At 40.8% G+C, this 57,671-nt stretch carries 55 protein-coding genes (1 of these 55 running past the window's edge); 11 read left to right on the top strand and 44 right to left on the bottom strand.

The window, feature by feature from the left end; all coding sequences use genetic code 11:
* Positions 1-55: 55 nt before the first annotated feature.
* From EHQ58_RS02475 to EHQ58_RS02490, 4 genes are read right to left on the bottom strand one after another with little or no spacing between them, the layout of a single operon-like run.
* A complete protein-coding gene (locus EHQ58_RS02475; RefSeq protein ID WP_135621765.1) occupies positions 56-805 on the bottom strand; it encodes an MptA/MptB family glycosyltransferase in 750 nt (249 codons plus the stop codon).
* A gap of 1 nt (position 806) precedes the next feature.
* On the bottom strand, positions 807-1,520 hold the full coding sequence (locus EHQ58_RS02480) for a glycosyltransferase family 2 protein (RefSeq protein ID WP_135622111.1): 714 nt from the start codon (positions 1,518-1,520) through the stop codon (positions 807-809).
* The gene (locus EHQ58_RS02485) at positions 1,510-2,844 is read right to left on the bottom strand and encodes a multiheme c-type cytochrome (protein WP_246047070.1); all 1,335 of its coding nucleotides are present in this window, start codon (positions 2,842-2,844) and stop codon (positions 1,510-1,512) included. Before EHQ58_RS02485 ends, EHQ58_RS02480 begins: the two co-directional genes overlap by 11 nt.
* Entirely contained in the window at positions 2,841-3,797 is a 957-nt protein-coding gene (locus EHQ58_RS02490; protein ID WP_167883511.1) for a sulfurtransferase, read from the bottom strand. Before EHQ58_RS02490 ends, EHQ58_RS02485 begins: the two co-directional genes overlap by 4 nt.
* A 155-nt stretch (positions 3,798-3,952) precedes the next feature.
* On the opposite strand from EHQ58_RS02490, the gene EHQ58_RS02495 reads away from it, so the two are divergent.
* Positions 3,953-4,429, top strand: coding sequence for a DUF4395 domain-containing protein (locus tag EHQ58_RS02495; protein WP_135621768.1), 477 nt, complete (start codon positions 3,953-3,955; stop codon positions 4,427-4,429).
* A gap of 29 nt (positions 4,430-4,458) precedes the next feature.
* Here the strand turns inward: EHQ58_RS02495 and EHQ58_RS02500 are convergent, their stop codons facing one another.
* The 4 genes from EHQ58_RS02500 to EHQ58_RS02515 all read right to left on the bottom strand — a co-directional run bounded on the left by EHQ58_RS02500 (position 4,459) and on the right by EHQ58_RS02515 (position 8,513).
* A complete protein-coding gene (locus EHQ58_RS02500) occupies positions 4,459-5,631 on the bottom strand; it encodes a trans-sulfuration enzyme family protein (protein ID WP_135621769.1) in 1,173 nt (390 codons plus the stop codon).
* Positions 5,632-5,765: 134 nt separating this feature from the next.
* Positions 5,766-6,440, bottom strand: a complete 675-nt coding sequence (locus EHQ58_RS02505; protein ID WP_135621770.1) for an ABC transporter ATP-binding protein — start codon at positions 6,438-6,440, stop codon at positions 5,766-5,768.
* A complete protein-coding gene (locus EHQ58_RS02510; RefSeq protein WP_135621771.1) occupies positions 6,437-7,690 on the bottom strand; it encodes an ABC transporter permease in 1,254 nt (417 codons plus the stop codon). Before EHQ58_RS02510 ends, EHQ58_RS02505 begins: the two co-directional genes overlap by 4 nt.
* Position 7,691: 1 nt before the next feature.
* The gene (locus tag EHQ58_RS02515; protein WP_246047071.1) at positions 7,692-8,513 is read right to left on the bottom strand and encodes an efflux RND transporter periplasmic adaptor subunit; all 822 of its coding nucleotides are present in this window, start codon (positions 8,511-8,513) and stop codon (positions 7,692-7,694) included.
* Positions 8,514-8,557: 44 nt separating this feature from the next.
* On the opposite strand from EHQ58_RS02515, the gene EHQ58_RS02520 reads away from it, so the two are divergent.
* The gene (locus EHQ58_RS02520; RefSeq protein WP_135621772.1) at positions 8,558-9,814 is read left to right on the top strand and encodes an alpha-amylase family glycosyl hydrolase; all 1,257 of its coding nucleotides are present in this window, start codon (positions 8,558-8,560) and stop codon (positions 9,812-9,814) included.
* A gap of 16 nt (positions 9,815-9,830) precedes the next feature.
* Here EHQ58_RS02520 and mtaB read toward each other — a convergent pair whose 3' ends face one another.
* The 7 genes from mtaB to EHQ58_RS02555 form a co-directional block, all read right to left on the bottom strand.
* Positions 9,831-11,123, bottom strand: a complete 1,293-nt coding sequence (mtaB, locus tag EHQ58_RS02525) for a tRNA (N(6)-L-threonylcarbamoyladenosine(37)-C(2))-methylthiotransferase MtaB (protein WP_135621773.1) — start codon at positions 11,121-11,123, stop codon at positions 9,831-9,833.
* Complete coding sequence (locus EHQ58_RS02530; RefSeq protein ID WP_135621774.1) at positions 11,120-11,902, bottom strand: tetratricopeptide repeat protein; 783 nt, start codon at positions 11,900-11,902, stop codon at positions 11,120-11,122. Before EHQ58_RS02530 ends, mtaB begins: the two co-directional genes overlap by 4 nt.
* 2 nt (positions 11,903-11,904) lie before the next feature.
* Positions 11,905-12,333, bottom strand: coding sequence for a hypothetical protein (locus EHQ58_RS02535; RefSeq protein ID WP_135621775.1), 429 nt, complete (start codon positions 12,331-12,333; stop codon positions 11,905-11,907).
* 4 nt (positions 12,334-12,337) lie between these two features.
* A complete protein-coding gene (locus EHQ58_RS02540; protein WP_135621776.1) occupies positions 12,338-14,884 on the bottom strand; it encodes an ATP-dependent Clp protease ATP-binding subunit in 2,547 nt (848 codons plus the stop codon).
* Positions 14,885-14,946: 62 nt separating this feature from the next.
* A complete protein-coding gene (locus tag EHQ58_RS02545; RefSeq protein ID WP_135621777.1) occupies positions 14,947-15,696 on the bottom strand; it encodes an ATP--guanido phosphotransferase in 750 nt (249 codons plus the stop codon).
* Positions 15,697-15,699: 3 nt separating this feature from the next.
* Entirely contained in the window at positions 15,700-16,398 is a 699-nt protein-coding gene (locus EHQ58_RS02550; protein WP_135621778.1) for an ABC transporter ATP-binding protein, read from the bottom strand.
* Entirely contained in the window at positions 16,391-17,743 is a 1,353-nt protein-coding gene (locus tag EHQ58_RS02555; protein ID WP_135621779.1) for an ABC transporter permease, read from the bottom strand. Before EHQ58_RS02555 ends, EHQ58_RS02550 begins: the two co-directional genes overlap by 8 nt.
* A 60-nt stretch (positions 17,744-17,803) precedes the next feature.
* Here EHQ58_RS02555 and EHQ58_RS02560 point away from each other — a divergent pair, with 60 nt between their 5' ends.
* Both EHQ58_RS02560 and EHQ58_RS02565 read left to right on the top strand, forming a co-directional pair.
* Complete coding sequence (locus tag EHQ58_RS02560) at positions 17,804-18,790, top strand: hypothetical protein (protein ID WP_135621780.1); 987 nt, start codon at positions 17,804-17,806, stop codon at positions 18,788-18,790.
* 5 nt (positions 18,791-18,795) lie between these two features.
* Positions 18,796-19,815, top strand: coding sequence for an LIC_10230 family protein (locus EHQ58_RS02565; protein WP_135621781.1), 1,020 nt, complete (start codon positions 18,796-18,798; stop codon positions 19,813-19,815).
* A 14-nt stretch (positions 19,816-19,829) separates the two neighbouring features.
* Here EHQ58_RS02565 and EHQ58_RS02570 read toward each other — a convergent pair whose 3' ends face one another.
* The 7 genes from EHQ58_RS02570 to EHQ58_RS02600 all read right to left on the bottom strand — a co-directional run bounded on the left by EHQ58_RS02570 (position 19,830) and on the right by EHQ58_RS02600 (position 26,164).
* The gene (locus tag EHQ58_RS02570) at positions 19,830-20,525 is read right to left on the bottom strand and encodes a toxin-antitoxin system YwqK family antitoxin (protein ID WP_246047073.1); all 696 of its coding nucleotides are present in this window, start codon (positions 20,523-20,525) and stop codon (positions 19,830-19,832) included.
* 6 nt (positions 20,526-20,531) lie between these two features.
* Positions 20,532-21,371: a mechanosensitive ion channel family protein gene (locus tag EHQ58_RS02575; protein ID WP_167883522.1), complete on the bottom strand. Its 840-nt coding sequence runs from the start codon at positions 21,369-21,371 to the stop codon at positions 20,532-20,534.
* A gap of 49 nt (positions 21,372-21,420) precedes the next feature.
* Entirely contained in the window at positions 21,421-22,524 is a 1,104-nt protein-coding gene (aroB, locus tag EHQ58_RS02580; protein ID WP_135621783.1) for a 3-dehydroquinate synthase, read from the bottom strand.
* Positions 22,521-22,982, bottom strand: a complete 462-nt coding sequence (locus tag EHQ58_RS02585; RefSeq protein WP_210412773.1) for an NUDIX domain-containing protein — start codon at positions 22,980-22,982, stop codon at positions 22,521-22,523. The genes aroB and EHQ58_RS02585 overlap by 4 nt, the downstream gene beginning before the upstream one ends.
* Positions 22,982-23,722 (bottom strand): ribonuclease III, encoded by a 741-nt coding sequence (gene rnc / locus EHQ58_RS02590; RefSeq protein WP_135621785.1) that lies wholly within the window; start codon positions 23,720-23,722, stop codon positions 22,982-22,984. Before rnc ends, EHQ58_RS02585 begins: the two co-directional genes overlap by 1 nt.
* Before the next feature lie 53 nt (positions 23,723-23,775).
* Complete coding sequence (gene acpP / locus EHQ58_RS02595; RefSeq protein WP_135621786.1) at positions 23,776-24,009, bottom strand: acyl carrier protein; 234 nt, start codon at positions 24,007-24,009, stop codon at positions 23,776-23,778.
* Positions 24,010-24,373: 364 nt separating this feature from the next.
* Complete coding sequence (locus tag EHQ58_RS02600; protein ID WP_135621787.1) at positions 24,374-26,164, bottom strand: methyl-accepting chemotaxis protein; 1,791 nt, start codon at positions 26,162-26,164, stop codon at positions 24,374-24,376.
* Between the two features lie 133 nt (positions 26,165-26,297).
* Between EHQ58_RS02600 and EHQ58_RS02605 the strand changes: the two genes are divergently transcribed.
* Complete coding sequence (locus tag EHQ58_RS02605; protein ID WP_135621788.1) at positions 26,298-27,254, top strand: FecR family protein; 957 nt, start codon at positions 26,298-26,300, stop codon at positions 27,252-27,254.
* Positions 27,255-27,294: 40 nt separating this feature from the next.
* Positions 27,295-28,254, top strand: coding sequence for a tRNA dihydrouridine synthase (locus tag EHQ58_RS02610; protein ID WP_135621789.1), 960 nt, complete (start codon positions 27,295-27,297; stop codon positions 28,252-28,254).
* Positions 28,255-28,346: 92 nt separating this feature from the next.
* Here EHQ58_RS02610 and fabG read toward each other — a convergent pair whose 3' ends face one another.
* The 7 genes from fabG to cmk all read right to left on the bottom strand — a co-directional run bounded on the left by fabG (position 28,347) and on the right by cmk (position 34,303).
* Positions 28,347-29,108 carry a 3-oxoacyl-ACP reductase FabG gene (gene fabG, locus EHQ58_RS02615; RefSeq protein ID WP_135621790.1) on the bottom strand — a complete coding sequence of 254 codons (762 nt, stop codon included), beginning with the start codon at positions 29,106-29,108 and terminating at the stop codon, positions 28,347-28,349.
* A 56-nt stretch (positions 29,109-29,164) separates the two neighbouring features.
* Positions 29,165-30,184, bottom strand: coding sequence for a phosphate acyltransferase PlsX (gene plsX, locus EHQ58_RS02620; RefSeq protein WP_135621791.1), 1,020 nt, complete (start codon positions 30,182-30,184; stop codon positions 29,165-29,167).
* Between the two features lie 5 nt (positions 30,185-30,189).
* On the bottom strand, positions 30,190-30,390 hold the full coding sequence (gene rpmF, locus EHQ58_RS02625) for a 50S ribosomal protein L32 (protein WP_135621792.1): 201 nt from the start codon (positions 30,388-30,390) through the stop codon (positions 30,190-30,192).
* A gap of 68 nt (positions 30,391-30,458) precedes the next feature.
* A complete protein-coding gene (gene hisG / locus EHQ58_RS02630) occupies positions 30,459-31,073 on the bottom strand; it encodes an ATP phosphoribosyltransferase (RefSeq protein WP_135621793.1) in 615 nt (204 codons plus the stop codon).
* Between the two features lie 4 nt (positions 31,074-31,077).
* On the bottom strand, positions 31,078-31,833 hold the full coding sequence (locus EHQ58_RS02635) for a tetratricopeptide repeat protein (protein WP_135621794.1): 756 nt from the start codon (positions 31,831-31,833) through the stop codon (positions 31,078-31,080).
* A gap of 5 nt (positions 31,834-31,838) precedes the next feature.
* On the bottom strand, positions 31,839-33,536 hold the full coding sequence (locus EHQ58_RS02640; protein ID WP_135621795.1) for a 30S ribosomal protein S1: 1,698 nt from the start codon (positions 33,534-33,536) through the stop codon (positions 31,839-31,841).
* A 29-nt stretch (positions 33,537-33,565) separates the two neighbouring features.
* On the bottom strand, positions 33,566-34,303 hold the full coding sequence (gene cmk / locus EHQ58_RS02645; RefSeq protein WP_135621796.1) for a (d)CMP kinase: 738 nt from the start codon (positions 34,301-34,303) through the stop codon (positions 33,566-33,568).
* 157 nt (positions 34,304-34,460) lie between these two features.
* Here cmk and EHQ58_RS02650 point away from each other — a divergent pair, with 157 nt between their 5' ends.
* Positions 34,461-35,459: a histidine kinase dimerization/phosphoacceptor domain -containing protein gene (locus EHQ58_RS02650; RefSeq protein ID WP_135621797.1), complete on the top strand. Its 999-nt coding sequence runs from the start codon at positions 34,461-34,463 to the stop codon at positions 35,457-35,459.
* On the opposite strand, the gene aroA is transcribed toward EHQ58_RS02650, so the two are convergent.
* Positions 35,446-36,729: a 3-phosphoshikimate 1-carboxyvinyltransferase gene (gene aroA / locus EHQ58_RS02655; protein ID WP_135621798.1), complete on the bottom strand. Its 1,284-nt coding sequence runs from the start codon at positions 36,727-36,729 to the stop codon at positions 35,446-35,448. The genes EHQ58_RS02650 and aroA overlap by 14 nt on opposite strands.
* Positions 36,730-36,816: 87 nt before the next feature.
* Here aroA and EHQ58_RS02660 point away from each other — a divergent pair, with 87 nt between their 5' ends.
* Positions 36,817-39,357, top strand: coding sequence for a cyclic nucleotide-binding domain-containing protein (locus EHQ58_RS02660; protein WP_135621799.1), 2,541 nt, complete (start codon positions 36,817-36,819; stop codon positions 39,355-39,357).
* A 9-nt stretch (positions 39,358-39,366) separates the two neighbouring features.
* Here EHQ58_RS02660 and EHQ58_RS02665 read toward each other — a convergent pair whose 3' ends face one another.
* Entirely contained in the window at positions 39,367-40,053 is a 687-nt protein-coding gene (locus EHQ58_RS02665; protein WP_135621800.1) for a hypothetical protein, read from the bottom strand.
* Positions 40,054-40,137: 84 nt separating this feature from the next.
* Here EHQ58_RS02665 and EHQ58_RS02670 point away from each other — a divergent pair, with 84 nt between their 5' ends.
* Both EHQ58_RS02670 and EHQ58_RS02675 read left to right on the top strand, forming a co-directional pair.
* Complete coding sequence (locus EHQ58_RS02670; RefSeq protein ID WP_135621801.1) at positions 40,138-40,542, top strand: hypothetical protein; 405 nt, start codon at positions 40,138-40,140, stop codon at positions 40,540-40,542.
* A 5-nt stretch (positions 40,543-40,547) separates the two neighbouring features.
* Positions 40,548-41,039, top strand: coding sequence for a hypothetical protein (locus tag EHQ58_RS02675; protein WP_135621802.1), 492 nt, complete (start codon positions 40,548-40,550; stop codon positions 41,037-41,039).
* Between the two features lie 7 nt (positions 41,040-41,046).
* On the opposite strand, the gene EHQ58_RS02680 is transcribed toward EHQ58_RS02675, so the two are convergent.
* From EHQ58_RS02680 to trpB, 6 genes are all read right to left on the bottom strand, one after another.
* Positions 41,047-41,538, bottom strand: a complete 492-nt coding sequence (locus EHQ58_RS02680; protein ID WP_135621803.1) for a tetratricopeptide repeat protein — start codon at positions 41,536-41,538, stop codon at positions 41,047-41,049.
* Positions 41,539-41,600: 62 nt separating this feature from the next.
* A complete protein-coding gene (gene dxs, locus EHQ58_RS02685; RefSeq protein ID WP_135621804.1) occupies positions 41,601-43,484 on the bottom strand; it encodes a 1-deoxy-D-xylulose-5-phosphate synthase in 1,884 nt (627 codons plus the stop codon).
* A gap of 7 nt (positions 43,485-43,491) precedes the next feature.
* Positions 43,492-45,819 carry an adenylate/guanylate cyclase domain-containing protein gene (locus tag EHQ58_RS02690; RefSeq protein ID WP_135621805.1) on the bottom strand — a complete coding sequence of 776 codons (2,328 nt, stop codon included), beginning with the start codon at positions 45,817-45,819 and terminating at the stop codon, positions 43,492-43,494.
* A 41-nt stretch (positions 45,820-45,860) separates the two neighbouring features.
* Complete coding sequence (locus EHQ58_RS02695) at positions 45,861-46,634, bottom strand: Lp29 family lipoprotein (protein ID WP_135621806.1); 774 nt, start codon at positions 46,632-46,634, stop codon at positions 45,861-45,863.
* A gap of 43 nt (positions 46,635-46,677) precedes the next feature.
* A complete protein-coding gene (gene trpA / locus EHQ58_RS02700; RefSeq protein WP_135621807.1) occupies positions 46,678-47,478 on the bottom strand; it encodes a tryptophan synthase subunit alpha in 801 nt (266 codons plus the stop codon).
* Positions 47,471-48,664, bottom strand: coding sequence for a tryptophan synthase subunit beta (gene trpB, locus EHQ58_RS02705; RefSeq protein ID WP_135621808.1), 1,194 nt, complete (start codon positions 48,662-48,664; stop codon positions 47,471-47,473). The genes trpA and trpB overlap by 8 nt, the downstream gene beginning before the upstream one ends.
* A 98-nt stretch (positions 48,665-48,762) precedes the next feature.
* On the opposite strand from trpB, the gene EHQ58_RS18875 reads away from it, so the two are divergent.
* Positions 48,763-50,169 carry an adenylate/guanylate cyclase domain-containing protein gene (locus EHQ58_RS18875; protein WP_135621809.1) on the top strand — a complete coding sequence of 469 codons (1,407 nt, stop codon included), beginning with the start codon at positions 48,763-48,765 and terminating at the stop codon, positions 50,167-50,169.
* On the opposite strand, the gene EHQ58_RS02715 is transcribed toward EHQ58_RS18875, so the two are convergent.
* The 7 genes in view from EHQ58_RS02715 to pyrH are tightly spaced (at most 18 nt apart) and all read right to left on the bottom strand, a layout consistent with a single transcriptional unit that may run on beyond the window.
* A complete protein-coding gene (locus EHQ58_RS02715) occupies positions 50,166-51,923 on the bottom strand; it encodes a proline--tRNA ligase (RefSeq protein WP_135621810.1) in 1,758 nt (585 codons plus the stop codon). The two genes, EHQ58_RS18875 and EHQ58_RS02715, sit on opposite strands and share 4 nt — an antisense overlap.
* Before the next feature lie 18 nt (positions 51,924-51,941).
* On the bottom strand, positions 51,942-53,651 hold the full coding sequence (locus EHQ58_RS02720) for a site-2 protease family protein (protein ID WP_167883512.1): 1,710 nt from the start codon (positions 53,649-53,651) through the stop codon (positions 51,942-51,944).
* Positions 53,648-54,805: a 1-deoxy-D-xylulose-5-phosphate reductoisomerase gene (dxr, locus tag EHQ58_RS02725; RefSeq protein WP_135621811.1), complete on the bottom strand. Its 1,158-nt coding sequence runs from the start codon at positions 54,803-54,805 to the stop codon at positions 53,648-53,650. The genes EHQ58_RS02720 and dxr overlap by 4 nt, the downstream gene beginning before the upstream one ends.
* A 17-nt stretch (positions 54,806-54,822) precedes the next feature.
* Complete coding sequence (locus tag EHQ58_RS02730; RefSeq protein WP_135621812.1) at positions 54,823-55,734, bottom strand: phosphatidate cytidylyltransferase; 912 nt, start codon at positions 55,732-55,734, stop codon at positions 54,823-54,825.
* Positions 55,731-56,444, bottom strand: a complete 714-nt coding sequence (locus EHQ58_RS02735) for an isoprenyl transferase (protein ID WP_135621813.1) — start codon at positions 56,442-56,444, stop codon at positions 55,731-55,733. The genes EHQ58_RS02730 and EHQ58_RS02735 overlap by 4 nt, the downstream gene beginning before the upstream one ends.
* A gap of 13 nt (positions 56,445-56,457) precedes the next feature.
* A complete protein-coding gene (gene frr / locus EHQ58_RS02740; protein WP_135621814.1) occupies positions 56,458-57,009 on the bottom strand; it encodes a ribosome recycling factor in 552 nt (183 codons plus the stop codon).
* Positions 56,999-57,671: the 3' portion of a UMP kinase gene (gene pyrH, locus EHQ58_RS02745; protein ID WP_135621815.1), read on the bottom strand. Its footprint extends 74 nt past the window's final position; 673 of the gene's 747 nt are visible here — the last part of the coding sequence; the start codon falls outside the window, past its right edge; its stop codon occupies positions 56,999-57,001. Before pyrH ends, frr begins: the two co-directional genes overlap by 11 nt.

Consider the following 57,671-nt stretch of genomic DNA (forward strand, 5'->3'; position numbering starts at 1 on the left):
AAAATATCCGACTGTAATTTTGTAAGATACGAGTCACTGCTAATTTCTGTTAGCGCTAGCTTGGATAGGTCCTGTTTGTCATAAAGCCAGGCATTAAAAAAAGAAAATTAATCTTAATCTGCATTATTATTGAAAAGATAATGGATGAAATTAAAAATCTTCGTTTCTGGAATTGGCTTAAAATGATGAAAAAGAAAAAGAGAATCATCCCTTCGAAGTGAATTTGTGATGCTGATTCTAATACTAACAAAGGATTGCCAACAAAGATCCAATAGATACGCAAATCTTTGGTCTTTGCTTTCATGATAATCAAATTGAAAATATCAAAAATAAAAAGTATCAATTGGAGGCAAACTACTTGGTAAAAAAGGTTTTCCAATCCCAGTATCCAAGGGATTGCAAATATTCCCTGCAAGATCACTGGATAAACAGAATAATAGTTTTTGCTATTTAGATTTTCATAAATTTCGAGCAGGTTCGTATGTCTAAATTCATTTTTTGTCATCCATTCTAACGGTGTAAATACAAAAGGGGAGCTACCTTGGAATGATAAAAATCCATCCCAAAGAAATCGATAGAAATCATCGCTTAAGACGGGAATGGCGAAGAGAGAAGCCAGACGCAAAACGATTCCCATCCCAAAAATTCCATTTAGAGAGACACTTGAAACATATCTTAAGATTAGAAAATAAAAACTGAAAGATACGAAAAGAAAGGCGAGAAAAGTATCCCATTCGGTTCTGTTTAGAAAAGGTAAGAATATTTTAAGAAAGAGGGCATATGATAAAGATAGAAAATAAAACATTTTAGGATTTTTTCGGAGGTAACATTGTTAATTTGAAAAAAGTAAACAGTATTTTGACTCCAACACGAATTGCCATTGGCAACGTTCCCGAGATTTTGGAAACCCCATACTTTCTTTTTCGATACGAGACAGGTATTTCCAGAATTTTTAAGTTCTCTTGGATGGCTCGGATTTGCATTTCTATATTCCAGCCCCATGTTGTATCCCGAAGTTGCATGCTCTTTAATGCACTCAAGCGAATCATGCGTAGCGGACCTAAATCCGTAAATCTTCTACGATAAAAAAGAAAAATCAAAAAACAAGTCAACCAGTTGCCGTATTTTTGGATGAAACCCAAGGAACCCCGCTCTGCAAAACCGAGCACTCGGGATCCGATAAGCAAATCAACATCGGAATCATGAAAAATTTTGAAAAGATTCAATAGATCCGTTGGGTCATCCGAACCATCTGCATCCATTATGAGAATCCATTTCGCAATTCCTTGAATGCACCGAATACCCGCCAAACATGCATTACCATATCCTAATCTGGGTTCATCTACTACTGTCACACCTTTATGTTTTGCAATCGCGGCCGTATTGTCAGTTGAAGCGTTATTTACTATGATGATCTGAGAAGGCTTAAATAAACCTAAATGCAAAATTCCATCGATGACCGAAACAATATTCTCCTCCTCATTCCTGGCAGGTATAATAATAAAGCCATCACTCTCCACGTCGCTTCTCGTTTCTTTTAAACAATTCCTGCAAACTTGTCTCACTCGCCCGTTTGCTTTTTAAGTCAAATGTAGATTCCAAGATTATGGAACTATGCGGATAATTTTCTTTTAAAGATGATATTTTAGTTTGTATGAATGGATCTGCATGTTTAACCGATGATGACATGTAAGCAGAAGTCGTTTCTTTTAGTTTTACATGATAGATTCGAAATATAATTTTCGTTACTTGATTGCTCGGAATTTTTTCTTTCCAGATTCTTGTTTCCTTCGGACGCAATCGGTTTTCGGATACAAGCTCAGCCTCTGGGTTCCACTTCCAAGTTTGTCCAATCAAGGATACTTTTTTTTCTATCTCGCGCTGCGCCTCATCTAAAAAAACCAACTCCAAACGTAAAAATCTTTCTGGATCCCCCGAAGGTACATAATGTCCAGCATTTGCATTTTGATAGGTAATTTTAATTTCTTCTGATTTTGATTGCTCCCAGCCGTTCAGTATGACACCGGGTTTGTAGCCACCTGGTATCTGTTTCTCGTAAAGAGAAAACTCTTTAGGAACACCACCACCGATAAATGCGTGCTTATGAGAATTGCGAATAGGTTTCTTTAAAACTCCATCCACAAAACTTCTTTTCACATCCGGCAAATGACAAGAAACACAATCTTTTCCTGGGAAATGAGGTTGTGCTTCCTTCATCTCATCTCCTGTTTTAAAATAACAAACCAGAGAAGAGCTCAGATTATATGTTTCGTTATGACAATCAAGACAACGAGTTCTTAGTTTCTGTTGATCAATTCTCACTGGATGAGGAGGACTCGTTTTCCCATTTCCACCTAGAACGTATGCTTTACCCACTTCATCGACGCGCACATGACACGTAGCACACGTTACGGCTTCATTTTTCATGATGAGATCAAACCCTGGATTGATTGCTTCAATAGGTCGATTGAAGTCGCCATGGTTTAAAGCCTCGATCCTCGTCTCTCTCTGGTTTTGCACCGGGATATGACAATTTAAGCAAATCCATTCCGGCTGCCCTGGCTTAGACAATTCCGCCTGGAATTGTAAATCTGATAATGCATGTGCATGAGTCGAGGACTGCCATTCCTTATATATTTCGGTGTGGCATTTCCCACAATTCTCTGCTCGAGGTTCACCTACCCCATCTAACTTAGGCAATTGGGGGATTGTTTTGCTCCAGACTTTCCCTGGGAAAACAGATTCGAGAGGGACTGGTCGTAAGGAAAATTGATTCCATATAACATACCCGGATCCGATCACGCTAACAAAGCTGATCGAAAATAAAATTTTTGTAAATTTCACTCCGGTCCTTTTTTTAAGGGGAACGAATTTGCATCCATTGATGTCCATTCCCACATAGAACCTGAGTAATTTTTTGCTTTTATTCCATAAGAAATAAACACAGATGTGGTAAACGCAGATCGAATGCCACCGGTACAATAAGAGATAATAGGCTTGTCTAATGGTATTTTTTTAGATACTAAGATTTCTAAAATTTTTTCTCGAGATTTTACATAACCTTCCGAATCTATAAAATCTTTATAGTAAATCCATTTAGCGCGCGGTATATGACCACCGCGAGACTCACCATATGGTGTTGAACCAAGGAATTCTCTTTCTTCGCGAACATCCAAAACAGAACTTTCTATTTGTTGTCTACTAATTTGAGCGAGTAAATTTTCTGCTGTGATATCATAAGTCGATTCCTTCGCGACTTGGCTTGGTTCTATCCTTGATACTTCATTTAAGAGAGCGGAACTTCCTTGTCTCTGTTTTTCCAGAAATTTATCCGCACCGCCATCAACGAGATAAGAACGATGAAAACCCGCAGATCGTAAAGTCCATACGATGCGTCCCTCTTCCCCCCAGCCGTCTAACGGATCACCTACAACAATTATTTTATCTTGATGTTTTATGCCTAACTCATCAAGTTTTTTTGCCAATTGATCCTTTGGAAGCAGTCTCCCTTTTAATGGGGAATTAGGGACTGAGTAATCTTCCCAGTTTACAATTTTAGCGGTTGGAATGGATTTTAAGAATCGATCATCTAGGGAGCGGGCATCTAACAAAAAGGCGCCGGTTTGCGTTAATGCGACGGCTTGTCCTGGAGAAATGATCCAAGATGCGGCTAGGTCCCATTTTTTATCGGCAGATGGGTGGCTGCGAAGATGGTCCGAAAGAGCAAGCATGACACAAAACAAGAAGCCTAAAATGCCGTATGATTTTAAGAGCAATGTGAATACCTGACGTGCCATAGTTCCCTCTTTTCGTAAAAACAACCGAATTTTTGCGTATATTCTGAGATTAGACTGTAAAATGTCAATAAATCGAACTATTCCTCTGCAAAAACGAATTTTTTCTTGCGATTGGAACATAGAACGCCAGTCTGATTTCTGTAGGAGACGAAATGATGAAGATAGGTGATTATCCAGATGTTGTAAACGAAAATGTGACGCGAATGGTTGCCGCAACCGTCGTGGTTCTAGGACTCGTGAGTATTTTTTTTCCGAACCCGTATTCCCTGGGAATTCTATTTTACGGTTTTGCCGCTCGCCTTAGCTTCGGCCCTAAATTTGAGCCTTTTGCTTTTCTTACCTCAAGGTATCTAGTTCCAAAATTAGGCATCTCTTTTGTTCCGACTGCAGGCCCTCCAAAGAGATTTGCACAGCTGATTGGACTTTGCTTCGCATCATCATCCATCATTTTATGGATCATCGGAAAACTCACTGCCTATAAGATTGTCCTCGGTATCTTAGTTTTTTTTGCATCCCTTGAGTCCTTTTTAGGATGGTGCGCAGGCTGCTTCTTTTTTGCCATCTTGATGAAGTTAGGTGTGATACCCGATGATATTTGCGAGAAATGTAACAACCTAAATTACAACAAATAGAATCTGAGAATAAAATCGCCTTCCATTCTTTACTTTGAATTTGCCAAGGCCTGTGAAACTTCTTCGATGATATCATCAATGTGTTCAAGACCCACTGAGATACGAATGAGACCAGGCTTGATTCCCACAGCTAATCTCTCATCCTCAGATAACTTGGCATGTGTTGTGGAGGCTGGATGCGTAACAGTAGTACGCGAATCACCAAGATTTGCCGTTAAAGAAAACCATTTTAGTGCATCTAGGAATTTTCTTCCTCTTTCTAGACCACCTTTCACTACCAAGGTCACGATCCCACCACCTAATTTCATTTGTTTTTTGGCGAGCACGTATTGTGGATGAGATGGCAAAAAAGGATACTTTACTAGTTCGATCTCGTCATGTTTTTCTAAAAATTCTGCTAATTTTAAAGCATTTTCCGAATGTTTTTCCATCCGAATGGCAAGCGTCTCTAAACTTTTAGATATGATCCAAGCGTTCATGGGGGAAAGCGAAGGTCCAGTTGCACGTGCGATGAATCGAATTTCCTTGATGAGATCCTTTCTTCCAAGTACCGCGCCCGCGATGACTCTTCCTTGTCCGTCCAAAAATTTTGTTCCTGAATGAACGACTAAATCCGCACCCCATTCAGCGGGTCTTTGTATGTAAGGTGTGCAAAAACAATTATCCACAATGAGGATCAAGTTATGTGCTTTGCAAAATGCGGAGATCCAACTTAAATCGATAATATCAAGTGCTGGATTCGAAGGGGTTTCAATAAATACGATTTTCGTATTTGGTTTCACGCCGGCTTCCCATTCTTCGATATTCCCGATATCTGCATAAGTGTGCGAAATATTGAATCTTGGAAAAATTTGAGTGAGTACTGAATGTGTTGATCCAAAGATTGATCTGGATGCAAGAATATGATCACCAGATTTTAGTAAGGCGAACATCGAGTTAAAGACAGCCGCCATGCCTGAGGCAAAAGGAACTCCGTCTTCCGTCTTCTCCATTCTTGCCAATTTATCCATTAATTCGGTAGTGTTCGGATTGGAAAAACGTGAGTACATATTTCCTTGCACTTCTTCAGCAAAGATTGCCCTGGCATGCTCCGCATCCTCGAAAATAAAACTAGAGGTCATAAAGAGAGGAGTCGAATGCTCGTTCTGAGCCGTTCGTGGAGTTTGGATGCGGATCGCATCGGTTTCAAAATTTTCAAACATGGCTTTTCCAGGATGGAAAAGCGCCTGAGGGAAGCATCATTTTTTTGACAGAATATCTGCTATTGCCTTCAAAATCAGCCAATATAGCAGATTTTTTGATAAAAAATCAAGGACCATCGCTATAAAATTATGAGTTAATCAATTTTAAAAATTTTCCCGTCTTGGAGGTGGACTCTTTTTTTTGCTGCATTCGCATAATCCATATCATGCGTAACAAATATAATTGTCGTTCCCTCTTCTCGATTGATTTTTTTAAATATTTCTATCACCTTATCGCCGTTTGCCGTATCTAGGTTTCCCGTAGGTTCGTCTGCGAATATAAATTTTGGCTTTTGAATGAGTGCGCGAGCAATGGCGACTCTTTGTTGTTCCCCTCCGGACATTTGGCTTGGCATTTTATGGGTGCAATGTGTCAGCGAAAATTCATTCAAAAGGTGATTGGCATATTCGCTTACCTGTTTCAATTGGTTTTGTTTACGCGCAGGCATGGTAATATTTTCAATCGCGGTAAGCTCCGGCAGCAGATAATGAAACTGAAAGACAAAACCAATGTTTTCATTGCGGAGCTTGTGAATCATCTTCTCATCCGTAGCAGAGAGATCATAGCCGCCTAGAGAAACAGTCCCTGATGTTGGATTATCAAGCCCGCTAACGATGTACAACAGAGTGGACTTACCGGAACCTGACTTACCTATGAGAGCGACAAATTCACCGATTTCAATCTCAAGAGAGATATCCTTGATGATATCAATAGGAGGATCTCCAAACGATTTAATTATATTTTTTGCGATTAGGCCGTCTTTTATCATGCAGCCCCGCGAATGATTTCAACTGGCGAAAGATGGCTTGCCATTCTCGCCGGAATATAGCTGGCTATGGTTGCACTGAGCATCGCAATCAAAAAGGCCTTTACATAAATGATCGTATCCCACGATATCTGCATGGTTCGTATCACTGCTTTTACATTTCCTTTCGAAGATCCTAGAGGAATGCCCTCAATCATATAACATCCGAAGGCACCAACAAATAACCCTAAGATGGCTCCTACTAGACCTAAAATGATACCTTGAATTAAAAATAAAATGATCGTGTCTCTCCCATCAAAGCCAATGGATCGTAAGATGGCAACTTCCTTCTTCTTCTGATTCACAACCATATTCAATATATTATAAATACCGAAAGCAACAACGAGTATGATGGTAAAGGTAGTTGAATTTCTTACTATATCCTGCGTTTTAAAAACGGAGAGGATACTCTCATTTGCCTGGTCCCAACTTTCGACTTTATCCCTGCTATAATACGCCCACTCCTCTGCGATCCCAGCCGCATCCCTTACGTTTAAAATTTTTACAATGATTTGTGAGACTTCACCGCTGGAATTTGTAATCCCTTGAACAACGGACAATGTACCGTAGGAGGAAACATCATCAATAAGGCGATTACCAGTTCGAAGCACGCCCAATATTTTTAAAGGTGATGTGTTTCCCTTGGGAGTTAAAACTTGAATTGTATCACCTACCTTTGCACCAAGTTTTGTCAGTATCCCGTCTCCAAGTATACCTAGAGAACCACCTTCCCCCAAATTTTTCAATTTTGTATCAAAAACATAAGTCTCAAGATTGGTTACCTTACCCTGACGAATAGGGTCTATCCCTACAAATCTAGCGGGAGCAGTCGTTTTACCGTTGATAAAAATCACTTCTCGCGTTAATTGAGGTGAGTAAGCAATGACACGTTCATCTTTACTAAGTCTATCTAGCCATCCTTTAACATTTGTAAGTCTCGAATTATCTGTCCTACCGGAAGGAGGGGACAACCATTTAACCTCCGCTCCCGTAAAAAAAATATCTTCAAATGTTCTTTCCGTAATTATCTCATCACGAGGTGAAATTTTTATTTGCCCATCCGAATTGACAAGTTGTTCCATGATCACAGTCTGAAATCCAAGCATAATACCAGAGAACATAACATAACCGGCAGTTCCGAGTAAGATACCGAGTACGGTAAGTATCGTCTGCTGTGGCCTGGAGATAATTTGTCTGATCGCTAAAAAAAACATATTATTTTCGATTCACAAAAACTTCATCATTTTCAGCTAAATCGCCATCTATCAATTCACCAAACTCCGAATTAATGGCTCCCAACTTGATTTCAATTTTGCTTTTTTTGCCATCTCGAATGCGAATGATCTTTCCTTTATCTGCGGCGATGAGCGGAACCAAAATCACATTTTCCTTTCTGCTGACTTCAATAGCAACATCGGTCGTCATCTCTGCGAGGATCCCTTCAGGGAGTTTCGGAGAATTGATCCTTACTATAAATTGACCATGCGAGGGATAGACACGCTCAACGATTCCTTCATATACATGTCCACGAATGGATTCAAAACTTAATTGTGCTTTCTGATTTGCTTTTACTCTTAGTGCTGATTCTTGGTCCAGAGAAACCTGAATGAAGGCTGACTTCATATCGATTAGTTCCAATATGGGAACACCTGGCATTGCAATTTCATTTTTAGAAAGGGTAAGATTCGTTATGATGCCTGAGAAAGGAGCCTTAAAGACAATCCCTGAATCATTACTGAGGAGCGGCGCCCCTTTGGTTACATATTGCCCCTCTTCTATATATAAATCTTTGATCGATGCGGAGATGCCAAATTTTAAAGAATAACTCTGTAATGGTTTGACCGTTCCTAAAGCATAGACTGCCTCTACTATCGATCCCCGAGAAATGGTCAGACTCTCTTTGTTTGATTGTTTCAAAATAAGAAAAATTACCGAAAGAAGTAAAACCAGGCCGCCGCCTAGTCCAAGATACTTTTTATTCAAAGCCATATGGATGATCTTGCGAATGAGCCAATCCCTTGGCGATCGATATTCCAAATAAATCCTTGTCAAAGTTATGATAATTATCATGCTTCCTCGATATGAACCAAACAGACACAGCCGTTACTCGTGGGAATGGACAGGACATTTTATTACAGGCTTTCCATTGGAATCTTGTAAAAAGCCATGGAACAGGTACGCTCGACCAGCAAGACAAAACTTGGTATCAAATCTTAATCCAAAAAGTAAAAGAAATTGCAGAGATGGGGATCACGATTGTCTATCTTCCGCCACCTTGGATCGATGATTCAAAATGGGAAAAAGACGAAAAACATGGGGGTGGGGAAGGATATTTTTGGAGAGATTTTGATTTAAACTCAAGATACGGAACTAAACATCAATTAATCGAACTCGTTCAAATTTTTCACAGATATAATATTAAAGTCATCATTGATATTGTACTCAACCATCGAGATCGGTTTAGAATGCAGAATGACGTATGGCATTTTCCAGGTCCTGCATGGCGTGCCAATGGCAGTGACACAGGTGGTGCCTTTTTTGATGGAAGCTGCGATCTAAAGCTTGACCAGCCGGAAGTTTACGAGAGGTTCAAACACGCATTAAATGAGCTACTTGATGATTGTCAAGTAGACGGCTGGCGTTGGGATTTCGTTTGGGGATATCATCCCAATGACGTTTTTAATTTGATCAAAGACACAAAGAAGGTAGAATATTTTTCTGTAGGTGAATATTGGCAGGCAGCAAACATTACGGATGATCCCATGTTTAAACGCTACGGAGGAAGTGAGAGCTCGCGTATCATAGGTTGGGCGAAGGATTCAGGTTGCTGCGTATTTGATATGGTTCTGAAAAGGGAAATCAATTCTGCAACTGCATACAATCTAAAAAATGGACTGAACCTTCATAATGATCCTGAGATACGGTCCTCTATCGCTACTCTTGTAGAAAACCATGATACAGGTGCCTCCCCCTATTCTCCCTCCAATGGTTGGGGACAAAAAGTATGGGAATGTCCACCAAACTTTAAATCAAGGGCCTATGCGTTTATTTTATCCACTCCCGGCACACCTTGCGTCTATTGGCCAGATTACTTTGATTGGGGATTAACAGAGATTAAAGATTTAATCCGAGCCCGGAAAAAGGCAGAAATCACATCGAGATCGGAATGGATAAATTTTTCCGAATCATGTGGCGGTTTTGCCGCAATTATAAAAAACGCGAAAGGCATGGAAGCTCTTGCCGTGTCCATTGATTCCTCGTTCCAAGCTCCAGATCTTTCTTGGGAAATCGAAGCTGAAAAAAAAGGCGAGTGGACTGTTTGGTTAAAAAAAAGTTAACAAGGCTTAATAAGAATTAGCTAGGTCGAAAGGTAAAGACCATCTCAGATTCCTTACCAGGGATTTTGATCAGATCTTTCGGAGTTACATCCAGAAATTGACCTGTATGTAAAAATTGATAATCTGACTCGTGTTCTAGTTTTCCCTTCAGATAATTGGAGGTCACGAGTCTGCCACCTGTTTCCAGAATGGCTTCCTGAAGCTGACCGATTTGTCTACGGGCGTAGGCTTCATTCAAATCAGAACTAAGTGCCATCAGCTCCAAAACACGTCGTTTCTTTTCATCTCCTGGAATTGGATCACCAATCTCTTCCGAGGAAGTTCCTTTTCTCACAGAATAAGGGAAAGCATGAATTTTAGCAAACCCTAGTTCTGTGATCAGTGATTTGGTTTCTTCAAATTCAGGTAGAGATTCATTCGGAAACCCAACAATGGCATCAGTTCCTAAAAATAGCCCTGGTATTTTCTGTTTCGCTTTCTCTATCCTTAGGCGGAAAGAGTCGGGATGGTAGGTTCGTTTCATCGCTTTTAAGACAGAACGACTTCCACTTTGCAAAGGAACATGTAAAAATTTACAAAATCTAGAGTGAGTCATCAAATCAAGCAATCCATCACCAACATCTGGCGGCTCGATGGAGGAAAGACGCAATCTTGAATATTCTAATATTTTCAAAATTGCTTCCAAAAGATTTAAAAAACCTTTTTCACCATTTTCCAGCCTATACCAACCAAGGTTAACGCCTGTTAATTGTATTTCGCCCACTCCATGGTCTTGCAAAAATCTTACTTGTTCTAAAACATCAACGAAATTTCGACTAACACCGAGTCCGCGAGCTGAGGGTATTTTACAATAAGAACATTTTCTATTACAACCGTCTTGGATTTTTAGATAGGCACGTGTATGACCTTCGGGTAACACATCAGAATAAGAAAATCTGTCTAATGGTTTTTCAATGATTTGCTCTCTGCCTTCCCAATCTTCCAAAATTTTATATGGAAGTGAACTTTTTTCACCATTCCCATAAACAGCAGTGACGCCAGGAATGGCAGAAATAATTTCTTTATCCGTTTCCGCATAACAACCAGTCACATAAATTTTAGCGCCTGGATTTGATCTTATCGCATTTCGAATGATATTTCGATTTTTGACATCGGCTTTGTTGGTGACCGTACAGGTATTAACAACAATATACTTTGCATCTTCATTTTGAAGAGCAAGCGAAAAGCCTCGGTCTTTTAAAACCGAGTACAATCCATCCGTTTCAAAAAAATTAAGACGGCAGCCAAGAGTATGAAATTTGATTTTCACGCAGAAGGGATAGCGCTGATGCGACGACCGTTTTCCTTCACTGATGTTTGGTCTGGAGCAAGATTTTCTGCTCGTTGGATGCAAAGTTTTGCCTCTTCAAGATAGGTAACCGCATCCTTTTTTTTGCCCAACTTCACATTTTGATAGTACATGGCTTCCTGAACTAGGGCTAAATTATTCCAAACACTTGCCGATTTATCATTGATTGAGGAGGCCCAACGTAAACTGACATCCGCTTTCTCATAACTCTTCATCGAGTAGTATATTTTGCCTTCTAATTCGAGAAAACGAACATCATTTGGATGATTGGCCTTTGCCTTTTCGATCTGTGAAAGCGCGACTTTATCAGCTCCTCTGCTCGCAAGGGCGAGGGCATAAAAATATCTAATTTCTGCGTTTGAGGAATACAGCGGGACGAACTTCTCACATAATTCGATGATAGCTTTCCACTTTTTAAAGTGGGCAAGGATTCCCAGCATATCGCTAGCAAGATTCTCATCATCCGGTTTTCTCTTTCGAGCTTCCTGTATGGAAGAATATGCATTTTCAAAATCATTTAACTTATCATAATTATAAGCAAGGAGGGCATAACTTTCGTAAGTTGCCTTTCCTTCTGAGAGCAGTGACTTAAGTAACCCTATCGATTTGGGATAGTTCTTAAGCTTGTATTCTTCTACAGCTTGAAAGTAGGAGGATCCAGATATCGGAGTCGTATCTTCTGCCGATAATTGTAGATGGAAAAGTGTTATGAGTGAGAGAATGGCAATCTTTATTTTCATATTCAGTCCGAGGGAACGCCGACCCAGTTTAAATTTACCTGATCAATGCGAGAGTGATAAGGTTCAATGGGGTCTATGTATATAAAAACGCTTCCCCCCCCAGAAAGCAAGAAATGTTCTATGTGCTCCTCGGTGATGAATTCCCTATCATCAATATATAAGATGGGAATTTGATTCGGACCCAGATGCAAATGAAACTCTTGTCCAGGCAAAAAGTCTGAAATATTTAAGTAACCCGCTCCAAAATAGAGCCCGGATTGGAAGTAGTATTTATAATGAACTTTGACTTCAGGTAAGACCAGATTGGGCTGGATGATCCCAATCTGGATTTTTTCAATCGAGGCGACCGTTCTGATCTTACGAAGTTGGAACCATATTTTCCTAATAAAAAAATAGGAAAAAAGGAACAGCAATGGGATCAGAATTGCCATTACATCAAACGAGCGCTAAGTCTCTCTCCTCTTCGCTAGATGATGAATCGTCATCTTTTTTGACAGGTTCTTTGTAATCTGTCCAAGGGCTTTCAGCAAAGGTCAATTTGCCATCCACTAAATCGACGGCGATTTTTGTAGGATTTTCATAAACACCTTTTAAAGATTGCACAGCCATATAATCTTCTAATTCGCGTTGGAATACTCTTCGAAGTGGCCTAGCACCATAATTCTGATCATAACCTATCGTCGCAAAATGCTCCTTAGCGGGAGATGTTAGATCAACGTGAACTTTCTTCTCAGTGAGTCTCTTGTTAAAATCCTTTAACATGATATCCACAATCAGAACAATTTCCTCTTTTTTCAATGGAGCAAAATATACAACTTCATCCACACGGTTTAGAAACTCAGGGTTAAAGTGTTTTTTCAACTGTTCGCGAGCTTGGTCAGCTTTATACTGTTCTCTCTCTGCTTCGAAGTCCTCAAAACCCAATCTTCCACCTTTAGAAATCTCTTTGGCTGCAATGTTAGAAGTCATGATGATGATGGTATCACGAAAGTTAACTTTACGACCTTTCGTATCCGTCAAATTCCCCTCTTCCATTATCTGAAGCAATATGTTGAACAAATCATGGTGTGCTTTTTCGATCTCATCGAGTAGAACAAGACTATATGGCCTTCTTCTAACGAATTCGGTCAATTGACCCCCATCATCGTAACCTACATAGCCAGGAGGTGCCCCAATCAATCGAGAAACTGCATGTGGCTCCATATATTCGGACATGTCGATACGCAACATAGCTTCTTCTGAACCAAACAATTGCTCTGCGAGAGCCTTTGCAAGCTCTGTTTTTCCAACACCCGTCGGTCCAAGGAAGATAAAGGAACCTGTAGGTCGTTTTTCACTTTTTAGTCCAGTGCGAGAACGTCGAACAGCTCTGGCTACTTTGTCAATCGCTTCGGATTGTCCGACTATACGATCTTTGATGACATGCTCTAGGTTTAGAAGTTTGTTGTTTTCTGTTTGTTCCATTTTCTTTAATGGTATACCTGTCCACAAACTAACAACCGATAGGATATCTTCTTCTTCAATCGAAACAGCAAAACCTTCTATGCGCTCTTGCCATTGTTTGATTTTCTCTTCCAAAAGAATTTTTTTACGATTCACTTCATCTCGAACAGCAGCTGCCTTTTCGTATTCTTGTCCTCTTACCAAATCTTCTTTTTTTGTGGAGAGAGTTTTGATTTCTTCTTCGATTTCCTTAATTTCTGCAGGTCGTTGGCAGTTTGCAAGTCTCGCCTTGGCACCAGCTTCATCGATGATGTCAATTGCCTTATCCGGAAGGAAACGGTCATTGATGTATCTATGAGAGAGTTTAACCGCTTGCTCCAATGCTTTTGCCGAATAACGTACCTTATGATGCGCTTCGTAAGCTTTTTTCAAACCAGTAAGAATTAGAATCGCATCATCTACTGATGGTTCTGCCACTTTTACCATTTGGAATCGTCTTTCTAAAGCTGCATCTTTCTCAATATACTTTCGATATTCGTTGCTCGTTGTTGCACCAATGCACTGAAGTTCACCACGAGCAAGAGCAGGTTTTAAAATATTTGCTGCATCTACTGCACCCTCGGCAGCTCCGGCGCCAATTAACGTGTGCAACTCGTCGATAAAGATGATGATGTTCTGGGAAGAAACAATCTCTTTCATGATTTTTTTGAGACGTTCTTCAAACTCACCACGATATTTCGTTCCAGCAATAAGGCTCGCTAAATCGAGAGAGAGTACTCGCTTTTCGAAAAGTAAATCAGGTACTAACTTTTCAACGACAGCTTGCGCAAGTCCCTCGACGATCGCCGTCTTTCCAACTCCAGACTCGCCGACGAGTACTGGGTTGTTTTTTGTCTTACGTGATAAAATTTGAATGACTCGTTCTATTTCTTTTGCTCGACCGATGACGGGATCTAGCTTTTTCTCTTTTGCAAGCTGGGTCAAATCGCGTGCAAATTCATCTAAAATGGGAGTCTTACTTTTTTCTTGGCGCGGTGGTGCCTGTGTTGTCTGTTGTTGCGTTTGCTGGTTACCCGAACTTGCTCCAACAGCGCTTGCAGGAGGCGCCCCTAAAAGTCTTAATATTTCTGATTTGATTACATTATAATTCACGCTAAAGGAGGACAAGGATCCACCCGCAATATTATTATTGTCACGGAGCAGAGCAAGTAATATGTGTTCGGTGCCCACATAATTATGTTTCAGCCGCTTTGCCTCCTCTTTAGAGACCTCTATCATTTTCTGATATTTGTCCTGCCCTTGAGATACATCCAAAAGCAAAGCTCCTGAATTTTCTCTAGTTCGTTTTTCTACCTCTTTCTTAAGTTCATTCAGATTGATGTTCAGATTCGTAAGAATCTTAATCGCAACTGAATCCTCTTCTCGCAAAAGCCCGAGGAGAATATGTTCAGGCCCGATGAAGTCAGAACCGAGTCTCTTGGCTTCGTCTTGCGCGATTTCGTTGATGACCCGTTTTGCTCTTTTTGTGAATTCCAACATGCCGCACCCTACCTTTTAAATCTTAGACGGAAGTCTACGATACCATCATGTACCGTACTTACTTATACTAGCCCGAGTAAACCAAGAATTTTGAAAAACCGTAGTTTTTGGAATGGATTTGCATTCTTAATCGAAATTTGTACCAAAACCGTGTCTTTCTCGTTTCTACTTACCTTACTCTCATCGGCAATCTTACGAAATTCTAAACTAAATCCTAGTTGGTTCTCTATTGAGGAAAGGATCAAAAAAAGGGATTCGGGGTTCGTACGAGCTTGCACACTCAAGCGATCCCCTCGACCACAGTTGGTAGGACAGGAATTAAGAAATCCCACTTTTGGGTTCCATGCCCATAGACCTTTTTCATATAAAAAACGAAGCGAACCTGGAAGATGAAAACATCCATTTTTTGCAAGACTAACGGGCGTTTGCATCCACTCCATACGCAGGTGGTCTTCATCACCCGTATAGAATTTGATTCCCTCGGCATTCACTTTTGCCTCGCGGGCATTTTCACCCATCTCAAAACCGTGTCGATCGAGTAGAGACCTAGTTTTATCTTTCTCGTTGGTATAGAACGGGAAAAATCCTTTTCGAAAGCACCGCGCTAGCCGCAGTCGATATGTGACATCGGACCACTCGATTTTCCCTACACTTTTTATATCTTTTATCCGAGTAAGGAGGTTTTTGTGTTCAACCGGAACACGGATCAATTTCCCAGGAAAAAAAGTATCATGGCAGTCCGGGCATCCAAATTTCCCAGTTTCTAAAAAAATGGTTTCGGTCAAACCGCAACGAACACAATACGGAATCAAAACTTAACCCGCGATAGGTGTAAGTTTGCCAGATAAAATTCGATTTCTTTTATGTGCCATAGATGCAAGTTCCATATCGTGGGTCACAAGAATTAGTGAAAATTGAAATTCTTTCTGAAGATCCTTGATCAAATCCATAAGGTGTCGAGAGTTGTCTCGATCCAAATTTCCAGTCGGTTCATCTGCAAGTATCAATTGTTTTCTACCAACTAGGGCACGGGCAACACCCACTCTTGCACTCTCTCCACCTGACAGCTGCGAGGGAAAACTTTCCGTTCTCTCCCCTAGTCCCACCAATTTTAAAATATCTCGCGAACGCTCTTTAGCTTCCTTCTGGTTTACTTTGGAAATGAGAAGCGGCATCATCACATTTTCGATCGCCGTAAAATCGGGAAGCAGAAGGTGTTGCTGAAAAATAAACGAGATTTTTTCTGCTCGAAATAATTCCCTTTGCCTTTCGTTTAGATTCTTCAACGAAACGCCACAAACATCTACTTCGCCTTCATCAAAAGAGTCCATGGCCCCGAGAATGTTTAGGAGCGTGGATTTTCCAACGCCTGATGCACCTTCAACAGATACAATCTCACCCGATTTAACTTCGAAATCCATTCCCGACAGAATATGATACTTTTGATCCACAACTTGGTAGTATTTTTGTAAACCGCGAACAGAAACAGTAGCGTTTGTAATCGTATTAGTCATTGCGTATCGTATCCACTGGATTTAAATTTGCAGCCCAACGAGCAGGGAAGTATCCGGCAAGTCCCGAGAGAATTGTAGCTGCCGTTGTTACCATAAAAATAAAGGAAATATCAATATCCACGGGGATATGATCAAAATAATAAATGTCTTTCGGAACCAGTTCTACGTTACTCCATTCTGTAGGGTTGAGAGCGTAACCCACAGCATTTATGATTTCGGATAAGCCACTGATAATGACTTCAAGTTTGGTAGCCACAAAAATTCCCCACATCCCGCCCACTAACGAAGACAAGATGCCAACAATCATCGCATTCAAAGTAAAGATTAAGAGAATATCGTTGGAGGCAAGTCCAAGTGCTTTTAAGGTTCCTATAGATTTGCGTTTAGCACGAACTAAGGAATGGACTGTGGCAACCATACCTAAGGCTGCAAGAACGATAAATAGAAATACAATGATAGAGATGATCGTTTTTTCTAATCTTAAAGCTGCTAAAAAATTTTCCTGTTCTTCGGCAATGGTTCTCACAGAAAATGCAGACTGTGCTTGGATCCCAGGATTCCATCCTTCTTCGTTTAACCGATTTAAGATTCGGGTTTTGGTCAATTTGAGATCGTCAAGCGAGTTTACCTTGATCGCAATTTGATTGACCGCATCTTTCATCTTAAAAAATTCTTGGGCCATCGGTAAGGACAAAAATACAAACTTAGAATCGTAATTATAGTATCCCGTCTTAAAAAGTCCCGTTAGGCGAAAAGTCTGAACGTTTACTTGGACACCACGTTCCACAGTAAACCTTCCCCCAGGAACCGCCATGGTGATTTCCTTTCCAATACCATACCCATAAATGGCACTCATTTCTTTACCGATCACAACCAGCTTTTTAGAATTAATATTTTGAATTTCATCCCGATTGTATTGAAGGATACGTGGAAAATTGGGAAGGCCATTCTGAATGAGCCGGTCAATGCTTTCAATCGGGACTGCCCGGATCATAATGGGATTAAAATTATTGTTACTTTGGATCAGACCGTGGCTTGTGATATTTCCTTCAATAGAAATGATGGAATCTTTCAGTTTAGGATCCGATTTCAAATGTTCAATGACCTTTTGATAGCTTCCAATCGCGCCTGAGCCAAAAGAGTTTTCTATTGTTATGTGAGGGCCACCCTGCCAAAGAGATTCCTTGACTTGTTTTTGAAACCCGTTGAAAATTGATAGGACAACAACTAGGAGCGAAACCCCTACCATCATCACGATAAAGGAAAGTCTGGATTTTATGGACAAAAACCCTAGTACTCGGGACCCGCGTATATAGCGAGTCGTAATTAATGCAACAATTCCCATGGTAACCTAATCTTTTTGACAGCTTTCTCCTTTGGACGGATACTGTCAAAAAAGAACCTTATGCCAGGAACACCAAATTACTATTCTCTAAAAGTTGTCATTCGCGACGAGGCCAATATGGTTTACACCATGTTTGCAGCCATCCTAGATCCCGTTGAGGTCAAATCGGTAAAATATGAGGGTGTGTCTAGCGGAAGTCCCTTGGTTCTACTTCCCGTACGAACAACCTTTCAGGATTTTTGCAACCGAGTGCAAAGGGTGATCTACAAAGGAGACCAATTAAAAAACATAACTAAATCTTTACAGGAGTCCTTAAAGACTGCTTTCTCTTCTGAAAGTGTGCTGACTGAGATTTTACATTATACAGACCATAACTTGGTCGATAGACTTGAATTTATTTTTTTACAACTTCATACACGGATTGCTGGTAAATCAAATCCTGCGATAGAAATTCATTATGAAGTCATCGATCCCTCAGAGATTTCCAGGACAACTGTAGATGAAGATGAGATCGCTAGAAAGGAAGCGGCAGATGCACTCACGCCACCACCAACAACGCCTGGGTTTATCATACCCATCGACAAACAACTAGTCCAGTTTCGTTTTCAGCTTTCACCAGTCAACGGGACACCTCTCACCGAACTAAAACCAGGTGATACAGTGTTTATCAGACTACTGCCAGGAGATTCCATTACGGATAATATCATCTCATCTCTCAATCTTATCAATCCAGAAGGCATTGTTCAGCAAGTACCTGCAAAGATCGTAAACATTTCAAATTCGAAAAATATTTCAGAAGTTGTCATTAAGATCAATGAACAGGTCTATGGGAAAATTTTAGAAGAGGAAAATTCTGTTAAAATTAAAACATTTGATTCATCTGCAGGCGCGGCTCCATTATTAACATCAGTAGCATCCGTCACAGCGACTTCCAAAGCGAATGCACCTCAACGAAGGGATGCAGGAGATGTTTCACATATTTTACCTTTTATGTTTATACTTGGTTTAGTTGCCATCGGTCTTGTTGCTATTTTCTTTTTTGTTTAGGTCATATGTATAAAAAATTAATTCTTTCCATAGTTCCCCTTTTGCTTTTGTTAGTTGGTGCCCATTCTCTATTCTTCGATTATGAAGTAATTTTACCTGAGCCCATTTCCTTTAGTGATACCACCGATCTTTCAAAAGTAGAAAACATGAATCCAAGAGTAGAGGTGAAACGAGGAATTTGGTTCCGTGTGGATTACATTTCATATTTGATCCATGAGCTTGAATCAGAAGTTTTACCTATCGACACCGAGCCAGAGGAAACAGTTGATAAACTCAAACGTATCTTGATTGGCCAGAGGATATTATTTTTTCTCATCCTATTTTATATGATCCTTTGTTTCTCCGCTTTTGTGAGCCATTATTTCCAAGCTTGGTTTTATCTATCTCTCAATCGCATTGTTTTTGCGTTAGGAATGTTATGGTCACTACAGCAAACATTTTTACAAATCCGTGTCCTAGCTGATGGTAACTCATGGGGGATACTGGGAATCATATTCTTCCTCACTACATTCGTGCTCAGCATATTTGCACTCGTCTTTCTGGAAAAAGGAAAAAATGAACCGAAAACGTTTGAGACATTAAAACATTCGGCTTCACTAGAGGAGGAAGGAAGAGCTCCCGAACCTACCTCCGGTGGTTCTTATCTAAAGCTTTTTTTGCACTTTTTAATCATAATCGCTGTTGGCATCTTGATCGGAAATTTTGTATACATTCCGTTGTTTTTATTGCAAAAGCATTATGTAACCGAGTTTACCATTTTTATCTTTTCACTACTCGCTCTGTTATCTGGATTTTATATCTATAATTATGGAAAGGTTGGTGGTGAAAAATCACTCTCAAATTGGCAAAATACACTCGTGAGCATTGCCTATTTACAATTTCGATTTTTAAGGAATGGATTTTTTGGACTTTTTGCAACCATACTGGTTGTGTTCTTTGTAACTTTCCTATTTAGCATTCTATTGCTCAATATTGATTTAATCCAGGCAAACACTGGATTATTTACGAAAGGTACAGAATTTTAAAATATGCCTAAGGACTAATTACAAATGCTCGCCTGGTCTCGCTTTGTTTCACACCAAACGGTTCCATTCGGGTAATAAGTCTGCCGCCAAAGGAATTCGCCTTTGTCCGTAAATCTTTCCACGGCTTCTTTTTTACCATCTGGGTAATAATAAAACCACTCACCCACTTTCATATCTTCGAAGTAACTACCTTTGGACTCAATCTTTGTATCGGGGTAGTATTTTACCCAATCTCCGGATTTATTGCCTCCATCATAGAAGCCTTTCTCACTCACGCGACCATTTTCAAAATAACGTAGATAGGCACCGTTTTCATTTCCCCATTCGAGCGTGGGATACCAAAATTTACGCTTCCTTACTCCTTGCGAAAAATTCATCTCGTAATAAGGTTTTCCATCAAAGTATTTCCATTGCCAGTTACCATCTTTCTCTGACATTTTATATTGTCCGAATGAAACCAAAATGCCTGTCTTATAATTATAACGTTCTGCTCTTCCATCAAAAATTTGAAATTCGTTTAACTTTGTTTTGGTGACCAAATTCCCATTCTCATACCAAGCGTAATCATATCCGTCTACCTTCAATGAATATCCATTTAACTTTCTATGGTAGGTAGCATTCTCAGGCACATTGGGAGGCCAGACACTCTTGCCCTTACACATCACTAAACTGGCTAGTAGAAGACACGGAATCATTTTTGAAAATTTCATACGAACTTACCCCTTAATGTGTACCAGATGTATATCAGGTTCATCTTTAAACTTCTTTAATACTTCTTTCGACACAAGCACGCGATTTAACCTTTTAGATCTAATGGGAGTTAGGTATCGTAAGGAAAGTAGTATATAGCCATCTTGTTCCAGGGAAGTATAAACGATTGGAGTCGTCTTACCTAATCGCACCAAATAATTTTTGGATAACTCTCGGATTTTTTCTTCGACAAGCTCAGGAGCGAGTACGAGTTCTTCGTTTAAAATTTGATTGCAAATCACTTCCGCTTTTTCCCAATCTGAGTTTACCGTAAGACTAATTTTAAATTCGTCCCAAACAAAATCCATAGCATCGGAAACTAAAAAAAATCGATTCATCACAATGGAAAAGTTTGGAAAATGAATCAGTCGATTTGTCGATTGTTCCGCTTTGGGATCGGAAGAAACTTCGAGTAGAGTAAATTTTAAGAAACCGATATTGACCACATCTCCTTTGATGTTGTCAATTTCAATACGGTCGCCAACATGAAAGCCATTCCCTCCCATGATCATAAACCAACCCACCATATTCAGCCATACCTCTTTCAGTGATATGACAATACCGGCACCGGCTAGTCCGAGAACAGTTGGCAATAAAGATAAACTGGAAAAGATAACAGGTAGATAAACGATCGCGAAAAAAATGAGAAATCCTGCTCTAATTACTTTTCGTCTGTTGTACTCTTGTGCAGGATCGCTTGGAGGTTTTATTTTCTCCAATAGAAACATGGTCATTTTATAAGCGAAGACAGCAAATAGGATCAGGTATGCAAACAGAATGAAAGATTGAGAAAAATCTCTATCCATCGTGCGTAAAAGAGTAAATGGATTTAGATCGAAGTAAAATTCTTTTATATTACCGCCCAAGCAAATCCCATCCTTTTTGAAATTTTAGCACCTCAAGTATTTTGTCTCTTCCGACAGATACACCAAACTTTGGTTTACCGAAGTCTTCTAGAAGGACAAATTTTAATGTAGACCCCTCTTTCTTTTTGTCGTGATCCATATGCTCTATGATCTCATTGATTTTTTCATTGATCTTAAGCGGTAATTCGAGAGCCTTCATCATTTTCACTGCTCGCTCGATGTTTGTCTCAGAAAACCCTAAGACACTTTTTGAAAGTAGTAATGCTGTCATTAGGCCCATGGAAACCGCTTCGCCATGGGAATACTTTGCATACTTAGTGACGGATTCAATCGCATGTCCCGTCGTGTGACCTAGGTTTAAGATGGCTCGCAAACCGCCTTCTCTTTCATCCTGTTCGACGACGCTCGACTTAAACCTTACAGATTCATCAATACAGTATCTAAGGACCTCGGCGCCAGAATGAAAGTCCTTTCTAGAAGTCGACTCAAGGCGATTGAGGAGCTCTCCCCCTTCAAGAAACGCGTGCTTTACGATCTCAGCAAGTCCACAGCTCCATTCTCTCCTAGGCAAAGTGGACAAGGCGAACAAGGGAGCGTAAACGAACTCTGGTTGGAAGAAGGCTCCCACCATATTCTTTCCTAAATCTAAATTGACAGCTACCTTACCACCAACTGAGGAATCTACACACGCAAGTAGCGTGGTGGGAACTTGCACAAAGCGAATGCCCCTTTGATATGTTGAAGCGACAAATCCAGCAAAATCACCGATAACGCCACCACCAAACGCAACTATAACGGCTTTCCTATCTGCATCCTCTTTTACAAGTTCATGATAGACTTTCTTTAATCGATCGATATGCTTATTTTTTTCACCTGGCTTGACATAGATGATATGAAAGGGTATCGAAAGAGACTTTAATTCCGCAAAAAGATATTTTTCATAGATTCCCGCAATTTGCCGATTTGTAATGATGAAAAATTTTGAAACATCCTTAAGCGAAGCTAGTTTTTCTTTTAGTCCGTTTAAGTCTTCATGCAACTCAACAGGATAGGAAAAACCATTTCCATTGACTTGTCTGGATTGTAATTTCATGACTCAGCCACCCAATTGCTAGATAAATAGATCGATGGATTTCTTTTTTTCTTTTTAAAGTATTCTTTTATATCTGGTCTCAAATCCATTTTCTGAATTTCTACATTCGTGAAATAACCAAAACCAGAAATGGCTTTTTCTTTCGGATTGAGTTTAGGGAGCAATGCTTTCACTTGGACCAAAAAAACCAATTGGATCAAATGTCGTTTTCGATTCGGGTCAATCGATTCATTTACCAAAAGAAAGGAAGACTTAGTCACTTCTAAATCTAGTTCTTCTTTCAATTCTCGTTTTAGAGCTTCCTCGGCAGATTCTCCAAATTCTATCCCTCCCCCGGGGAGAAGCCAATATCCGCTTGTATTCTTCTTTTGTTGGATGAGAAGAACTTTGCCCTTTGCATCTTGGATGAGCGCAGCGACTCTCACCCGTAACCCTTTTTTCTTTACAAAAAAATCTATCATATAATCTCAAGCTTTATTAATGCCTGTTTTGCGGCAGATTGTTCGGCAGACCTTTTATTTTTTCCGTTCCCCTTTGCAGATAGTTTACCCTCTAGCTCCACGATCACTTCAAAAAATTTTTCATGGTCTGGACCTTCTTCCATTCCAATTCTATAAATGGGTGTCTTTTTCCATTTTTTCTGGCAAAACTCCTGCAGGATGGTTTTGTAATCTTTAGTTTCCTCTACCTCTTCAAGCAGTTGGTCCATGCGCTTAAAATTGGACTTAAGAAATTTCCGACAAGCGTCAAGTCCCTGGTCAAGATAGAGAGCTCCCAAAAAAGCCTCAAAACAATCTGCTTGTAAGTTCGCATTCTTTTCACCTTTGTCTTTCTCTCCTTTTCCGAGGAGTAAAAAGGTTTGGAATTGGAATTTTCTAGCAATTGCAGCGATTGCGGGCATGGAAACGATTTTGCTTTTGAGTTTAGCAAGTTTCCCTTCCTTACCTGTAGGAAGGGAAAGGTAAAGGTACTCAGCCGCAAGGAGACCGAGTACAGAGTCACCTAGAAACTCTAAGCGCTCGTTATCAGATTTATGAGAGTTGTTGATCTCGTTCGAAAAGGATCTATGTGTGAAGGCCTGGCTGAGAAGGCGTAGGTCTTTGAATTTTGTATGAGTAAGTGCTTGTAATTGATTGAGGTCTTGTTGCCGAGCATCGGAGGTCCAATGTTCTGAGGTCGATGCGGAGTCTTTGTGCAATGGAGAAACAATCCGGGTTCCCCGTGAAGGAAACCCGGTTTTTTGATTGGGAATTACCCCTTAAGTTTATCGATGAATTTAATTACATCGCCAACAGTTTGGATTTTTTCTGCGTCTTCATCAGAAATCTCCACACCGAACTCTTCTTCAAGAGCCATTACTAGCTCAACTGTATCAAGAGAGTCTGCACCGAGGTCATTGATGAAATGAGCCTCAGGGTTTACTTCTGACTCATCAACACCAAGTTGTTCAACGATGATTGACTTAATTTTTTCGAAATCTGCCATGTGTTCCTCCAGGCCACCGTAACGTTTACAGTGGGGCAAAAAATTGTTTAGTTGTTTTCCGCCTGGTGCACCTAAATGCCCAGCGTTTTTTTAAAATGAAATTGTCGGAATTTTTGGCAAGTCTAAATACTTAATTTTCAGTACCGATCCAGAATAAGCGGAATTTCTTGCGCCAAACATCAATTAAATGGTCTATTTTTAGAATCGTTCCCGCTATCTTTTTCCCGGCAGAGACCCGATGGCTCCCTTTCGAAAAGATGGTATTTTGGAATGATTATCTGCTATAGCATATATTTACTGCAATATAGTATGCTATGACAGACAAATTTCGAAGTGTTGGGCTTTACGGATCCGATTCTCTGGCTCATTTGGCCTGGAAAAAGCCAATTGTTTTGTTGAGTTTGCTCGATTGGTCTTGCAAATCGTTTGCTAAGTTCTGATTTTCTTCTCCCGCACTTACCAAATAATTTGTGTTTTCTGCAACTGTCTCTACGGCATCTATGATTTGTTTCAAAACCATTGCTTGCTCCTGATTTTCGTTTACAATGACCTTTGTAAAATCAAAAAGAGCCGTTGAATTCTCGGTGACAACCTTGCTTAAGGAGGCTTGGTCTACACTTACGCCCTGGATTTTTTTTATGTTGAGTATGGAATCTTCCACACTCATTAATATCGTACGCATGGCCTGCTTTAAATCTTCCATAGAATGAGTTCCTAAACTGACGACTTTCACGGCTTGGTTGACTAAGGTATCAATTTCCTTCGAACTTTTTTGCGTTGATTCTCCTAATTTTGAAATTTCTTGAGCCACAACAGCAAATCCTCGCCCCGATTCCCCGGCTCTTGCCGCTTCAATCGAAGCATTGAGAGATAGTAGACCCACGCGATCTGCAATTTCAGAAACCAAGGAGGAGATGCCTTGTATTTTTAGAGTGATCTCGCGGATCGCACCCATATGGTCTATGCTGACTTGAATTTTTTCATTCCCCGTTTGTGCCAAAGCCTCCATTGTTTCCGATTGGAGTGCAGCATGACTGCTCGAGAGCGCAATCTCTTGGATTTTAGCTGTTAATAATTTTAATGATTCCATTGATTTTTCCATTTGTTTCATTTGATCATGGGTTTTTTGAATGAGCCCGTTGGCACTTCGGGAAAGACCCTTACTTGCAGCAGACATTTGTTCTGTGGAGGCAGATTGTTCAATGAGCAAGTCCGTTGTAGACTTCGCCTTCGATTTTAAAGAATTGGAAAATTGTAACAACCTATCTGATTCTTTTTCGATATCTTTGATGATTTTGGAAAGTCTGTAATTGAAATGATTGAGAGATTGTTTAACCGCCCCGATTTCATCAGAACTTATCATCGGAGAATTGGCTCCAATCCTTCCCTCGGAGAGATCGATTAAGTTTTTGATGAGATCTCTTGTATTTTTTGAAGTTGAATGGGAAAAGAGGTAGGTGACAAGGCCAGCAAGTACAAGCAGCTGCAAACCCAAGATGGGGAGGTAAATGAAAATGTTTTCTAAATGAATCACCTTCTGATTCTCTACGTATACCATATAGCCGAACATGAAAAAGCAAAGCCACACGACGGATAATATGGAGATGAAAATTCGAGTCCTCATAAAAACTTTTTTTACATTTTTTGTGGGTATATGATCCCAACGGTCCTTTGCCAATTCATTCCCTATAATGATTTCGCAGGTAAAAAAATGTGTCACAATGTTGATAAAAAATATCATCAGAAAAGAAACCAAATAGCTGGTATAATGTTTCAGTTCATAGTTCAGAAAATGGCTACTTGATAGAGCAGCAATCGGTACGCCTATAGCCCATTGTATCGTTACATAATAACATTCCAGGATTGGAAAATTCAAAAGGTTTCTTTTTAGATTTGCCAGATCGTCTGGATGTCTCCTCTCCTCTGGCAATTCCAAAACCGATAGCATTTTCTTGAGATGGAAATACCGGACCACTGGAACCGTAAGTAAGGTAAATGTACTTCCTGCCAATGCTCCTACTAGAAAGTAGACAGATTCTCCAAAATCAAATCCATTGACGAACATAACAAAGATACAGACAAAGGGAACAACGACTGCATAAGTGATGAGTTCCAAACGAACGGTAAGTATTTTGATGAAATTTTTTATGATCATGGTCTTTTCCTTTAATAGGTCCCAGAAATTCGATTGTCAAAATCTAAAAATAATATTAAAATTTTCCTAAATTTAGAAAGAGGAAAAGGTTTTCAATGAGACTCAGTTACGCGAAAACCAAATCGGTCATCCAATGAAACAATATTTTTATATTCTTATCATCTTTGCTCTTACGTTTCAATGCAAACCAAAAACGATCAAGGAGGAATCGATTTCGACAGTTGTTTATTATAGAACCCAAGGAGTGGTTACTTTTTCCAATGCGGAAGGTAAAACTTTTTCACCTAAACTCCTCGACCTCCTCCATGACGGCGACCATATTAAAACAGCAGCAAAATCCCAAGCGGAATTCATACTTTCAACAGGTGGTATCATTCGACTCTTGGAAGGCTCTGAACTCATTTTGAATACAAAACTATTGGCCGACCAAAATGTAGTTAAAAGCACCCTCAGACTCACGCTCGGACGGGTGTTTGTCAAACAGCCGAAACCTCTTAAAAAAGGGGAGACCATTCAAGTTGTAACACCAACGCAGATTGCTGGCGTGAGAGGGACTGAATTCTTAACAGTGGTGACTTCAAATTCTTCCGAAGTGCTGGTCTCCGAAGGGACTGTCCAAACGGATTGGAAAAAGGATGAATCTATGTCTGAACTTAGCGAAACAGGGGATTATGTAACCGAAGGAAATAAATCGGAAGCCAATGAATCCATTCGCGAAACAAAACCACTAACAGACGAAGACAAACAACTGCTTGCTGAACAAAGCAAGTCTGCCGCAGATTTATTAGAAGAAGCAAAAGTCCAAATGGAATCGATCAGAGAGCAATTCGAAAAAGAAAGAGAACAAATCAAACAACACCTGGAAGATTTTAAAACTCAAAACAAAGTAATTATCGATGAGCAAAAGGCAAATAATCAAGATATATTAGAAACCCAAAAATCAGCTAACAAAGAACTTATGGATAGCACGAAGGGTGAGACTGTGAAAGACGCTCAGAATATGCAAAACAATTCAGCAAACCAGAAATCTGATATTAAAAATAATGCAAAATCAGAGTTAGATGCTCTTAAAGAAAACATGAAAAAATAATTTAAACTTGGTGCGAGGGTGTAAAAAAATCAAATGACTTATGCGCCTACTGCTCGCACCAATGGAGGGTCTCCTCGACTATTATTTGAGAGAAATCATCACTTCGGTAGGAGGCATTGATTTTTGTGTCAGCGAATTTATACGTGTAAATAATACCCTACTTCCCTCCCGCAGATTCTATCGAACAGTTCCAGAATTACGAAATGGTTGCATGACCACATCAGGCGTCCCCGTTCGAGTCCAAATTCTCGGTTCAGATCCTATCTGCATGGCAGAAAATGCAGCAAAAGTCGCAAGCCTTGGAGCCGTTGGCATTGATATTAATTTTGGATGTCCTGCACCTACGGTGAATCGGAACCGAGGAGGAGCTGCCCTTCTCAAAGAACCTCAGTTAATGTATGAAATTGTGAGAGCGGTCAGAGCAGCTGTTCCAAAATCAATTTCTGTTACTGCTAAAATGCGACTTGGATATGAGACCCCAGATACTGCAGTTCTATGTGCAGAGGCCTTAAGTGGCGGAGGTGCAGAAGAAATTGTGGTGCATGCAAGAACTAAAGTTGATGGCTACAAACCTCCTGCCTACTGGGAATGGATCGCAAAAATCAAACAATCCGTACGGATACCTGTCATCGCCAATGGTGAAATTTGGTCGCATGAGGATGCACTCAGATGCCAAGAAATCTCTGGTTGCATAGATTTGATGCTTGGCCGAGGAATGATCTCAAATCCTGCCCTTGCCCTTATGATTCGCGGAGAACGTAACCATTCCTTATCCTGGCATGAGGTGATTAGGCTCTTAGAAAAATTTTATGCATTAATGAAGGAAAATCGTACTATCAACAATCCCGAAGGGAGGATGAAACAGTGGTTAAATTATCTAAGAAGGGAATACATTGAGGCTGATCAGAATTTTAATCTTCTCAAAAAACTAACGGATGACCAGGAAATCATGAAACAATTATTAAATAGCAGCACCGTTCCAGATCTAATCACGAAATAACAGAACTTATCCTTTAGAAGCGAATTCGAAAGCTTACAGTCAACTGGACTGCAAGCCTTCTCTAATAAGAAATCGAAAGCGAAGGAATCGAATTAGTGACCGCCACCTGGTAAAAATCCACCACCATTGATGTCCAATACATGACCTGTGATAAAACTAGACGCATCGGATGCTAGGAATGCGATGCCGTTCGCGATGTCTTCAGGAAGACCCGCACGTTTTAACGGGATCGCAGCAACCATACCAGCTCGGATATTTTCTGGAATCGCTTCTGTCATTTCCGTTGCAATAAAACCTGGAGCAATTGCATTGCATCTTACTTTTCGCGATGCCATTTCCAATGCGACAGCTTTTGTAAAACCAATCACTCCTGCTTTGGAAGCAGAATAGTTCGTTTGTCCAATGTTTCCATTTTCACCAGAGATTGATGATAGATTGATGATAGATCCACCATTTTCTTGTTTCATCATCACTTTGATGGCTGCCTGCGTAACTAGGTAGGTTCCCGTTAGGTTCACAGCAATCACCGCGTCCCACTGCTCTTTTTTCATTCGCATGAGTAGAGTGTCTTTTGTGATACCCGCATTATTTACAACGATATCAACAGATCCAAATTCTTTTTTGGCTGTATCAACTAAAGTCTGTGCATCTGCTTCTAATGAAATATTTCCAAGTACACCGATTGCCTTGTAACCTTTGGATTTTAGTTCTTCCACAGTTGCGTTGGTAGTTTCTGGATTCATATCCGCTACTACTATGGATGCTCCAAGAGAAGCTAATTTCAAACAGGTGGCTTTCCCGATTCCGCGAGCGCCTCCCGTAACGATTGCTACTTTTCCATTTAAATTGATCATCTAATTCTCCTGTAATTTAATTATGACTTTTAAAAAATGATTCCCGATTCTTTGAATTAGCTTTCACCCATTAGGGCTCTAAATTCACCTATTTTCTTAGCTATGCTCTCATTAATGCCATGTTTGGCGCATTCTGTGATGACCCTCACTGCATTTTTAACAGCCAGAGCATTTGAGGACCCATGGCCAATCATACAAATCCCTTCAACACCTAAAAGAAGTGCCCCACCATACTCTGCATAGTCGAGCCTTTTTTTGACAGCGGTGAAAGTTGATTTTAATAATAAGGCACCAGTTTGTGCAAGACTTGACTGCCTTATGGAATTTTTTAAGACATTGAAAATAGATTTTGCAAGGCCCTCTGTCGCTTTAAGGACAATGTTTCCTGTAAATCCATCGCAGACGACAACGTCTACATCTCTACCACTACCGTAGAGATCACGACCTTCCACATTTCCTATAAAGTTAAAGGGAATTTTTTTTAAGATTTCGAAAGCTCTGACGGTGGCTGCATTTCCTTTTTTATCTTCCTCACCATTGGAAAGGATTCCAACTTTGGGCTTGGCAACGCCTAACACTTCTCGTGAGTAGATTTCTCCCATAACAGCAAACTGGGCAAGGTATTCTGGCTTACAGTCAACATTAGCACCAGCATCAAGCAACAGTACGGGAGCGCCTTCTTCCCTGGGGATGGGGGCAGCAATAGGAGGTCGCAGTACGCCAGGTATGCGACCAAGGTGTAAAAGAGCTGCGGCCATCGTAGCACCAGTGTTACCCGGAGAAAACACTCCGATACACTCTTTTTCTGCTACAAGTCTAACCGCTTTCACAACAGATGAATCCTCCATTGCCCGAACGGCAATAGACGGCGAATCATTCATACCAATGATCTCAGTAGAATGTATGACACGGATTTTCTCCGTGTCATATTCATATTTTAACAGTAGGTCTAGAATTTCTTGTTCGTCTCCAACTAAGGAAACAGAAAGGCCATATTCCCGGACGGCGAGGACAGCTCCTTCAACAATACATTCCGGGCCGTAATCTCCGCTCATCGCGTCTACGGCGACCCACATAGGTGTTAGGTTTCTTCAGTAGTCTTTTTTACTTTCTGAACAACAACGAGTGAACCCTTATAAAAACCGCAATAAGGGCAAACACGGTGGGAAAGAATATAAGAACCACAATTAGAACAAGGGTTCAAGTTAGGTTTCCCGATCGCATGATGCGCTCGTTTCGTTCTAACTTTCGATTTGGATTTACGTCGCTTTGGGACTGCCATGGCTATCCTCTATGGAATTCTCACTAATTTTTACTATCGTTTCGCGGTGCATTCTGAAAACAATCTATTTAATTTTCTAAGCTCTCAATTAAAGTACCGAGTTCATTTTGTTTTGAATAAAATGCAGATCTGTTGCAAATCAGACGTGCGGTGCTCTCTAGGATCACTTCTATCTCTTTTAGGCCATTTGCCTTGAGTGTCCCACCCGTTGAGACCAAGTCGACGATACAATCCGAGAGGCCGACAATGGGTGCAAGTTCAATCGATCCATATAATTTGATGACTTCGCAGGAAATTCCTTTGGAAAAAAAATATTCTTTTGTCAACTCTGGATACTTTGTCGCCACACGAACCTTGGAACGTTTCGCAAATAAATCAAAATCAGGGAAGCTAGCAAGCGAAAGGCGGCAAGCACCAATCTTTAGATCAATGGGGGCAATCAGATCAAACTTTCCTTCCTTAATTATGTCCCATCCAACAATTCCCGCATCTGCGGCACCTTCTTCCACATAGGTACAAACATCCTGGGAACGAACAAAAAGTAGGCGTAGACGGTTGTCTGGAGATGTATAGGTAAGCTCTTTGGAATCTTCTGGGGGAAGGGCCGACAACCAAGCTTTGCTAAGAAGAATTTCAGCACTCTCCATAGCAAGCCTTCCCTTAGGAAGAGCGAGGGTCAGCATGGGTTTACGATTTCCCGAGTTTTAAAAGGAGATACGTCGTGAGAAGTTTCACTTCTTCTAAAGTATCAGATTCGCTTCCATCGATCTTCAAAACTTTTTCGAGAGAAAGTTTGGCACCAGGTTTGTCACCGTTTGCCAATTGCAATCTGCCCGTTTGGTAAAAAGACCAAGCCTTAAAAGATTTTGCCTCGTTATTTGTATCGAGAAGAGTGGAAGAGATTTTATAATTTTCTAATGCTTTTTTGAGATCTGGCTGCTTGTCTCTATAATTGCCCGCAATATAAAAGTAATACGCCTTCATCTCTTTCGGGGTATCAATTTTTTTACCGGCCATTTCTAAATAAGTCGCCGCTTTTTCCCAATTGGATGTTTCAGCATACAAACGAGAAAGATCTTTCCAGACACGAAGGTCCATATTTCCAGAGCTTTGGTCTTTAAGAAATACTTCCAAATCGGCGATCTGTGCTAATGGACTAGCATTCGCTTTTTTGTGTTTGGTGACAAGATCTTCAAAAAGTACCGTTTCTTTCTGGAAACGGTAATCTTGGTATTCAAAAAAACCTATTACACTTGCAAGCAAAACGAAAACGATACCGAGTCCGATGAAAACATTTTTACGATTTCGCGCAAGCATGTGCGTGAACTTTAAAAAATAAAGCTCAGCCTTGCTTCCCTCGAAGTCTGCGAACTCATCCTGATGAGCTCGCATTTCTTCGTCACGCTTTTTGTCTATGATGTTCTTTTTAACAAACTTATCCATTTGGACTAACGATTGTTATTGAGATTCATGAAAGATCCGATCGACTCACGTGAAGGTTGGTTATCTTCCTTCATATATTTCGCCATTTCTTCCCTTTCGACAGCCTTATCGAAATCTTTTATGGATAGAGAGATTTTTTTGTTATTTGGTTCGATTTTCACGACAACCGTCCTAACTTGTTCCCCTACTTTATAAAGTTCATCCAACTTGATGTTTCTTCCATCAGGAATCTCAGAAATATGCACGAGTCCTTCAAAACCAGGCTCTACTTCTACGAAAACACCGAAACTCACGATGGATTTCACACGACCTTCGACAAGAGTACCTGGTGGGTATTTTTTGCGAAGTGCTTCGTACGGATGTTCTAATAGTTGCTTGAGACCACAACTGATCCTTTGGGCATCGAGATTTACGTCTAAAATTTTGTATTTGATCGCTTGGCCTTTTTTTAGAAGGGAAAGTGGATTTTTTTCTCTTTCATCCCATGTAATGTCTGAAATGTGGATGAGACCTTCGATCCCACTCTCCACTTCCACAAAGGCACCGTATTTTGTAATACCAGTGATTTTTCCTTCGAGTTCATTACCAGCGCGAACATTAGAAGACAACGCCTCCCACGGATTCGGCAATAACTGTTTGAGTCCAAGAGAAAGTCTACGTGCTTCAAAATCAATGTCTAGAATTTCAGAATCAACTTCTTGGCCTTTCTTCAAAACATCTTTTGGATGTGGTGGTTTTTTTGCCCAAGAAAGTTCTGTCGTGTGAATGAGGCCTTCGAGACCCTCTTTCAATTCCACAAAGGCACCAAAGTTCGTGAGGGAGGTTACGATTCCTCGTACTACCATACCCTTCTCTAGTTCCTTTTTCGCCCAGCCCCATGGATCTTCATACAGCTGTTTGATGCCGAGAGAAAGCTTATTATTATCCTTGTCGATTTCAAGTACTGTCACTTCGACTTCAGCGCCGATCTGAAAGTATTGTTTGAAAGGAGCAAATTTTTTATAAGAAATATCGTTTTGGCGAAGAAGGCCAACAACTTCGTGGACAGATAGGAAAACACCAAAGTTTGCAATCTTTACGACTTTACCTTGGACTTTATCTCCTACTTTTACTTTTTCAAGTAACTCTTCCCATTTTTCACCGTTGATTTCTTCGAGAAGTGTTTTACGAGAAACAACACCTGTTTTCGTTTTTTCATTGAGTTCAATGATTTTGAATTGGAATTCTTTTCCAGATTCAGTGGCTTCTTTGAAGCGAACACCTACGTGAGATGCTGGCAAAAATAATTGGATGCCTTCGCTTTCTACGAGGTAACCTTTGTTTTTCACTTCACTGATCAGTTTACCCGATAGCGGGTATCCGTTTACGGATGCATCTTTAATGGTTTCCCATCCAACTCTTTGGTCTGCTTCCTTTTTCGAGAGAACACAATATCCATCGACCCGTCTTTTTTGGATCGCACTGACTCTTTCACCACGTTTCGGCGTTTCTGAGAAATCTTCTCTTGGAACTCGTGCTTCCAGTTTTTCACCGATATCGAGAAACACTGTGTCTCCGATTACGTCTACAACGGTGCCGTCAATGAGCAGTCCTTTACTGCCGGAATTATCTTGTTCTTGTGTTTGTGATTCCCACTTTTCTAGGAGTTCTCCGAAAGAAGAAGTGGTCTCGTTTTTGGGGGAGGAAGGGGTGGTTGAATTCAATGGTTACCGGGATACAAAACTTAGATTTGTCATAGCTGTGGAAGCCGTGACAGGATAGTATTTAGGACAGTTTCCGTGTCGGACTCTGACGTGTCAATGAGTATTGCGTCGGGAGCCTGCTTGAGCGGGGCCACGACTCGGGTTTCATCGGAGGCATCTCGGGCTAAAATCTCCTCTTTTATATGCGAAAGTTCCTGGTGGATCCCCTTCCCTTGCAATTCTGCATGCCGCCTATGTGCTCTCACATCGGCAGTAGCTGTCAAAAAGAACTTTGCTTTGGAATCTGGGAAAACGTCGGTTCCGATATCACGCCCATCCATGACCAGTTTATGTTCGCGTGCAAACATTCGGATCTTGGCATTCACGTATTCACGAAAGATCCTTTGTGGAGCAATGTATTTGATGAGTTTTGTGATTTCGGGAGTGCGAATAGCATCTGTAATCTCTCTCTCTCCGAGAAACATCTGATTGGTGCCAAGCTCCGAAAGTTTACAGGAAAGTGGAATTTCTTGCAAAGAAAAACCAAACTCACCTTTCTCTTTTTCCAAAATAGACGCATCGGCTAGTCTTTCAATATAATAAGGGAACTTATCGATATCTGTATGATCTTTTAAGTATAATTCATAGAGTGCGAGTGTTAGCCCGCGATAAAAGGCTCCTGAATCAAGATAGAGATATCCTAACCGACTGGCAAGCATTCGGGCTATGGTGCTCTTTCCTGAACCTGCAGGTCCATCAATGGCGATGACATGTTCAATTTTTTGCATTTAATCTTCCTTCGGATTTCATTCTAACATTGAATTTTCAAATCGTCGATCGGAAAATTGCAACAGTCAAAACTCCCCGAAAGATATTTTTCACAAACTCTAAAGTCTGTTTATCATTTGACAGACCTTTCTCTTGAAAGAAGGTTGGAATCCGAAAATGAATCCTTCTGGTTTAGAAAAGCAGTTTTATGATTTTTTTGAAAGAAATACATCTGTTATGCTGTTAATCAATCCAGAGATAGGAAAGATTCTGGATGCGAACCCTTCTGCCCAACAATTTTATGGCTTCACAAGAAACCAACTCATCGGTATGCCGATCAGCCAGCTCAATTTACTTTCTCCGGAAAAAATTTTGGAGGAGATGAAGCTTGCCGTATCAGAGAAGCGAAATTATTTTCGATTTCAGCACAGATTGTCAAACGGCGAAATCCGAAATGTCGAAGTGCATTCGACTCCACTCATCTCCAATCAGGAAACTCTTCTTTTTTCAATCATTCACGATGTAACAGATCGAACGCTAGCAGAAGCAAAAGTCGCGACACTTCTGGATGAAAAAGAAATTCTTCTGCGAGAAGTACACCATAGGATCAAAAACAATATGAGTATGATCTATAGCCTACTCGAATTACAAATCGATTCCATAAAACATCCCTCTGCCATCTCTGCATTAACGGATGCTGCAAGTCGTGTTCAAAGCATGGCGATGTTATATGACAAATTATATCTAACCCAAGATTACGATCAAATTTCCGTTAGCCAATATCTGAATTCCCTTACAAGCGAAATCGTTTCAAATTTTCCTAATAGTGAGTTCATCTCTTTGGAACTAGACATTGATGATGCTGATCTCGACGTAAAACGATTGCAGTATCTTGGAATCATAGTGAATGAAATTTTAACCAATATCATGAAGTATGCATTTGAGAAACACCAAGAAGGGAATATTTCTATTAGCGGTCGTATCTTAAATACAGATTATTTAATGAGCATCAAAGACAATGGGAAAGGGATGCCTGAGTCCATAGATTTTGAAAATCCGAGCGGTTTTGGACTTTCTCTGATTCAATTTCTATCAAAAAGATTGAATGCGATCCTTTCTATCGAGAGAAAGAATGGAACCGAAATCCATATCCGTTTGCCGATTAAAATTTCTTAAGCAATTCGAAAAAACCAGGGAAGGATGTATCCACCCAGCTCACATCATCAATCTTTAAATCAACACCCGAGAGCTTAGCCAAGATGGAAAAACTCATCGCAATCCGGTGATCCATGAAAGTATCGATCTGTGCCGATTGGATCTCTTTGGTTTCATCAAATTCATAACCATCGTCAAATTCAGTCACTGCAACACCCAACTTACGCAAGTTCAATACCATTGCCGAAATTCTGTCTGATTCTTTAGCTCGTAGTTCTTTTGCGTGACGAATCGAGAATCCATTTTCAGAGAAGAGACCCGCAATCGTTAGGATGGGAATTTCATCTATGATGGATGGAATGAGCGCTTCCTCAATTTCGATTCTGTGCAATTTTGATGGATAGATGACTAGGTCACCGATTTCCTCTCCACATTCACGGCGAGGGTTTGAAATTTCTATTTTTCCACCCATTCGTTGTAAGACGGTGAGGATACCGATTCGAGAAGGATTTAAACCCACTCCTGTAATGATGGTTGGTTCGCCTTTAGCACATAACGCAAGTACGATATAAAAGGAGGCACTCGAAAGATCTCCAGGTATAACAAAGGAAGTACCTTCAAACTCATACGGTGGGCTAAGTAAAAAACGAAGAGGTGAAATTTGTTCTAGGTTGCCACCAAGAAACCGAATCATGTTTTCGGTATGGTCTCGAGATAGCTCGCTTTCTTCATAGTCAATAGAAATATCCGATGAGAGTGCCGCGAGGACAAGAGCACTTTTGATTTGGGCCGAGGCAATCGGACTTTTGTAGGAATAATTTGAGAGCTGTTTTCCCTGGATTTGCAGGGGAGCCTTCCCGTCACCGGAAATCGACCTAATATCGGCGCCCATAGCTTGTAGCGGATCCATGATCCTTGCCATGGGACGTTTCCGTAAAGAGGCATCGCCAGTGACTATGGCAGAAATCTGCGGAAGTCCCGCAAGAAGCCCTGCGGAAAGTCGAATCCCAGTCCCTGCATTTCCAAAATCAAGTACATCCCTCGGGGAAACGAGTCGGTGTTTTCCTGGACTTTGCACGAGATAACGTCCTTGACCAAGAGATTCAAATCGAACCCCGAGCTCTGAAAAACATTTCATTGTGTTTTTCGGGTCTTCTCCCTCTAAAAAACCGGAAATTTCTGACTTACCCTGAGCTAGAGAACTAAATAGGACACTGCGATGTGAAATAGATTTGTCGCCAGGGACAGTGATCTGCTGTTTTTTGGAAAATGATGTATTTGTGTTCAACATTCTATATTTTTCTAAAAAGTATTTTGCAATTTGGACAAAGATTCATACCTTTTGTAGGAACGATACGTTGTAATCAAAAATCCAAACATGCCTCTAGATACCAGTAAAAATAATCAAAAGATCCCAGTCAATCCAGGTGAAGTTCTGTTCGTTTCCGGAAGACCTTCCCAGTCCCTAAATATACTCCATGAAGGTTCTGTGCGAGTTGAGGTCAATTTAGGTGACATTTCCTTTGCCCTTTATACACTCGAAGGAGCAAATTTAACACCTGGCATCTTTGCTTTGTTAGAAGGGACAACGCTTCCTTATACGATTCGTGCCAAATCATCTTGCGTCATCTCTACTTACGCAATGAACCAAGCAAATGCTAAAAAAACCCTTACCCAAAAAGTATCGGTTGGTGTTATGGCTGTTCGAACCCTGCTCAAAGAAATTGGGGAGCTTTACAAGCGCATAACGGCGATTCGTGGCCTTACTTCCAGTATCGAGTTTACTACTGATAATTTGGGTGCCGCGTATTTCATTTTAAATCCATCCATTTTTCCTGACCTCCAGCCAGGAGGACCAATCACACGTGATGAAAACATCATTGATCCTGTTATGCGGTCCATCAGAAATAATTTGGCAGGATTTTATGAACATGGTGGTTTATTGCCTGAATCCCCTTCTGTATCCTTTTTAGATGAAGATCATGGTGAGTTTTTTCAAAAGGATTATGCAGATACCGTAGAATGGAGGGACTCCGAATTTCATTTTATCAGAAAGATTCTTGCCGTGAATCCGAAAATTTCCCAAGCCCTGTTCGAAGCAGATCCTAGCCTCTTGCAAAGTGCCGCAGAAAGTTATGTAGCCACCTATCGTGAATTATTCGACATTTTAGAAAAAGAGGTTACTGATTTAACGGAATCCATGCAGACGCTACTCAGTGGGGACCAATCTTTACTTGAAAAGATGAATTTAACCTTGGATTTATTTTCCACAGGTTATTCTACCATCCCTTCCACAACGCTTCTTCCGATTACGGAATGGTCTCTCAAAAAAGCGCAAGCTCACCTTGCCGAATTCAATCAAATTTTTGGAACACCTTTCGCGGGAGCGACGAGTAGTATTGATACCCTAGAGAAAAAGCAAAAAGAACTAACTACCAAATATTCTCATGAACTTACCTCAAAAAAAGCCTCCGACGAGAAGAAGGCAAGTAGTGGTGACGATTCCATTACCGCTGGGATTGATATCAATAGTTTAAAAACAGAATTGCTCAATTCCGCTTCGCAAATATTAAATTATGCGCAAGCCGATCCCGAGGCAGTAAAAGAATTTTCTACTTTGATGGTAAAATTAAAAACCTTCAAGAACCCTCTAGATCCAGATCCAGACAATCGTAAGATTAGACGTACCATTGCTAAAACATACTGGGATGTTTACAAACGCTCATTTACAAAATGGCTAAAGGATGGAAGAAAGGCACCGACTGCGGTTGAGATGATGTTACGTTATGGCTATTTTGATGAAAGCCTTTTAGAGGAAGGTCATCTGGTGGAACTTCGTGCCCGCATGGAACAACCCAGATTTAACGGAAATGTACCCGTTCATCTCGGTACGGATTGGCTCGAAAAAATTTACGGAAGGGAAATACCGACATCGGTAGATGAGCTTGGTCAAACTTTTTTTGAAAAGCTAAAACTGGATTTAAAGGACTCAGGTATCAAGTCAGATAAAGACATTCCTCCTGAATATGATACGGGGGAAGCTCGACTCGCGTATGAAATGAACGCTATGTATGAGCCAAATGTCCGTTTGACTTCTGGAAATATTTCAAGCCACTTCCCGATACTCACAAAATACCATATCACTCTTCCGATTGATAAATGTTATGTGACAAAAGCCCATGTGGAGAAAGCCATCCAAGAAATTTTGGCGGTAGACTATACCGCCTTCAATCGAGAAATTTTATATCGAAATGAAGAAATCGGAATCAAAAATGAATTCGTTCAAAGGTCTATCATTCCAGATTTTATCATCGTTCCTTCGATCGGCCCCCGCGTGATGATGTGGCAAGACCTCTCCATTTTCCGTGGTAGTGGATCCAAAGAATCGAAAGGACGCATTACCATTCCTCATCTTGTCACGGGAGATTTAAAATCCTTCCTGATGGATGCCATCGCCGCATTTAGATGGGAGCTTTGTAAAAACATTCTTGGTCCGGATTGGAATAATGTGGGGATTCCATCCATTACAGCTGATTATACAGATTACATCCAGTTTTACAAAAAAAGCAAAGATCTCTCGCCCGAGCTAAAAGAGAAAATCACCTCCGAATTCAAAAGATTTAGAACAGACCGGGATAAGTTTGCTTATGACTATAACCTGTGGCTGAAATATGAATCAGAAGGTGTCCAAAGAGTCAACAGAGTCGTAAGAGCGATCTTCTATCGGCACATCCCGTTTCAAAGAGCCATTCGTGAAAAAGTTTCTGGCCAACCAGCGTTCGCAGAGCTACATAACAAATTCAAAAATGTTAGATCGAGACAGCATAAGGAACATGAAAACAAGTACAAAAAGTATATGGATGCGTCGGGGGCGCTGCCAAAAGAATTGTATGAAAATTTACAATTCTACGAAGTTTGATTTCGTTTCTTATACTTGTTCTACGAAGTAGGGTCGTATGTATTCACGTACGATTTCTACAACGAACCTTCCCCAAGACTTTGGATCTTCCTGGGAAATATTCACTTGTTTGATTTTTGGAAAATAAGCCTGCGGTTTAAAAACTGAATGAGTGAGCTCAATGGCTCTTAGATAATTATCTAATCGCTTTACTTTTACGAAGTTTATAATTTCAGTTTGGATTTTTTCTTTTGGAAGATAACCGACGATGATCATTCGGGGAAAGAGGTTTTTCTTGAGTAGTACGATAAACTCTTCAAAGCTATCGACCCGGTCTATGAATCCTTCGTATGCCCCACCACCTAGGTTCATGATCTGGGTGACGATATCCATGGAAAAGGAAACTCCTTCCATCGTTGACATATCGGAGATGATGACGATCCCTTCATCAGGCTGGAAAACCTTAAACATGTCGGAGCCTTTATAATGTCTACGGAGCAGTTTTGCAGCGGATACATCAATCTCTTGTGCTTTGGGGATGAGCGCCTTGCCAGTCCCATCCATTATCGGATCACGAGTGATTAAGTACCTTTTTTTCACGGCATTTTGATTCATGACGCGAAAGGCTTTCACCTTATCCTCGATTTCGTCTAAAGTGGAGTATCCAATCTTTAGAACATTTTCCCGTTTTCTTTTTCCTATGTCTGTTTCTTCCATGAATGGAAAGTGCCTAATATCTCTTGGAGATCATCCTAAGCCTTTTGGATCAATGTATAGCATATTTTTGTCTAAGGAATATAAATGATTCTGAAATGCACTCAATTTGCCCTGATTCTGTTTCTCTTTAGTTGTTCTTCCGTGGAATTCATTCCGGAACCAGAATATACCGTTTATCATTCAAATTTCAGGAAAAAGTCATGGGAAGAGGTCGAGATTCTTAGGGAAAGGCCAACCAAACCCTTCCAAATCTTAGGCGAAATCAAGGTTCGGAACCAATCGGAAGAGCCATGGCAGAACGTGGAAAATCTCCTAAAAAAGGAAATGTGGGAGAAGAAAATGGATGGAGTTTGGCTTACAGAAAGAAACCATCAGAAGGTGGATGGTTTTTCATTGGAAACAGCGGATAGCCGGGGACATACAACTTCGAGCTACAGTGATCAGAATACCATGCGAGTCTGGAAGGGTTATGCTTTCCGATATAAGTAGTGAATATGGCAGCAAGAAGATTTGATTCCGAAATCATCGTCGATAAACAAGATCGTTGGACCTTCCGGGGAAACCAAATCACCCAACCCGAAATTCTAAAATACTTCCGCAGCAGCCTAAAAGTGAGCGAGGATGGAATTTTTATTGAAAATGTTTTTGGAGAACTGAGTGAAAACGGATATCTTAAAGCCATTGGATTTCCCTGCCACATCATCAACATCGGCATGGACGAAGAAGGTTTGGTCTTCTATGCAGATGATGATAAATACCTCAAGTTTCCTGAGTTTGAACTCTACCAAACAAAGGACGATTGCATCATCGGAATCGATTCAGAAAAGCCTTTGATTAAGTATCGTTTCGACTGGAATGCGGCAAGCCAACTTGCAAAATACTTAGAAGAGGAAAATGGGATTACCTATTTGTTACTTGGTGATGTGAAAATGGAACTTCCCACTTACGAAGGAGAGATCGAAGTTCCCCTCCCCGCAAGTTACTAAATTAGAATCAATTCGAGTTCGTTGAGGAATTGGAATCGGCTTGGATGTCTTCCCACATTTTCCAGGCTTCGGGAAAATCTTTTTTGATTTCCATAGCCTTGTGAAGGTATTGTAAGGATCTTTCAGGACGATTCCACAATTTATAAAGTGTGGCCAAATTGAAATAGGAAATGTGGGGGGCGTCATTGATCTCACAACGTACAGATTTTTTTAGCCAATAGACAGCTTCTTTATCCTTTCCCATTCTAAGTAGTACGACTCCGATTTCATTGCAGGGATTTCCATAATCATGATTGATCGAGACAGCTTTGTAGTATGAAGTCAGAGCCTCATCCCACTTTCCGGCAGAGTTTTGAATCAGGCCTAAATAAAAATAACCTTCTTCGTTTTCCTCTCTTTCGAGTAGAGCACGAATGTGAAACTCAGCACGATCCATATCGCCTGTCTTAAAAAATTGTTTTGCTAAATCTAATCCGGAAATAAATGAGTTTGAAGACAAAGAGATCCTCGTTGTTTTTCTTTCATTTTCGGATGTCTGAAAAATCTCAGTTAAACTTATTTTTAAAAATTTTGTTTTATCGTTTTGGCGATCGAATTCGCATCTAAGTGGTAATGCTCTAGTATCTGGTTTCTCTCTCCATGGTGGATGGGTTCTGGGGGGAGAGCGAAGGTTTTGATCAGCTTTGATAAGTAAATCGGGTTAATTTCATTTAGGAGATACCCGGAACCGCCTGCATGGATATAGCTTTCGTCCAAGATGGCAAATTTTTTAACACCAGCTAACAAAGACTCAATAGTGGCTTTATCGAAGGGACGAAGCCAAAAAAGATCGACTAAGGTCACCTTAACTCCGTCCTTTTCTAGAAGGGAGGACACTTCCTTTGCGATCGGAAACATAAATCCAATGGAAAGAAGGAGTAGATCTTCTCCTTTGGAAAGAACACGGGTGCTACCTTTTGTGATCGGATTTGGGGTTTCGAATTTCAATTCTCTGAGGTCGCCATTCTCTTTAGGAAAACGAATGGCAATCGGTGCGTCTGTATAATTTTCCATGAAATGGAGTGAGTCTATAATGTCTTGGGCAGAACTTGGAACTATGATATCCATGTTTGGTAAGCCAGCCAAATATCCTAAATCCGATAGACCTTGGTGCGTCTCCCCATCTGGGCCCACAATGCCTGCCCGATCGATAACAAATCTTACGGGCAAATTCATAAGGGAAACATCCTCCACAAGCTGGTCCATACCTCGTGTTAAAAAAGTAGAGTAAATGCACATAAAAGGAATGGTTCCGCCATTGGTCATGGCTCCAGCGAAAGCAACTGAGTGTTGTTCTGCGATGCCCACATCAAATGTATTTTTTGGAAATTTTTCCTGGTAATCTCTTAGCCCACTTCCTTCGATCATAGCTGGCGTAATCACAGCGATCGTCGGATTTTTTTCGGTCATATCAATTAGAGTTTTGCCAACAATTTTTGATAGGCCTATTTTATTAGAATCTGCCGTTGCCATCTTTCCATCTTGTTTGTTAAACGGAGTGACGCCATGGTATTTAATGGGATCAGCTTCTGCTGGTTTATATCCCTTTCCTTTTTGCGTCAAAACATGAAGGAGCACCGGTCCTTTGATCTTACTCACATTGCGTAACATCTGTACTACGCGAATGACATCATGACCGTCAATGGGACCAAAATAGGTAAATCCGAGGTCTTCAAAAAGTCCACCAGGCCTCAGCATAAAATGTTTCATAGACGATTCCATGTTTTGAGCAACGCTTTGAAGAGCAGGGCCTACAAGAGGAATCCATTTCAAAAAATTGTAAAAAAGCGTTTTCCACTTATTATATATTTGAGAAGAGATAATATTGTTTAAGTAATTTGATATTGATCCAACGTTTTTGGAAATCGACATATAATTGTCGTTAAGGATAACAAGCATGTCAGGTTTTACATGACCTCCATGATTCATGGCTTCCAATGCCATTCCTGTCGCAATGGAGGCATCACCAATCACTGCTACGACTTTATAATCATTGTTTACAAGATCTCGGGCACATGCTTCTCCGAGTGCTTGCGAAATCGATGTTCCCGCATGCCCAGTGTTATATAAATCATAAGGCGATTCTTCTCGTTTCGGAAATCCCGAGAGCCCTCCCCATTTTCTGACACTCGTCAATTGGTCTTTTCTGCCTGTAAGGATTTTATGTGGATAGGTCTGGTGGCCCACATCCCAAATCAGACGGTCTACAGGTGTGTTTAAAATGTAATGAAGGGCTACTGTAAGCTCAATGACCCCAAGGTTACTGGCAAAATGACCGCCAACACCGGCAAGAGTGTCAATGATGAACTCCCGAAGGTCCTTACAGACCTCTGGAAGTTGTGATGTTTCAAATTTACGTAAATCTGCGGGAGTTTGGATCCTATCTAGAAAGGGGTATAAAGACATGCTTTTATCATGAATTCAACCTTTGCAAAGGTCTCTTCATTTTTTCCATATCTTCTGGGTTCTTGATTCCCATCAATTCGTAAATCCTGACAGGCAAGGTTTTTCCTTTTACTCGGACTAAATCGAGCTCTCTTGCGATGACTCTGTCCTTTACTTTCTCGTAAGTGTGCTCAGAGATGATGACATTGGTACCATACATCTTATTGGAGCCTTCCAAACGCGAACCTAGGTTGATTGTGTCCCCCATACAAGTATATTCCATTCGGTGGGAGGAGCCCATGTTTCCAACAACGGCTGGTCCCGAGTTCAAACCAATCCCAATATCAATGACAGGAACGTTTCTCTCTACCCATCGTTGTTGGAGGATCTTCAAGTAATCAAGCTGAGCAAGTGCAGCTACACAAGCATAATAGGCATGGTCCTCCAAGGGAACAGGAGCGCCCCAAAACGCCATGATGGCATCTCCCATATATTTATCGATAGTGCCCTTATACTCGATGACAAGGTCGGTCATTGCGGAGAGGTATTCATTTAACAGCTTCACGAGCTCTTCTGGACCTAATGCTTCTGATATCGTCGTAAATCCACGGATGTCCGAGAAGAAGATCGTGATTTCTTTCTTGGAACCACCTAGCGCTAAGTTGTCGGGGTGTTTTAAAAGCTCATCTACTACGTCAGCAGAAACGAATTTTGAGAATGTCTGCCGAATGTATTTAACGTTTTCTTCTTCTGTTAAAATCCTAAAACCGATGATTGCAATGAAGACGACAATCTGTTCGATGGTAACCGAAGGTAAAACGGTAATTAGGTTGAACTGCTGAAAAATGTAAAGAGTCGCTATACCATAGGCGATGAGCTGCGTGACCATGATCACAAAGCCCCAATGCGTTTTTACCCTTGGTTGTAAAAAACCAATCATTAAAGCCAAGACAAGGTAAATAGCAAAAATGGACCAGTTCGGAAGGCTCGACATGAAATCTTGGTTTAAAATGGTGTTTATGGCGTGCGCGTGGTGTTCGATTCCAGACATATCACCAAACGGAGATAAGTGGGAGTCTTTGGAAGCTCCTCTACCTGTCGCATAATACATAGCCACGAGAAAGATTTGGTTATTGATTTGATTAGATTCTAGTAGTTCAGGATTCCAATCATTTGTGACTTCGAAGATTTCATTTTGTTTAAAAGAATACCTGCCGCCCACAAAATTGACTTCCATCTGACCTTCTAAGTCGATCGGGATGATGATTTCTCTTTTCTCATTTGGAGAAGCCATAACATCATGTTCTTCCATTTTTAAAGTCTTACGATTGAACTCACGAACGATCTTTTTTGGAATGTTTGAAAGTTTAACATACTTACCCATATTAACTTCCACATCTCTCTGGATATCAATACCATAATATTGGCACACGATGAGTAAGTCGATGGATGGAAAATATTCAGTCTCCCGATCTCTACCAGAATTTAATACCTTAACAACAAGGGGCATTTTTCGATTTAGACCAGATTCATCTTTTTTAACATTCGCAAAACCGAGACCTGATGACAATTCACCGATTTGTTCAATCGGCGGTTGTGGGAATTTGACCCAAGAAATACCCACGTCGCCCTCATCGATGACATTTTTGATTTTAAACTTTCGAAGGATTTCAATGCGCTTCTCTAAATTGAGAACGGCTTCCTTTGACTCGGCACTCGTTTCCATAGGGTAGTCAAAGAGAACATTTCTGTTTCCTTTCAAGGCTTCAGCCATCTCTTCCGACTGACCAGGCTTATAGTCTACAAAGAAAATATCGAACATGAGAATGTTATTAGAATTTTTAAATGTATTGATGATATTAGCGTAATACTTCCAAGGAAGGGGCCAAGTTCCTTGCAATTTCTCCAAGGACTCTGTCGTGATACCTATGATATTGATATCCTTTCTCGCCTTTGCTGGAGGTTGGTAGGAGATGTATTCGATCCGACCTGTTTCGCCTTCTTTTTCTGATTTTGTCGTAGTGCCTCTTAGAAACTGGAAGCGAGTCGCGATCGAATTTTCTTCGAGATCCTTTAGCGGTTGGAAGGTATTTACCAAGGTATACATGAACATGGCGATCACATACGAAAGCCACAAGGCACCTACCTTCTGTTTGTCGCTAGCTGTCTTTTCTATGATCTTATAAACGAAGTAGGAACTCGCGAGCAAAACGAACATTCCGGCTATAAGGAAGATAAACTCGTATTCCCAACCTGTCGCGAAAACAGAGGTGGTGATCGCCGCGGTTCCGCAAATCGCGAAAAGAAGGGTAATATAATCTAAGATCGAGAGGGATTTAGACTCTTTGTTGGCCATAGTGTAACCACACTCTGGATAATTTTAAAGAGACTCAAACGTTATTTTTTTATTGGAGGCAGGGTGCTTGGGAAAAATTCCACAAAGTCATCGATGTCTTTTCGAAACAGACTGCGACGGAAGGCATCTGGAATTTCTTTATCAAATCGGCCCTCTTCTTTTCGCCCCCACCACGCGCTGAAAACAGTATATTTATGGGCATACTCTTTTTTCGCAAGGAGGTTCATACGTGAGTCATAGATAAAAAACTGACTTTCTACGTCCCTTGTCTCCCAAACGGGAATGGTTCCAAAGGTGAGAACAGAGAATGGCAGGGAAAGCAGGAAGCGAAAGGAATTGCCGTAATTTTTTTCATCATTTTCTGGCCCATGGACTGCTAGAATATAATAGTCTACATCTCGTTTTTTAAGAGCATAACTTTCGGAACCGGGCTCACCCAGCCACTGGATGAGCTTTCTCAATTCACTGAGGCCGTAGAATCCCACATAAGACTTGTAAGTTTCGACTAGCTGTTTTAGCTGATCGGATGACACTTTAGGATCAATTCCTTTGACTGGGAAGTCTTCTAAGCGCTTCGCATTGGCAATGTAAATACTAGTAGGATTTTTAGTATCAAGATCTGTTACGAGCGTGATCGAATGGCTACCTGCATAAATTGTTTGGTATTTAAATGGATAAAAACCGACAAGGGCGATCCTATCTCCGTTCAGGAGAGTTTTTGGTTCCTCCTTAATCTCCCGAACTACATGATAACGATAACACGCATTCATGAACAAAATCAGACAAATTAAAAGAAAGCGAGAAACCTGAGTCATATTCACTTTCGATTTGATCTCAAACGAAACATAGAGAGCTCCATTAAGGGAAACTATTTCGAATGGATGACGAGTAAGTTTCTAGGGCTTTTTGACAGGCAGCGATATTTGTTCCATTCTCTTCTATGATTCTCTGAATGGCTGAACCAATAATTATGCCGTCTGCATAATGTGCTATTTGCGCAGCCTGATCGGGAGTGGAGATACCAAAGCCAGCACAAATCGGTAGTTGCAATGCCGCTTTTAAAGATTTAATACGTTCTTCCAAATCGACCGAGAATTCTCGTCTTTCTCCTGTTACTCCAAAGGAAGTCACATAATAGATAAAGCCCGAAGATGTTTTTCTCAAGGCACCAATTCTTTTTTTCGTAGTAGCGGGAGTGATCAAATGAATTAAATCCATATCTCGCTTCGAAAGTTCTTTAAATAATGTTTCACTCTCTTCCGTATCAAAAGGTAGATCAGGAATCACTAGTCCGACAATGCCAGAATCTTTTGCTCTATCAAGAAATGTCTGAATGCCACAATGATAAATAGGATTGAAATAAGTTAAATACACTAAAGGCTTTTCGGGGCGGTGGAGATGGATTGCTTTCGTTGTTTCAAAAATTTGATCGAATGAAAAAGGGTTTTTTAAGGCACGTGCAACAGCTCTTTGGATCACCGGCCCATCAGCAACTGGATCGGAAAATGGGATACCGAGTTCAAGAATATCAGCTCCGTTGTCCAAAATCGCCTTTCCATAAGCTACTGAGGCTTCATAGGTTGGATCGCCTAGCGTAAAGAAGGGGACAAAAACGGTTTTAGATGTTCTTGTTTGAAAATAATCTTTGATTTTACTCATGTTTTTCTCCGCCGAGCAGCCTCAAGACTTCGACAACATCCTTATCGCCACGTCCAGAAAGACAAATGATGATATCTTTCTTCTTTCCAAGTTGTTTAGCAACATCTTTAGCTACGTAAAATGCATGCGCTGTTTCAAGAGCAGGTATAATTCCTTCAATCCGACTGATTTCCAAAAAGGAAGCTATCGCCTGTTCATCGGTAACCATTCGGTAATCTACTCGTTTTGATTTTGCAAGAAATGCATGTTCCGGACCAACGCCCGGATAATCTAAACCAGCGGAAACAGAATGAGCTGGCACTATTTGTCCAAAATCATCTTGAATGATAAGGGTTTTCGTTCCATGTAAAAATCCGGTTTTACCATAGGTAATGGTAGCGGAATGCTCACCAGGCTTTGAACCGAGACCACCTGCTTCAGCACCATAAAGTAGGACTTTTTTTTCATCAATAAAGTCGTGGAACATTCCGATCGCATTGGATCCCCCACCCACGCAGGCAATGACCGCATCCGGTAATTTCTTAGCTTCTTTCCTGAATTGTTTTTTTGATTCGCGACCAATGATCGCTTGAAAATCACGAACAATGGTTGGGAAGGGATGTGGTCCTATGGCAGAACCTACAATATAATGAGTAGTGGAAACATTTAGAGCCCAATCACGCATCGCTTCGCTTGTGGCTTCTTTAAGAGTTGCCTCACCCGAAGTGACAGGTAAAATTTTTGCACCTAACATTTCAATTTTTTTGGCGTTTAGGTTCTGGCGCTTAACATCGACAGCTCCCATATAAATAATCGTTTCGAAACCAAACATGGCTCCTACAGTGGCAGTCGCCAAACCATGCTGACCTGCTCCCGTCTCAGCAATGATTCTTTTTTTACCCATATGTCTTGCGACAAGCGCTTGCCCGATCGCATTATTGATCTTATGCGCTCCAGTATGGTTCAAATCTTCTCTTTTTAGCCAAACTCTTGCACCCCCCCATTCTTTGGTGAGCCGCTCAGCATATGTGAGAGGTGACGGCCTTCCAACATAATTTTTCAAATAATATGAGAGTTCTTTTTTGAATTTTTTATTATTCTTTAATTTGTTATACGTGGCTTCCAATTCTTCCAGTGCTTCTGTTAGAATTTCTGGAGCATACCGTCCGCCAAATTCGCCAAAGTATCCAGGTGCGTTTTTTCCCATATTTCCTATTAAATCTAGGGCTTTTAATTCGGAAACTGCTTCTTGCCGAAGAAATTTATAAATATGTAGTAATTTTGCCGATAATATACCCGAAGTCCATGGATTTGAAACATGAAAACATCATATGGCAGTACGGTCGCAGAGAAGGAGATCTCCTTCCTGGCGTTCTTTTAAAAGAGGACGGTAGGTATTATATTAAATCAGCCTATTACGCCCAAGTCAATGAGCAACTCTCAAGACTCTCTATGCTTATGGATGTGTCTAGATCCATCATGGCGGAAATAGACCTCGACTCGCTTTTGCAGCTCATCATGCAAAAAGTTACGATTGTGATGAATGCAGATCGCTCTTCTCTATTTCTTGTGGACCATGAAAAACAGCAGCTTTGGACAAGGGTGGCTCAAGGAGCCTCTGAGATAAGATTACCATTCGGTGAGGGAATTGCTGGCGATGTGGCCAGGACTGGAATCACGGCTAACATTCCAGATGCCTACGAGGACAAAAGGTTCAACAAGGACTTTGATATCAAAACCGGATATCGAACTAAATCTATTCTCTGTATGGGAATTCGAAATCAGCATGGAAAAATTATCGGAACAATCCAAGTTCTCAACAAAAAAGATAATACTGCATTTTCAGAAACGGATGAATCCATGTTATCCGCCTTTTGTGCATTAGCTGGAATTTCCTTAGAGAATGCCAGGGCTTATGAAGAGTTGCAAATCGAAAGAAACTCCCTAGAGGTTCGTGTGCAAGAGAGAACAAAGGAGCTTGCAACCGAAAAAAAGAAAGCTGATGAATTATTGTTAAACATCCTTCCCGTTGATATTGCAGAAGAGTTGAAAGTAAAGGGTGAAGCAGAGCCCAGAGCTTATGAGCGGGTAACAGTCATGTTCACTGATTTCAAAGGTTTTACACAAGTTGCAGAAAAGATGTCCGCGGAAAATCTGGTCTCCGATTTAGATAAATGCTTTTATTATTTTGATGAAGTGATGGATAGATTTAAGGTTGAGAAAATTAAAACCATTGGTGATTCATATATGTGCGCGGGAGGACTCCCGAAACCCAATAGAACAAATCCCGTCGAAGTAGTTCTCGCGGCAATGGAAATACGTAATTTCATGGATCAGTTGAAAGAAATCAAACGGAATATGGAGCAACCCTACTGGGAGCTAAGAATTGGCATCCATACAGGTCCGATCATAGCTGGTGTTGTCGGTAAACGAAAGTTTGCTTATGATATCTGGGGTGATACTGTAAATACGGCTAGTAGAATGGAGTCTTCAGGTACACCGGGAGAGATAAACATATCCGAAGCGACATACCAATATGTTAAGGAATTTTTCCAATGCCAGCATCGAGGGAAAGTCGCCGCCAAAAATAAAGGAGATATCGATATGTATTTCGTGGAACGAATCATCCCAGAACTCTCCCACGACAAAGAAGGCCAAGTTCCTAATCAGGCCTTTCTTGAAAAACTAAGCCAAATAGAACATCTAGTTTAATTTAAAGCAACAAGCGACTCTGAAATCGATTGTTTTAATTCTGTACGTATTTTATCAATTTCCTGAGTCAAATCAGATAGCGCGTTATATACGATGGTCTTCTCTTCCATAGTTTTTCGATTTAGAATCGTGATTTCCTTTTTCTCTAAAAATCCCTTTCCCATTGTTAGCCGAATGGGAAAACCGATGAGTTCGGAATCTTTAAATTTAAATCCAGGTCCCAGGTCCCTGTCATCCCATAGAATGTCATACTTAGCTTCTTTTAATCCTTCGTAAACTTCTGCTATGCGGGCATTGTCTTCTACAGACTTGGCAATACTCACGAGACAAATTTCAAACGGAGCAATGGAGATTGGCCAGAAAATACCCTTCTCGTCATTGCACTGCTCAATCACAGTAGCCATGCAACGATTCACACCGATCCCATAACATCCCATCGTTGTCAGTGTTGCCTTACCTTTATCATTTAACACGGAAACATCAAAAGCTTTCGAATATTTTTGGCCTAGTTTGAATATATGACCGACTTCAATACCCTTCTCTGCCTGGAGGGGAGAACTACAATTAGGGCATAAATCTCCTTCTCGCGCCTGCGCTAAGTCGATAGACTGTACTTTTGCCGCGAGGAAGTATTTAGAAAGCTTCACACCTTTTTTGTGTTTGTCGAACTCGTTTGCACCGGCGACGTAACCTGCGTCCCAATTGACTAAAGCATCAACAAGAACAAGGAGCTCGTTATTTTCTTTGAATCCTGGGCCGATAAAGCCAGCCGTAAGTTCAAATTTCGTAAGTTCCGTTTGTCCCATGGGGCGAAGTTCATTCGCACCTAGGAAATTTTTTAATTTGTTTTCGTTCAGCTCGCGATCCCCCGTTAGGAAGATAAGAACATACTTTCCATCATAAGACATGGCAACTGCCTTAAGCGTAGTCGACTCGGGAACCGAGAGAAAGCTCGCCACTTCTTGGATCGTTTTTTTACCAGGTGTCTCAATAATTTCTTCTATGTCGCCAGCAAGAGCTGGCAGGATGCTGGCTGCAATTACGGGAGTCTTTTCTATATTTCCAGAATAGCCGCAACTACCACAAATTGTTAATGTCTCCTCTCCGATAGGGGAAACGACCATGAATTCTTCGGAGGCAGAACCTCCCATATTTCCCGAATCTGCTTGCACAGGAATCGTCGAAAGGCCTAATCTTGCAAAAATCCTTCGATACGTTAGGCGCATCTTTTGATAAGTCTTATCTAGAGATTCCTCATCAAGATGAAAGGAATATGCATCCTTCATTGTAAATTCTCTAGAACGGATTACACCAAAACGAGGTCGGATTTCATCACGAAACTTTGTATGGATTTGGTAGACATTGATCGGAAGGTCTTTATAAGATCGAACCATTGGTTTCACTAGAGTGCAAAAGGATTCTTCATGAGTCGGACCCAAACAGTTTTCCACATCATGCCTGTCCCTTAACCGAAACATCTCCTTGCCCATCTTATCCCATCTACCTGATTCTTTCCATATCTCGGCGGGAGTGAGTATAGGAAGCTGAAATTCCAAAGCACCGGCATCATCCATTTCTTCCCGAACAATCGATTCAATTTTCTTTAAAATTCGAAGCCCAAGCGGTAGATAACTATAAAGACCTGCTGCAGATTTTCTAACAAGACCTGCACGTAACATTAATTTGTGGGAGGCGACAACCGCATCTTGTGGGTCATCCTTTGTAGTGGGAATTAAATAGGAACTTGCTTTCATAATAAAACCTAAATCAAATTAAAAGATTCGCATCACATCATTGAAGGATACATAAAGTCCAAGACCAATCAAAAAGAAAAAACCTAATCGAAAAATAACTTCGATAGCCTTTCTCGGAAGTGGCCTTCCCGTAACCGCCTCATAGGTATAGAGGACAATATGTCCACCATCTGCCATGGGGATGGGAAGTAGATTCATTACCATAAGTGCGAGAGAGATTTTCGCCACGAAATCGACGTAAGTTGCCCAACCATATTCTAAGCTGAGTCCAGCAATTTGAACGATACCAACGGGTCCTGATAAGTTTTCTTTGGGACTCATAAGACCAGAAAACAACAGTTTAATTCCAGTAAGAGTTGTGGTAACGTTATCATAAACTTTTTTGGATGCTGATGCAAAAGCACCGCCGATACTCGTTTCTCGTTCTTGTTTGTCGGCCGTAAATTTCATTGATGGACGAAATCCTAGTAAACCTATGGGTTTCAATTTCAAATCAGCTGAATACTTCATATTCCCGATCCAGATCGTCTTGTTTTCTCCGCTTACTCTTCCGAGATAAGTAATGAAATCTTCTTTCTTTTGGAAAGATGTCTCCTCAATTTTCAGATTGCTTAGGCGGTTCTCAATCTCGGGATCATAACTATCCAAACGAAAATAGGGTACATTCAATTCGCTAAATTTTGGATGTTTTAGATTGTAAAATTCAAAAACATGAGCTCCAAGAACAGGTATATTAACGGTTGTTAATTCTGTAGCCCAGGGCGTGAACAAAGGATAAGATTTGCGATCCACAAGCACGGGAATCGTTTCATTCTGGTGTTTCCCGAGTTCTGCTTGGAGTTCAGGTATTGTATGAACATCAACTCCTCCAACTTTCAGAATCATATCCCCGTCTCGTAAGTAACTGAGCGCGCGCTTGCGGAGGGCTTGTTCCCTTTCTTGTTTCTCTCGGATTTTTAAAACTTCCTCAGGAATTTCTTTTTTTCTTTCTTCAATTTTTTCCTGAAAGAACTGAGTCGATTTATCATCCTTGTCTAGAACTTGAGCGATGCCGTGACCTAACTGTTCGGCGTATGTAAAAGTCGCAATGACTCTTCTCTCTCCAAATGGTTCCACTCCGATGGTTGGTCTACCTCCAGCAGAATACACATTTGGGATGATTTCCAGAGACTTCTCTTTGCCATCTCTTTCGAAACCGATTTGAACAGGATCGCCAGTTGTTAGGCTAATGTTAGTAAAGATCTCTTCAAAATTTTCGGTTCGCTTTCCATTAACAGAAATGATACGATCACCAGATCTAAGACCTGCTTGGTAAGCGGGGGAATTAACTTGGTTTGCAGCATCGATAAAAATTTTATTGGATGCTGGGCTATCTCCGGATAGATCCAAAAAAAAGAGGAGCACAAAACCCAGTACTAAATTTGCAAATGGTCCACCGAGAACGGGGATCATACGTTTTAATGGAGGAGTTCCAAGAAGTTCGCCCGGTCTACCACGAAGCTTTTTGCCATAGTCGTCGCCTTTAAAAAGTACATAACCCCCGATTGGTATGGCCGTGATTTGGTAGATTGTTTTTCCAATTCGTTTTTTCCAAATACCCTTTCCATATCCAAGAGAAAATATTCGAGCTTCGACACCAACAAGCTTTCCGCAAAGAAGATGCCCAAGTTCATGAATGAAGATGGAAACAGCCAACATAAATACGGCGCCTAAAATTAATATAATCATACGACCACTTCCTTAGCAAACTTCTGTTTTACGAAGGCCCTTGCCTCTCTGTCCTTTTCTAAAAAACCTTCCCAATCTGTAGGTGAGGTAATTTCTATTCGATTTAAACTTTCTTCGATGATTTTCGGAATTTGAATAAAGGGAATTCTTTCCTCTAAAAATAACGCCACGGCGATTTCATTAGCTGCATTGAATATAGCAGGTGCGCATCCGCCTGTTTTTCCAGCTTGAAATGCGAGCGCGAGTGCTGGATAACGAAGTGGGTCAGGATTTCTAAAATGCAGATTCTTCCAGGTAAATGGCTTTCTTTCCGCTAGCAATTTGGGAGTTTTTTTCGGATAATACAGTGCATGCGCTACAGGAAAGATCATATCTGGATGGCTTGTATATTGCAAACAAGCCCCATCTAACGTCTCTATAATGCCATGCGTCAATGATTCAGGGTGAATCACTACCTCTATCTCATCATAAGAAAATCCAAACAAAAAATGTGCTTCGATCACTTCTAGGCCTTTGTTCACAAGACCCGCCGAGTCGACAGTGATCTTAGGTCCCATGGACCAAGTAGGATGATTTAAAGCTTGTTTGATGGAGACATGAGGGAGTTCTTCAAGGGGAAGATCGCGAAAGCTCCCTCCCGATGCCGTTAAGGTAATGGCCCTGACATTGGTTCTCTCTTCTTTTTCCAATAATTGGTAAAGAGCATTGTGTTCGGAATCTACCGGAACCATAGTGACTGCATATTCGGAAACGAGTTTGTTGATCAACGGGCCGAAGGTAACAAGCGTTTCCTTATTGGCAATGGCGATTTTTTTGCGCGCTTTGATCGCAGTTATCGTAGGTTTGGCACCTATTGCTCCTACGATGGCAGTGACAACAGTATCCACTTGGCCCAAGGTTATAATTTCATCTAACCCCTGTTCTCCATAAACGATGCGCGTGGAGTCAAATTGATCTCCAAGGGATCCTCGAAACTGTTCTGCAGTAATACAAACAAGCGCGGGCCTAAACTCAACGATGAGGGATTTGGCGAGCTCGAGATTGGAGTGAACACTGAAGGAAACGAGTCTAAAATCTTCCTGAAATTGGCGAAGGACTTTTAGGGTCGATTGTCCTACGGAACCAGAAATGCCAAGAACACAGACCCCATTCATTATAACTTAGACTGATCTTAAACTGGAAAACCCAGCATTCCTTTGAATTGAAAATAATAGTACATGGCAGGCACTGTAAAAAGCAGTGCATCCGCTAAATCTAAAAGTCCACCGTGACCCGGAATCAAAGCCGAAGAATCTTTGATCTTAGCATCGCGCTTCATCGCAGATTCGGCAAGATCTCCCATTACGGAAAGAATGGAAAAGAAAAATCCCAGTAAAATAGATTCGAGCATGGTCACAGGAACTTTGATGCCAGAAAATTTTTCCCATAAAACGTTCAACAAGAGAACTGCAAGAACGGCTGTAATGTTACCAACAATATAACCTTCCCATGTTTTTTTAGGAGAGATTTTAAGTCCTGCAGAATGTTTTCCAAACCAACGCCCGCCAAAGTAGGCGCCAGCATCGCTAATGAAAGTGATCGTAGAAACGAGGAAGATATAATAAGCACCAAAAGGAAAAGCAAGAAGAAGTAAAAAATGACCCAGAGGTATGGCAAGGTAAACGGCTCCAAGAATGGTTGCGGCCACGGAGAAAAGAGCCCCGTCGAGCGGTCTTCTAAAGATCTGAAGCACCCAGAGCGTCACTGACATAACAAAAATAAGAAACGCCACTGGATGAAATCCCTCGCGAAGTTGTTTAGAAATTTCATAGGCCCACTGTGGCGGTGAAACATTAAATTGGATGCCTAAAAACTGGAGATAGTATACGGTAAAAATGAGAGCAGAAAAAATAAAACCAGTCATAAAAAAAGGTTTCGAGTCTTCTCGTCTACAAAATGCATATAACTCGCGTAATCCGAAAAAGATGACTAGCATACCGAAGGTATAAAATTCAAGATAATAAAATCCTGAGTGAAAGATCATAAACACATATACGATAACAAGCACTACTGCCGAAAGAAGTCTGGATATTGTTTCACTCATGTCAGTCCACCAAATTTACGTTTTCTAGAATCAAAAAATACCAAAGCTTCTTCCAATGCCTCGCGCCCAAAATCTGGCCAGAGAGTGTTCGTGAAAAAAAACTCAGCATAGGCAATCTGCCACAAAAGAAAATTAGATACCCTTTGTTCTCCTGCGGTTCGTATCAATAAGTCTACGGGAGGAAGGGGGTGTGTATACAAATATTTTTCAAATTCCTTAGGAGAGATCGTTTTGTCTAAAGGCGATTGATTGGTTTTTCGTGCATTTTGCAAACGAGTAAAGGCACTGAGAATCTCCTCTTGACCCCCATAGTTCAAACAAAAATTGGCAGTAATCTTTTTGTTTTTTTTTGTCACATCCATCGCAGAGTCTATCTTTTGAAGCACCGTCTTTGATAGTTTTGATCTGTTCCCTGAATGATGGATGCGGATTCCTTTGGCATGAATCTTGTCGAGACGGGTGTCTATAAATTCGATGAGAAGATTAAATATGGCATTGATCTCGGTGATGGGACGTTTCCAGTTTTCGGTGGAAAAAGCATATAGAGAAATATTTTTGATTTTGTATTCGAGGGCAACATCTAACAGGCGATCAATAGCATCTGCCCCTGCCCTATGACCCTCAGTTCTCTTTTTACCTTTGGCTTCTGCCCACCGGCCATTGCCGTCCATAATGACTGCAATGTGAGATGGGATCGTTTTAAACTTCATCGGTATAAAAAGATTAGAGAGTTGTGATCTCTTTTTCTTTTTCTTTTTCTAAGTCTGTGATTTTACTAATATAAGAATCTGTGATTTTTTGAATCTTATCTTGTTGGGCCTTCAGATCGTCCTGAGACATTTCTGCTTGGTGTTTTTTGAGATCATCATTGGCATCGCGACGTATATTACGAATCGCAACTTTTTTCTCTTCCCCTTTTTGTTTCACTACTTTGGCAAGCTCTTTTCGTCTTTCGCCTGTTAGTTCAGGGATATTGATGCGAATGTTTGATCCATCATTATTTGGCGTTAAACCAAGTCCTGCACCAAAAATTGCCTTTTCTATGTCTTTCAGCATGCCTTTCTCAAAAGGTGTGATGAGGATCATTCTCGGTTCTGGAATCGCAATCTTTCCCATTTGATTGAGCGGCGTCAAAGTACCATAATAATCCACTCGTACATCTTCTACCATCATAGGATTGGCTTTACCAGTACGAATGATTGAAAAATCTTTTTTCAAAGCCTCCACGGTTTTATCCATTTTGCTTTGCATTGCTTTTATAATTTCATCTACCATCTTCGATCACATCCTCAGAATTTGAAATAAGTGTTCCGATATTTTCGCCCGCGATCAGGCCTTTTAAATTTCCAGATTTGAATATATCAAATACAATGATGGGCATGTTATTGTCCATACAAAGACTGAGTGCAGTCGAATCCATAACCTTTAACCGACGTTTGATGGACTCCATAAACGATACTTGTTTATAACGTTTGGCGGCAGGGTCTTTTTTCGGATCCGCTGTATAGACACCATCCACTTTGGTTGCCTTTAAGATCACTTCGCAACCAACTTCCACCGCACGAAGGGAAGCAGTGGTATCTGTAGTAAAGTATGGATTGCCCGTTCCGCCTGCAAAAATGATGACTCGATTTTTTTCTAAATGCCTAACAGCTCGCCTACGAATGTATGGCTCTGCAACTGATTTCATCTCTATGGCTGATAATACGCGGGTATACATTCCTTGCTTTTCGCATGCGTCTTGCAAGGCGAGAGCGTTCATAATGGTCCCAAGCATTCCCATATAATCTGCGGTCGCACGGTCCATGCCCGATTTCGCCAGCGTTTCGCCACGGATCATATTGCCACCACCTACGACGAGGGCAATTTGAAGGCCCATGTCATAGACTTCTTTGATTTGCCCTGCGAGGGAAAACGTTTTGTTGGTATCAATACCA

The organism is Leptospira ognonensis, assembly GCF_004770745.1.
GTDB lineage: Bacteria > Spirochaetota > Leptospiria > Leptospirales > Leptospiraceae > Leptospira_A > Leptospira_A ognonensis.

Bases quoted from the DNA above. Each gene is read 5' to 3' on its own strand.
- EHQ58_RS02475 (WP_135621765.1), bottom strand. From the start codon at position 805: ATGTTTTATTTTCTATCTTTATCATATGCCCTCTTTCTTAAAATATTC.
- EHQ58_RS02490 (WP_167883511.1), bottom strand. From the start codon at position 3,797: ATGGCACGTCAGGTATTCACATTGCTCTTAAAATCATACGGCATTTTA.
- EHQ58_RS02495 (WP_135621768.1), top strand. From the start codon at position 3,953: ATGAAGATAGGTGATTATCCAGATGTTGTAAACGAAAATGTGACGCGA.
- EHQ58_RS02500 (WP_135621769.1), bottom strand. From the start codon at position 5,631: ATGTTTGAAAATTTTGAAACCGATGCGATCCGCATCCAAACTCCACGA.
- EHQ58_RS02505 (WP_135621770.1), bottom strand. From the start codon at position 6,440: ATGATAAAAGACGGCCTAATCGCAAAAAATATAATTAAATCGTTTGGA.
- EHQ58_RS02510 (WP_135621771.1), bottom strand. From the start codon at position 7,690: ATGTTTTTTTTAGCGATCAGACAAATTATCTCCAGGCCACAGCAGACG.
- EHQ58_RS02520 (WP_135621772.1), top strand. From the start codon at position 8,558: ATGAACCAAACAGACACAGCCGTTACTCGTGGGAATGGACAGGACATT.
- EHQ58_RS02530 (WP_135621774.1), bottom strand. From the start codon at position 11,902: ATGAAAATAAAGATTGCCATTCTCTCACTCATAACACTTTTCCATCTA.
- EHQ58_RS02535 (WP_135621775.1), bottom strand. From the start codon at position 12,333: ATGGCAATTCTGATCCCATTGCTGTTCCTTTTTTCCTATTTTTTTATT.
- EHQ58_RS02540 (WP_135621776.1), bottom strand. From the start codon at position 14,884: ATGTTGGAATTCACAAAAAGAGCAAAACGGGTCATCAACGAAATCGCG.
- EHQ58_RS02550 (WP_135621778.1), bottom strand. From the start codon at position 16,398: ATGACTAATACGATTACAAACGCTACTGTTTCTGTTCGCGGTTTACAA.
- EHQ58_RS02555 (WP_135621779.1), bottom strand. From the start codon at position 17,743: ATGGGAATTGTTGCATTAATTACGACTCGCTATATACGCGGGTCCCGA.
- EHQ58_RS02560 (WP_135621780.1), top strand. From the start codon at position 17,804: ATGCCAGGAACACCAAATTACTATTCTCTAAAAGTTGTCATTCGCGAC.
- EHQ58_RS02565 (WP_135621781.1), top strand. From the start codon at position 18,796: ATGTATAAAAAATTAATTCTTTCCATAGTTCCCCTTTTGCTTTTGTTA.
- EHQ58_RS02570 (WP_246047073.1), bottom strand. From the start codon at position 20,525: ATGAAATTTTCAAAAATGATTCCGTGTCTTCTACTAGCCAGTTTAGTG.
- EHQ58_RS02575 (WP_167883522.1), bottom strand. From the start codon at position 21,371: ATGGATAGAGATTTTTCTCAATCTTTCATTCTGTTTGCATACCTGATC.
- aroB (WP_135621783.1), bottom strand. From the start codon at position 22,524: ATGAAATTACAATCCAGACAAGTCAATGGAAATGGTTTTTCCTATCCT.
- acpP (WP_135621786.1), bottom strand. From the start codon at position 24,009: ATGGCAGATTTCGAAAAAATTAAGTCAATCATCGTTGAACAACTTGGT.
- EHQ58_RS02600 (WP_135621787.1), bottom strand. From the start codon at position 26,164: ATGATCATAAAAAATTTCATCAAAATACTTACCGTTCGTTTGGAACTC.
- EHQ58_RS02605 (WP_135621788.1), top strand. From the start codon at position 26,298: ATGAAACAATATTTTTATATTCTTATCATCTTTGCTCTTACGTTTCAA.
- EHQ58_RS02610 (WP_135621789.1), top strand. From the start codon at position 27,295: ATGCGCCTACTGCTCGCACCAATGGAGGGTCTCCTCGACTATTATTTG.
- fabG (WP_135621790.1), bottom strand. From the start codon at position 29,108: ATGATCAATTTAAATGGAAAAGTAGCAATCGTTACGGGAGGCGCTCGC.
- plsX (WP_135621791.1), bottom strand. From the start codon at position 30,184: ATGTGGGTCGCCGTAGACGCGATGAGCGGAGATTACGGCCCGGAATGT.
- rpmF (WP_135621792.1), bottom strand. From the start codon at position 30,390: ATGGCAGTCCCAAAGCGACGTAAATCCAAATCGAAAGTTAGAACGAAA.
- hisG (WP_135621793.1), bottom strand. From the start codon at position 31,073: ATGCTGACCCTCGCTCTTCCTAAGGGAAGGCTTGCTATGGAGAGTGCT.
- EHQ58_RS02635 (WP_135621794.1), bottom strand. From the start codon at position 31,833: ATGGATAAGTTTGTTAAAAAGAACATCATAGACAAAAAGCGTGACGAA.
- cmk (WP_135621796.1), bottom strand. From the start codon at position 34,303: ATGCAAAAAATTGAACATGTCATCGCCATTGATGGACCTGCAGGTTCA.
- EHQ58_RS02650 (WP_135621797.1), top strand. From the start codon at position 34,461: ATGAATCCTTCTGGTTTAGAAAAGCAGTTTTATGATTTTTTTGAAAGA.
- aroA (WP_135621798.1), bottom strand. From the start codon at position 36,729: ATGTTGAACACAAATACATCATTTTCCAAAAAACAGCAGATCACTGTC.
- EHQ58_RS02660 (WP_135621799.1), top strand. From the start codon at position 36,817: ATGCCTCTAGATACCAGTAAAAATAATCAAAAGATCCCAGTCAATCCA.
- EHQ58_RS02665 (WP_135621800.1), bottom strand. From the start codon at position 40,053: ATGGAAGAAACAGACATAGGAAAAAGAAAACGGGAAAATGTTCTAAAG.
- EHQ58_RS02670 (WP_135621801.1), top strand. From the start codon at position 40,138: ATGATTCTGAAATGCACTCAATTTGCCCTGATTCTGTTTCTCTTTAGT.
- EHQ58_RS02675 (WP_135621802.1), top strand. From the start codon at position 40,548: ATGGCAGCAAGAAGATTTGATTCCGAAATCATCGTCGATAAACAAGAT.
- dxs (WP_135621804.1), bottom strand. From the start codon at position 43,484: ATGTCTTTATACCCCTTTCTAGATAGGATCCAAACTCCCGCAGATTTA.
- EHQ58_RS02690 (WP_135621805.1), bottom strand. From the start codon at position 45,819: ATGGCCAACAAAGAGTCTAAATCCCTCTCGATCTTAGATTATATTACC.
- EHQ58_RS02695 (WP_135621806.1), bottom strand. From the start codon at position 46,634: ATGACTCAGGTTTCTCGCTTTCTTTTAATTTGTCTGATTTTGTTCATG.
- trpA (WP_135621807.1), bottom strand. From the start codon at position 47,478: ATGAGTAAAATCAAAGATTATTTTCAAACAAGAACATCTAAAACCGTT.
- trpB (WP_135621808.1), bottom strand. From the start codon at position 48,664: ATGGGAAAAAACGCACCTGGATACTTTGGCGAATTTGGCGGACGGTAT.
- EHQ58_RS18875 (WP_135621809.1), top strand. From the start codon at position 48,763: ATGGATTTGAAACATGAAAACATCATATGGCAGTACGGTCGCAGAGAA.
- EHQ58_RS02715 (WP_135621810.1), bottom strand. From the start codon at position 51,923: ATGAAAGCAAGTTCCTATTTAATTCCCACTACAAAGGATGACCCACAA.
- EHQ58_RS02720 (WP_167883512.1), bottom strand. From the start codon at position 53,651: ATGATTATATTAATTTTAGGCGCCGTATTTATGTTGGCTGTTTCCATC.
- dxr (WP_135621811.1), bottom strand. From the start codon at position 54,805: ATGAATGGGGTCTGTGTTCTTGGCATTTCTGGTTCCGTAGGACAATCG.
- EHQ58_RS02730 (WP_135621812.1), bottom strand. From the start codon at position 55,734: ATGAGTGAAACAATATCCAGACTTCTTTCGGCAGTAGTGCTTGTTATC.
- EHQ58_RS02735 (WP_135621813.1), bottom strand. From the start codon at position 56,444: ATGAAGTTTAAAACGATCCCATCTCACATTGCAGTCATTATGGACGGC.
- frr (WP_135621814.1), bottom strand. From the start codon at position 57,009: ATGGTAGATGAAATTATAAAAGCAATGCAAAGCAAAATGGATAAAACC.